Annotated in this window: 52 protein-coding genes and 1 pseudogene (1 of these 53 running past the window's edge); 34 read left to right on the plus strand and 19 right to left on the minus strand. The window is 72.6% G+C overall.

Annotated elements, in window-relative coordinates; genetic code table 11:
• Positions 1–91 precede the first annotated feature (91 nt).
• Complete coding sequence (gene ileS, locus AB0D46_RS25035) at positions 92–3,238, minus strand: isoleucine--tRNA ligase (RefSeq protein ID WP_362880581.1); 3,147 nt, start codon at positions 3,236–3,238, stop codon at positions 92–94.
• 542 nt (positions 3,239–3,780) lie between these two features.
• Here ileS and AB0D46_RS25040 point away from each other — a divergent pair.
• The 5 genes from AB0D46_RS25040 (at position 3,781) to AB0D46_RS25060 (ending at position 8,779) form a co-directional block, all read left to right on the plus strand.
• Complete coding sequence (locus AB0D46_RS25040; protein ID WP_362880583.1) at positions 3,781–4,593, plus strand: TraR/DksA C4-type zinc finger protein; 813 nt, start codon at positions 3,781–3,783, stop codon at positions 4,591–4,593.
• 190 nt (positions 4,594–4,783) lie between these two features.
• Positions 4,784–5,350: a signal peptidase II gene (lspA, locus tag AB0D46_RS25045; RefSeq protein ID WP_362880584.1), complete on the plus strand. Its 567-nt coding sequence runs from the start codon at positions 4,784–4,786 to the stop codon at positions 5,348–5,350.
• A gap of 52 nt (positions 5,351–5,402) precedes the next feature.
• Entirely contained in the window at positions 5,403–6,344 is a 942-nt protein-coding gene (locus AB0D46_RS25050; RefSeq protein ID WP_281205993.1) for an RluA family pseudouridine synthase, read from the plus strand.
• The gene (locus tag AB0D46_RS25055; RefSeq protein WP_362880586.1) at positions 6,341–6,817 is read left to right on the plus strand and encodes a GNAT family N-acetyltransferase; all 477 of its coding nucleotides are present in this window, start codon (positions 6,341–6,343) and stop codon (positions 6,815–6,817) included. Before AB0D46_RS25050 ends, AB0D46_RS25055 begins: the two co-directional genes overlap by 4 nt.
• A gap of 369 nt (positions 6,818–7,186) precedes the next feature.
• Entirely contained in the window at positions 7,187–8,779 is a 1,593-nt protein-coding gene (locus tag AB0D46_RS25060; protein WP_362880587.1) for a Na+/H+ antiporter, read from the plus strand.
• Positions 8,780–8,796: 17 nt separating this feature from the next.
• Here AB0D46_RS25060 and AB0D46_RS25065 read toward each other — a convergent pair whose 3' ends face one another.
• A complete protein-coding gene (locus tag AB0D46_RS25065) occupies positions 8,797–9,834 on the minus strand; it encodes a mechanosensitive ion channel domain-containing protein (RefSeq protein WP_362880650.1) in 1,038 nt (345 codons plus the stop codon).
• Between the two features lie 48 nt (positions 9,835–9,882).
• On the opposite strand from AB0D46_RS25065, the gene AB0D46_RS25070 reads away from it, so the two are divergent.
• A complete protein-coding gene (locus AB0D46_RS25070; protein ID WP_281205990.1) occupies positions 9,883–10,461 on the plus strand; it encodes a dienelactone hydrolase family protein in 579 nt (192 codons plus the stop codon).
• Positions 10,462–10,554: 93 nt separating this feature from the next.
• Here the strand turns inward: AB0D46_RS25070 and AB0D46_RS25075 are convergent, their stop codons facing one another.
• The 5 genes from AB0D46_RS25075 to AB0D46_RS25095 all read right to left on the minus strand — a co-directional run bounded on the left by AB0D46_RS25075 (position 10,555) and on the right by AB0D46_RS25095 (position 16,441).
• Positions 10,555–11,508: a zinc metalloprotease gene (locus AB0D46_RS25075; RefSeq protein WP_362880651.1), complete on the minus strand. Its 954-nt coding sequence runs from the start codon at positions 11,506–11,508 to the stop codon at positions 10,555–10,557.
• A gap of 221 nt (positions 11,509–11,729) precedes the next feature.
• Complete coding sequence (locus tag AB0D46_RS25080) at positions 11,730–13,403, minus strand: alkaline phosphatase D family protein (protein ID WP_362880589.1); 1,674 nt, start codon at positions 13,401–13,403, stop codon at positions 11,730–11,732.
• Positions 13,404–13,511: 108 nt separating this feature from the next.
• The gene (locus AB0D46_RS25085; protein WP_362880591.1) at positions 13,512–14,306 is read right to left on the minus strand and encodes a DsbA family protein; all 795 of its coding nucleotides are present in this window, start codon (positions 14,304–14,306) and stop codon (positions 13,512–13,514) included.
• A 48-nt stretch (positions 14,307–14,354) separates the two neighbouring features.
• Entirely contained in the window at positions 14,355–15,044 is a 690-nt protein-coding gene (locus AB0D46_RS25090) for a hypothetical protein (protein ID WP_362880593.1), read from the minus strand.
• 62 nt (positions 15,045–15,106) lie between these two features.
• A complete protein-coding gene (locus AB0D46_RS25095; RefSeq protein WP_362880594.1) occupies positions 15,107–16,441 on the minus strand; it encodes a DUF2252 domain-containing protein in 1,335 nt (444 codons plus the stop codon).
• A gap of 167 nt (positions 16,442–16,608) precedes the next feature.
• On the opposite strand from AB0D46_RS25095, the gene dnaE reads away from it, so the two are divergent.
• On the plus strand, positions 16,609–20,151 hold the full coding sequence (gene dnaE, locus AB0D46_RS25100) for a DNA polymerase III subunit alpha (RefSeq protein WP_362880595.1): 3,543 nt from the start codon (positions 16,609–16,611) through the stop codon (positions 20,149–20,151).
• Between the two features lie 69 nt (positions 20,152–20,220).
• Here dnaE and AB0D46_RS25105 read toward each other — a convergent pair whose 3' ends face one another.
• Positions 20,221–20,385, minus strand: coding sequence for a hypothetical protein (locus AB0D46_RS25105; protein ID WP_362880596.1), 165 nt, complete (start codon positions 20,383–20,385; stop codon positions 20,221–20,223).
• A gap of 211 nt (positions 20,386–20,596) precedes the next feature.
• On the opposite strand from AB0D46_RS25105, the gene AB0D46_RS25110 reads away from it, so the two are divergent.
• The 4 genes from AB0D46_RS25110 to AB0D46_RS25125 all read left to right on the plus strand — a co-directional run bounded on the left by AB0D46_RS25110 (position 20,597) and on the right by AB0D46_RS25125 (position 24,524).
• Positions 20,597–21,898 carry an NYN domain-containing protein gene (locus AB0D46_RS25110; protein WP_362880597.1) on the plus strand — a complete coding sequence of 434 codons (1,302 nt, stop codon included), beginning with the start codon at positions 20,597–20,599 and terminating at the stop codon, positions 21,896–21,898.
• 85 nt (positions 21,899–21,983) lie between these two features.
• A complete protein-coding gene (locus tag AB0D46_RS25115) occupies positions 21,984–22,958 on the plus strand; it encodes an ABC transporter ATP-binding protein (protein WP_362880652.1) in 975 nt (324 codons plus the stop codon).
• Positions 22,955–23,728 carry an ABC transporter permease gene (locus tag AB0D46_RS25120; RefSeq protein ID WP_362880598.1) on the plus strand — a complete coding sequence of 258 codons (774 nt, stop codon included), beginning with the start codon at positions 22,955–22,957 and terminating at the stop codon, positions 23,726–23,728. Before AB0D46_RS25115 ends, AB0D46_RS25120 begins: the two co-directional genes overlap by 4 nt.
• A gap of 34 nt (positions 23,729–23,762) precedes the next feature.
• The gene (locus AB0D46_RS25125; RefSeq protein WP_362880599.1) at positions 23,763–24,524 is read left to right on the plus strand and encodes a hypothetical protein; all 762 of its coding nucleotides are present in this window, start codon (positions 23,763–23,765) and stop codon (positions 24,522–24,524) included.
• A gap of 32 nt (positions 24,525–24,556) precedes the next feature.
• On the opposite strand, the gene ybaK is transcribed toward AB0D46_RS25125, so the two are convergent.
• The 3 genes from ybaK to AB0D46_RS25140 all read right to left on the minus strand — a co-directional run bounded on the left by ybaK (position 24,557) and on the right by AB0D46_RS25140 (position 27,470).
• Positions 24,557–25,054 (minus strand): Cys-tRNA(Pro) deacylase, encoded by a 498-nt coding sequence (ybaK, locus tag AB0D46_RS25130; RefSeq protein WP_362880600.1) that lies wholly within the window; start codon positions 25,052–25,054, stop codon positions 24,557–24,559.
• Between the two features lie 63 nt (positions 25,055–25,117).
• Positions 25,118–25,858 (minus strand): LON peptidase substrate-binding domain-containing protein, encoded by a 741-nt coding sequence (locus tag AB0D46_RS25135; protein WP_362880601.1) that lies wholly within the window; start codon positions 25,856–25,858, stop codon positions 25,118–25,120.
• Positions 25,859–25,892: 34 nt separating this feature from the next.
• A complete protein-coding gene (locus AB0D46_RS25140; RefSeq protein ID WP_362880653.1) occupies positions 25,893–27,470 on the minus strand; it encodes an oxidoreductase in 1,578 nt (525 codons plus the stop codon).
• Positions 27,471–27,604: 134 nt separating this feature from the next.
• On the opposite strand from AB0D46_RS25140, the gene hisD reads away from it, so the two are divergent.
• The 10 genes and pseudogenes from hisD to AB0D46_RS25190 all read left to right on the plus strand — a co-directional run bounded on the left by hisD (position 27,605) and on the right by AB0D46_RS25190 (position 33,655).
• The gene (gene hisD, locus AB0D46_RS25145) at positions 27,605–28,927 is read left to right on the plus strand and encodes a histidinol dehydrogenase (protein ID WP_362880602.1); all 1,323 of its coding nucleotides are present in this window, start codon (positions 27,605–27,607) and stop codon (positions 28,925–28,927) included.
• Complete coding sequence (locus AB0D46_RS25150) at positions 28,924–30,033, plus strand: histidinol-phosphate transaminase (protein WP_362880603.1); 1,110 nt, start codon at positions 28,924–28,926, stop codon at positions 30,031–30,033. The genes hisD and AB0D46_RS25150 overlap by 4 nt, the downstream gene beginning before the upstream one ends.
• A complete protein-coding gene (gene hisB / locus AB0D46_RS25155; RefSeq protein WP_215035049.1) occupies positions 30,030–30,623 on the plus strand; it encodes an imidazoleglycerol-phosphate dehydratase HisB in 594 nt (197 codons plus the stop codon). Before AB0D46_RS25150 ends, hisB begins: the two co-directional genes overlap by 4 nt.
• Before the next feature lie 2 nt (positions 30,624–30,625).
• Positions 30,626–30,793, plus strand: coding sequence for a hypothetical protein (locus AB0D46_RS25160; RefSeq protein ID WP_281205974.1), 168 nt, complete (start codon positions 30,626–30,628; stop codon positions 30,791–30,793).
• A gap of 5 nt (positions 30,794–30,798) precedes the next feature.
• A complete protein-coding gene (hisH, locus tag AB0D46_RS25165) occupies positions 30,799–31,440 on the plus strand; it encodes an imidazole glycerol phosphate synthase subunit HisH (RefSeq protein WP_362880604.1) in 642 nt (213 codons plus the stop codon).
• Positions 31,440–32,180, plus strand: coding sequence for a bifunctional 1-(5-phosphoribosyl)-5-((5-phosphoribosylamino)methylideneamino)imidazole-4-carboxamide isomerase/phosphoribosylanthranilate isomerase PriA (gene priA / locus AB0D46_RS25170; protein ID WP_362880605.1), 741 nt, complete (start codon positions 31,440–31,442; stop codon positions 32,178–32,180). The genes hisH and priA overlap by 1 nt, the downstream gene beginning before the upstream one ends.
• Positions 32,177–32,557, plus strand: coding sequence for a RidA family protein (locus AB0D46_RS25175; RefSeq protein WP_362880606.1), 381 nt, complete (start codon positions 32,177–32,179; stop codon positions 32,555–32,557). The genes priA and AB0D46_RS25175 overlap by 4 nt, the downstream gene beginning before the upstream one ends.
• The gene (gene hisF, locus AB0D46_RS25180) at positions 32,554–33,309 is read left to right on the plus strand and encodes an imidazole glycerol phosphate synthase subunit HisF (RefSeq protein WP_362880607.1); all 756 of its coding nucleotides are present in this window, start codon (positions 32,554–32,556) and stop codon (positions 33,307–33,309) included. Before AB0D46_RS25175 ends, hisF begins: the two co-directional genes overlap by 4 nt.
• Positions 33,310–33,363: 54 nt before the next feature.
• A pseudogene (locus tag AB0D46_RS25185) lies at positions 33,364–33,492 on the plus strand (MFS transporter); the annotation flags it as partial.
• Between the two features lie 19 nt (positions 33,493–33,511).
• Positions 33,512–33,655 (plus strand): hypothetical protein, encoded by a 144-nt coding sequence (locus AB0D46_RS25190; RefSeq protein WP_362880608.1) that lies wholly within the window; start codon positions 33,512–33,514, stop codon positions 33,653–33,655.
• Between the two features lie 32 nt (positions 33,656–33,687).
• On the opposite strand, the gene AB0D46_RS25195 is transcribed toward AB0D46_RS25190, so the two are convergent.
• On the minus strand, positions 33,688–34,320 hold the full coding sequence (locus tag AB0D46_RS25195; RefSeq protein ID WP_362880609.1) for a TIGR03085 family metal-binding protein: 633 nt from the start codon (positions 34,318–34,320) through the stop codon (positions 33,688–33,690).
• An 84-nt stretch (positions 34,321–34,404) separates the two neighbouring features.
• Here AB0D46_RS25195 and hisI point away from each other — a divergent pair, with 84 nt between their 5' ends.
• From hisI to lgt, 11 genes are all read left to right on the plus strand, one after another.
• Positions 34,405–34,785 (plus strand): phosphoribosyl-AMP cyclohydrolase, encoded by a 381-nt coding sequence (hisI, locus tag AB0D46_RS25200; protein WP_362880610.1) that lies wholly within the window; start codon positions 34,405–34,407, stop codon positions 34,783–34,785.
• An 11-nt stretch (positions 34,786–34,796) separates the two neighbouring features.
• Positions 34,797–36,287, plus strand: coding sequence for an anthranilate synthase component I (locus tag AB0D46_RS25205; protein ID WP_362880611.1), 1,491 nt, complete (start codon positions 34,797–34,799; stop codon positions 36,285–36,287).
• A gap of 14 nt (positions 36,288–36,301) precedes the next feature.
• Positions 36,302–36,940, plus strand: a complete 639-nt coding sequence (locus AB0D46_RS25210; protein WP_362880612.1) for a TIGR02234 family membrane protein — start codon at positions 36,302–36,304, stop codon at positions 36,938–36,940.
• Between the two features lie 79 nt (positions 36,941–37,019).
• Positions 37,020–37,271 carry an HGxxPAAW family protein gene (locus tag AB0D46_RS25215; RefSeq protein ID WP_362880613.1) on the plus strand — a complete coding sequence of 84 codons (252 nt, stop codon included), beginning with the start codon at positions 37,020–37,022 and terminating at the stop codon, positions 37,269–37,271.
• An 89-nt stretch (positions 37,272–37,360) separates the two neighbouring features.
• On the plus strand, positions 37,361–37,840 hold the full coding sequence (locus AB0D46_RS25220) for a DUF2752 domain-containing protein (RefSeq protein ID WP_362880614.1): 480 nt from the start codon (positions 37,361–37,363) through the stop codon (positions 37,838–37,840).
• Positions 37,841–38,010: 170 nt separating this feature from the next.
• Positions 38,011–38,820 (plus strand): indole-3-glycerol phosphate synthase TrpC, encoded by an 810-nt coding sequence (gene trpC, locus AB0D46_RS25225; RefSeq protein WP_362880615.1) that lies wholly within the window; start codon positions 38,011–38,013, stop codon positions 38,818–38,820.
• 8 nt (positions 38,821–38,828) lie between these two features.
• Positions 38,829–39,038, plus strand: a complete 210-nt coding sequence (locus AB0D46_RS25230) for a tryptophan synthase subunit(beta) (protein WP_281205961.1) — start codon at positions 38,829–38,831, stop codon at positions 39,036–39,038.
• 210 nt (positions 39,039–39,248) lie between these two features.
• Entirely contained in the window at positions 39,249–40,502 is a 1,254-nt protein-coding gene (trpB, locus tag AB0D46_RS25235) for a tryptophan synthase subunit beta (protein WP_362880616.1), read from the plus strand.
• Positions 40,499–41,314 carry a tryptophan synthase subunit alpha gene (gene trpA, locus AB0D46_RS25240; protein ID WP_362880617.1) on the plus strand — a complete coding sequence of 272 codons (816 nt, stop codon included), beginning with the start codon at positions 40,499–40,501 and terminating at the stop codon, positions 41,312–41,314. The genes trpB and trpA overlap by 4 nt, the downstream gene beginning before the upstream one ends.
• 95 nt (positions 41,315–41,409) lie before the next feature.
• Positions 41,410–42,342, plus strand: coding sequence for a thioredoxin domain-containing protein (locus tag AB0D46_RS25245; protein ID WP_362880618.1), 933 nt, complete (start codon positions 41,410–41,412; stop codon positions 42,340–42,342).
• A gap of 140 nt (positions 42,343–42,482) precedes the next feature.
• Positions 42,483–43,559 (plus strand): prolipoprotein diacylglyceryl transferase, encoded by a 1,077-nt coding sequence (gene lgt, locus AB0D46_RS25250; RefSeq protein WP_362880619.1) that lies wholly within the window; start codon positions 42,483–42,485, stop codon positions 43,557–43,559.
• 85 nt (positions 43,560–43,644) lie between these two features.
• Here the strand turns inward: lgt and AB0D46_RS25255 are convergent, their stop codons facing one another.
• The 7 genes from AB0D46_RS25255 to AB0D46_RS25285 are packed head-to-tail and all read right to left on the minus strand — an operon-like array spanning position 43,645 to position 51,911.
• Positions 43,645–44,454: a CoA ester lyase gene (locus AB0D46_RS25255; protein WP_362880620.1), complete on the minus strand. Its 810-nt coding sequence runs from the start codon at positions 44,452–44,454 to the stop codon at positions 43,645–43,647.
• The gene (locus AB0D46_RS25260) at positions 44,451–45,692 is read right to left on the minus strand and encodes a CoA transferase (protein WP_362880621.1); all 1,242 of its coding nucleotides are present in this window, start codon (positions 45,690–45,692) and stop codon (positions 44,451–44,453) included. Before AB0D46_RS25260 ends, AB0D46_RS25255 begins: the two co-directional genes overlap by 4 nt.
• Positions 45,689–46,597, minus strand: a complete 909-nt coding sequence (gene rbsK, locus AB0D46_RS25265) for a ribokinase (protein WP_362880622.1) — start codon at positions 46,595–46,597, stop codon at positions 45,689–45,691. Before rbsK ends, AB0D46_RS25260 begins: the two co-directional genes overlap by 4 nt.
• On the minus strand, positions 46,594–48,222 hold the full coding sequence (locus AB0D46_RS25270; RefSeq protein ID WP_362880623.1) for an ADP-ribosylglycohydrolase family protein: 1,629 nt from the start codon (positions 48,220–48,222) through the stop codon (positions 46,594–46,596). The genes rbsK and AB0D46_RS25270 overlap by 4 nt, the downstream gene beginning before the upstream one ends.
• On the minus strand, positions 48,219–49,373 hold the full coding sequence (locus AB0D46_RS25275) for an ADP-ribosylglycohydrolase family protein (RefSeq protein ID WP_362880624.1): 1,155 nt from the start codon (positions 49,371–49,373) through the stop codon (positions 48,219–48,221). Before AB0D46_RS25275 ends, AB0D46_RS25270 begins: the two co-directional genes overlap by 4 nt.
• Before the next feature lie 7 nt (positions 49,374–49,380).
• Entirely contained in the window at positions 49,381–50,928 is a 1,548-nt protein-coding gene (locus AB0D46_RS25280; RefSeq protein ID WP_362880625.1) for an ADP-ribosylglycohydrolase family protein, read from the minus strand.
• Positions 50,925–51,911: an ADP-ribosylglycohydrolase family protein gene (locus AB0D46_RS25285; RefSeq protein WP_362880626.1), complete on the minus strand. Its 987-nt coding sequence runs from the start codon at positions 51,909–51,911 to the stop codon at positions 50,925–50,927. Before AB0D46_RS25285 ends, AB0D46_RS25280 begins: the two co-directional genes overlap by 4 nt.
• 268 nt (positions 51,912–52,179) lie before the next feature.
• Here AB0D46_RS25285 and AB0D46_RS25290 point away from each other — a divergent pair, with 268 nt between their 5' ends.
• Together AB0D46_RS25290 and gltB are read left to right on the plus strand one after the other, a co-directional pair.
• Positions 52,180–52,911, plus strand: coding sequence for a VIT1/CCC1 transporter family protein (locus AB0D46_RS25290; protein ID WP_362880627.1), 732 nt, complete (start codon positions 52,180–52,182; stop codon positions 52,909–52,911).
• Positions 52,912–53,252: 341 nt separating this feature from the next.
• On the plus strand, positions 53,253–57,086 hold the 5' portion of the coding sequence (gltB, locus tag AB0D46_RS25295) for a glutamate synthase large subunit (protein ID WP_362880628.1). The gene runs 777 nt beyond the window's last position; the window shows 3,834 of its 4,611 coding nt (coding positions 1–3,834); its start codon is at positions 53,253–53,255; the stop codon falls past the right edge of the window.

The following is a 57,086-nucleotide window of genomic DNA, read 5'->3' on the forward strand; positions in this document are numbered from 1 at the left end:
GGGCGTGGGGGTCCCTCGGCTGTGGCCGGCGGGGGCGGCGCCCTGGCGCGCCGGGCGGGGCGCCCCCCCCGGGGCCGGGTGGGGTGGGGGGTCAGGACTTGTGGAGGTGGAAGGTCAGGGAGAGGGAGTCGTCCGTGAAGGCGGGGCCGTGTTGGGGGGTGGCCTCGCCGCGGGCGAAGTCGGTGGCCAGGACCTCGTCGGCGATGAGGGCCGCGTGGTCGGTCAGGGCCGTGACGACCTCCTCGTCGGGGGAGGACCAGCGCAGGGCGATCCGGTCCGCGACGTCCAGGCCGGAGTTCTTGCGGGCCTCCTGGATCAGCCGGATCGCGTCACGGGCCAGGCCCGCGAGCCGCAGTTCCGGGGTGATCTCCAGGTCCAGGGCCACCGTGGCGCCCGAGTCGGAGGCCACCGACCAACCCTCGCGCGGGGTCTCGGTGATGATGACCTCCTCCGGGGTGAGGGCCACCGTGCCGCCGTTCACCTCGATCTCCGCGGAGCCGGCGCGCAGCGCCAGCGACAGCGCCGCCGCGTCGGCCGCGGCGACGGCCTTCGCCACGTCCTGCACGCCCTTGCCGAAGCGCTTGCCCAGCGCCCGGAAGTTGGCCTTGGCGGTGGTGTCCACCAGGGACCCGCCGACCTCCGAGAGGGAGGCCAGGGAGGAGACGTTCAGCTCCTCCGTGATCTGCGCCCGCAGCTCCGGGGACAGGGCGTCGAAGCCCACCGCCCCGACCAGCGCGCGCGAGAGCGGCTGACGGGTCTTGACGCCCGACTCCGCGCGGGTCGCCCGGCCCAGCTCCACGAGGCGGCGTACCAGCAGCATCTGCTGGGACAGGCCGCGGTCGATGGCCGCGGTGTCCGCGACCGGCCAGCTCGACAGGTGCACCGACTCCGGCGCCTCCGGGGTGACCGGGACGATCATGTCCTGCCAGACCCGCTCCGTGATGAACGGGGTCAGCGGGGCCATCAGCCGGGTGATCGTCTCGACCACGTCGTGCAGGGTGCGCAGCGCGGCCGCGTCGCCCTGCCAGAAGCGACGGCGCGAGCGGCGGACGTACCAGTTCGACAGGTCGTCGACGAAGGACGACAGCAGCTTCCCGGCGCGCTGGGTGTCGTACGCCTCCAACGCGTCCGTGACCTCGCAGGTCAGGGTGTGCAGCTCCGACAGCAGCCAGCGGTCCAGGACCGTGCGGTCGGCCGGCGCCGGATCCGCGGCGGAGGGCGCCCACTGGGAGGTGCGGGCGTACAGGGCCTGGAAGGCGACCGTGTTCCAGTACGTGAGGAGCGTCTTGCGGACGACCTCCTGGATCGTGCCGTGGCCCACGCGCCGCGCCGCCCACGGCGAACCGCCGGCGGCCATGAACCAGCGGACGGCGTCGGCGCCGTGCTGGTCCATCAGCGGGATCGGCTGGAGGATGTTGCCCAGGTGCTTGGACATCTTGCGGCCGTCCTCGGCGAGGATGTGGCCGAGGCAGACCACGTTCTCGTAGGAGGACTTGTCGAAGACGAGGGTGCCGACCGCCATCATCGTGTAGAACCAGCCGCGCGTCTGGTCGATGGCCTCCGAGATGAACTGCGCCGGGTAGCGCTTCTCGAAGATCTCCTTGTTCTTGTACGGGTAGCCCCACTGCGCGAACGGCATCGACCCCGAGTCGTACCAGGCGTCGATGACCTCCGGCACGCGGACGGCGGTCAGGTCGCAACCCTCGTGCGTGCAGGGGAAGGTGACGGCGTCGATGTACGGGCGGTGCGGGTCCAGCTGCGACTGGTCCGTGCCGGACAGCTCGCTCAGCTCGGCGCGGGAGCCGACGCAGGTGAGGTGGTCCTCCTCGCAGCGCCAGATCGGCAGCGGGGTGCCCCAGTAGCGGTTGCGGGACAGCGCCCAGTCGATGTTGTTGTTCAGCCAGTCGCCGAAGCGGCCCTGCTTGACGGAGTCCGGGAACCAGTTGGTCTTCTCGTTCTCCCGCAGCATCGCGTCCTTGACGGCGGTGGTGCGGACGTACCAGGACGGCTGCGCGTAGTACAGCAACGCCGTGTGGCAGCGCCAGCAGTGCGGGTAGCTGTGCTCGTAGGCGATGTGCTTGAAGAGCAGGCCGCGCGCGTCGAGGTCGGCGGTCAGCTTCTCGTCGGCCTTCTTGAAGAAGACGCCGCCGACGAGCGGGACCTCCTCCTCGAAGGTGCCGTCGGGACGGACCGGGTTCACGACCGGCAGGCCGTACGCGCGGCAGACCGCGAGGTCGTCGGCGCCGAAGGCGGGGGACTGGTGGACCAGACCGGTGCCGTCCTCGGTCGTGACGTACTCGGCGTTCACGACGTAGTGGGCGGGCTCGGGGAACTCGATGAGGGCGAACGGACGCTCGTACGTCCAGCGCTCCATCTCCTTGCCCGTGAAGGACTGCCCGGTGGCCTCCCAGCCCTCGCCGAGGGACTTCTCCAGCAGCGGCTCGGCGACGACGAGCTTTTGCTCGCCGTCCGTCGCGACGACGTACCGGACCTCGGGGTGCGCCGCGACCGCCGTGTTGGACACCAGGGTCCAGGGGGTCGTCGTCCACACCAGGAGCGCGGCCTCACCGGCGAGGGGGCCGGAGGTCAGCGGGAAGCGGACGTAGACCGAGGGGTCGACGACCGTCTCGTAGCCCTGGGCCAGCTCATGGTCGGACAGGCCGGTGCCGCAGCGCGGGCACCAGGGGGCGACGCGGTGGTCCTGGGTGAGCAGGCCCTTGTTGAAGATCTCCTTCAGCGACCACCACACGGACTCGACGTACTCGGGGTCCATGGTCCGGTAGGCGTCGTCCAGGTCGACCCAGTAGCCCATCCGGGTCGTGAGCTCGGCGAACGCGTCGGTGTGGCGGGTCACCGACTCGCGGCACTTGTCGTTGAACTCGGCGATGCCGTACGCCTCGATGTCCTGCTTGCCGTTGAAGCCGAGTTCCTTCTCGACGGCGAGCTCGACGGGCAGGCCGTGACAGTCCCAGCCGGCCTTGCGGGCGACGTGGTAGCCGCGCATGGTGCGGAACCGGGGGAAGACGTCCTTGAAGACGCGGGCCTCGATGTGGTGCGCGCCGGGCATGCCGTTCGCGGTGGGCGGGCCCTCGTAGAAGACCCATTCGGGGCGGCCCTCGGACTGCTCCAGGGTCTTGGCGAAGGTCTTGCTCTCGCGCCAGAAGTCGAGGACCGCGTGCTCAAGGGCAGGCAGGTCGACCTGGGCGGGTACCGGGCGGTATTGCGGCGGTGTGGTCATGAGGCTGAACTCTTCCTCCGGCGGGGTGTCACTTCCGTCCGGAGGGACGAGAGCGCTGCGGCTCCCGCGGTACCACCCTCCTTGGCCCCCGGACGTGCCGGTGGCCCCCTCATTGGGGTGCGAAGCCGGTTCTACGGGCCCCGGGGGGCTTTCTTCCGGCGGCTCCGGGGTGATCCTTCACGTCGCGCTCGCCCCCGGGCTCTCACCGTCCCCGGGTCGCTCCTGGCTGCGTCCGACGCTACTCGTCCCCATCCATGCCTCTCGCTGCGCCCAGTGTACGGGCCGGTGCGGCGCCCGGCCGACCGGTTCGGGCCGGTCGGCGGCGGGGCGCGGGGGCGACGGCGGTATGCCCCGAATGGGCCGAGGGGCCGGTGCGGGATCCGCCGGGCCGGGCGGGGCGGATTACCGGGCGTCACGCTGGGCACAACGGATGCAGGTTGACCTCGATGGACGCGTGCCCCGTTGCCGTGGGGTCGGAGCCGATTTATCGTTCCGGCACGATTCACAAACAAGAGCACAGTATGTGAAAAGGGGCCGCGGCCATGGTGGCGAAGAAGACGGCGACGCAGGAGGTGGCTGCTGTGCCAGGCTCCACGCCTGCCACCGAGCGGGCGGCTCCTGCCAAGAAGGCGCCCGCGAAGGCGACCGTGAAGAAGGCCCCGGCCAAGAAATCGGCGGCGGCGGAACCGGCCAAGGCGGCCAGGACCGCCAAGGCCGCCCATACCGCCAAGTCCGCCGGGACGGCGAAGGCGGCCAAGTCCGCCGGGTCCCCGGCGGCGAAGCGCACCACGAGCAAGGCCACGGCCAAGGCGGCCGCGGCCGAGGGGGCGGCCCCGGCCGCGCAGAAGACGGGAGCTCGGAAAGTGGTTGCCAAGAAGACTGCGGGTACGGCCAGGAAGACGGCCGCGGCCGCCACCAGCGGACTCCCCAAGGCGCGGGCCACCGCGCCCACGGCCCCCGAGGAGCTGGCGGTACGTCCCGGCGAGGACCCGTGGACGACCGGTGAGGTGGAGGAGGCCCGTACGGAGCTGCTGTCGGAGGTGCTGCGGCTGCGGGCCGAGCTGGAGGCCTCCGAAGTGGCGATCACGGGCCTGATGCGGGACTCGGGCGACGGCGCCGGCGACGACCAGGCCGACACCGGCACCAAGAACATCACCCGGGAGTCCGAACTCGCCCTCGCGGCGAACGCCAGCTCGATGCTGGAGCAGACCGAGCGGGCCCTGGAACGCCTGGAGGCGGGCACGTACGGGCTCTGCGAGAACTGCGGGCAGCCGATCGGCAAGGCGCGCATGCAGGCCTTCCCGCGCGCCACCCTGTGCGTGGACTGCAAGCAGAAGCAGGAACGGCGGCACTAGGCGGCCCGGGCCGTCCCTTTCGGGCCCGTCGTGTCGCCGAAGTTCCGGCCGGCCTGCCCTCGGACGCGCGAGGAGCGGCCCGGGCCGGGGCGGTCGCGCGCACCCTGACGTACTCTCGTGTACCAGTCAGGGTCCAGGCATCCGGCGCCGCGCGCCGGCCACCTGGTTCGCGCTAGTTCGAGGGACTCACGTGGCAGAGGCGGAGCGCATCATCGGTACGCCGGAGGTCGGGGACGACGCCGAGCCGCACGCGGAGCCGGACGCGCCCAAGGGGCACCGGCGGATCGTCGCGCTGCTCATCGTGGCGGTGCTGGCGTACCTGCTCGACCTCGGCAGCAAGATGCTGGTCGTGGCGAAGCTGGAGCACCAGCCGCCGATCGACATCGTCGGCGACCTGCTGCGGTTCGAGGCGATCCGCAACCCCGGAGCGGCCTTCGGCTTCGGCGAGGCCTTCACGATCATCTTCACCTGCATCGCGGCGGGCGTGATCGTCGTCATCGTGCGACTGGCGCGCAAGCTCTACAGCCTGCCGTGGGCGATCGCGCTGGGCCTGCTGCTCGGTGGTGCGCTGGGCAACCTCACCGACCGGATCTTCCGTTCGCCGGGCGTGTTCCGGGGGGCGGTCGTCGACTTCATCGCTCCCGCGCACTTCGCGGTCTTCAACCTCGCGGACTCGGCGATCGTGTGCGGCGGCATCCTGATCGTCCTGCTCTCGTTCCGGGGCCTGGACCCGGACGGCACCGTCCACAAGGACTGATCGCGGGGCGCTCGCGGGAATCGCCGTCTGCCGAGTCCTGCATACTCGACAGGTGAGTACGATTCCCGAGATCCGCACCCTGCCCGTTCCCGATGGCCTCGAAGGCGAGCGCGTGGACGCCGCCATCGCCCGTATGTTCGGATTTTCCCGGACGAAGGCGGCCGAACTGGCGTCCGAGGGGAAGGTGTCGGTCGACGGCAGCGTCGTCGGGAAGTCCGAACGCGTGCACGGTGGCGCCTGGCTCGAAGTCGAGATGCCCGCACCCCCGCGTCCGGTCGAGCTCGTCGCCGAGCCGGTCCCCGGCATGGAGATCGTCCACGACGACGACGACATCGTGGTCATCATGAAGCCGGTGGGCGTCGCCGCCCACCCGAGCCCCGGCTGGACCGGTACCACCGTCATCGGTGGCCTCGCCGCCGCCGGCTACCGGATCTCCACCTCCGGCGCAGCCGAGCGCCAGGGCATCGTGCACCGCCTCGACGTCGGCACCTCCGGCCTGATGGCCGTCGCCAAGTCCGAGCGCGCGTACACCTCCCTCAAGAACCAGTTCCGCGAGCGCGTCGTGGACAAGCGCTACCACGCGCTGGTGCAGGGACACCCGGACCCGATGAGCGGCACCATCGACGCCCCCATCGGCCGGCACCCGAACGCCGACTACAAGTGGGCCGTGACCCAGGAGGGCAAGCCCTCCGTCACCCACTACGACCTGATCGAGGCCTTCCGCGCGGCCTCGCTGCTGGACATCAAGCTGGAGACCGGCCGCACGCACCAGATCCGCGTGCACATGTCCGCGCACCGGCACCCCTGCGTCGGCGACCTGACCTACGGGGCCGACCCGACCGTCGCCAAGCGGCTGGGGCTGACCCGCCAGTGGCTGCACGCCGTCCGCCTCGGCTTCGAGCACCCCTCCGACGGCCAGTGGGTGGAGTTCGAGAGCGGCTACCCGGCGGACCTGCGGCACGCCCTGGATGTGATCCGGGCCGAGAGCCAGTGACGGCCCCCGCCGTCACCGTGCGGGTCGCGTCCTCGGACGCCGACCTGGCCGCGTGCTACGCCGTGCGGACCGAGGTGTTCGTCGTCGAGCAGTCGGTGCCGGAGTCCATCGAGTACGACGCCTACGACGCGATCGCGCTGCACGTGCTGGCCACCGGGCCGGACGGGGAGCCGCTCGGTACCGGCCGACTGCTGTACGGGCCCGAAGCCCTGTCCAAGACGGGCTCCCCGGAGGTCGGCTCCCTCGGGCGGCTGGCCGTCAACAAGTCCGCGCGGGGGCTGGGCGTCGGGGTGGCGCTGGTCCGCGCGATCGAGGCGGAGGCGGGGCGGCTCGGGCTGGCCGCCGTCGAGCTGGGTGCGCAGACGCACGCGCTCGGCTTCTACGAGCGGCTCGGGTACGTGGCCTACGGGCCGGAGTTCCTTGACGCGGATATTCCACATCGCGCCATGCGGAGGGCCCTGGCCGGGCGGTGAGTCCGGGAGGGGGTCGCTGATCCCGGGGGTGGGCCTCGGCCCGGGCCGGTCGGGATGTGCGGCGCCGTTGCCGGGGGCGCTGCCCCCGGGCCCCCGCGCCTCAAACGCCGGCGGAGCTGGGTTGTGGGCGGTCGGGCTGTGCGGCGGTGCCGTTGTCGGGGGCGCTGCCCCGGGGCCCCCGCGCCTCAAACGCCGGCGGGGCTGGGTGTGGCCGGTGGGGCTGGGTACGGCCGGTGGGGCTGGGTTGCGGGTGGTGTTGCCGGGTTGCCGGCCGGTGGGGCTGGACCTGCCGGGGGAGGCGGAACGGACCTCGTGGCGACACGGGGTGCGGCTGCTTCGTCCGGTGGGGTGGGCCGGCAGGGTGGGGGAGTGGATCAGCTCGCCCTGTTGTTCGTCTTGTTGCTCGGAGCCGTCGTCACCGTACCGCTCGGGGACCGGCTCGGGCTGCCCGCGCCGATTCTGATGACCCTCGGCGGGGTCGTGCTGGCGCTGGTGCCGGCCGTGCCGAACGTCGACATTCCGCCCGACTACATCCTGCCGCTGGTGCTGCCACCGCTGCTGTACGCCTCGGTGCAGCGGACCTCCTGGCGGCAGTTCGCCGCGAACGTCCGGCCGATCCTGCTGCTGGCCGTCGCGCTGGTGTTCGTGACCACCGCCGCCGTCGCCGCCGTGGCGCACGCCGTCATCCCCGCCCTGCCGATCGCCGCCGCCGTCGCGCTCGGCGCGCTGGTCGCCCCGCCCGACCCGGTCGCGGCCACCGCCGTCGCCGGGGCGCTCGGGCTGCCGCGCCGGATGGTGTCCATCCTGGAGGGCGAGGGGCTGTTCAACGACGTCACCGCCATCGTGCTCTACCACGTGGCCGTCGCGGCCGTCGTGAGCGGCAGCTTCTCCTGGCCCGGGGCCCTCGGCGAGTTCGTGCTGTCCGCCGTGGTCGCCCTGGCGGTGGGGCTCGCGCTCGGCTGGGCCACCCAGCGGCTCATGGGGCGGCTCGACGACGCCACGCTCCAGATCGGCCTGACCCTGCTGGTGCCGTTCGTGTCGTACGTCGTCGCGGAGGAGATGCAGGGTTCCGGCGTGCTGGCCGTCCTGACGACGGCGCTGTTCCTCGCCGAGTACGCCTCGGACGCCGACGACGTCCTGGGGCGCCTCGCCGGGCACACGTTCTGGGAAGTCGTCGACATGCTGGTCACCGGGGTGGCGTTCGGGCTGATCGGCCTGGAACTGCACAACGTGTTCAGCGTCGCCAAGGGCCGGGTCTGGGAGATGGCGGGCTGGGCGGCCGTGGTGATCGCGGTCGTGGTCGGCGTACGGCTGATCTGGCTGCTGCCGGCCGGTTGGCTGGCGCGCAAGCTCCACCGGCGGCGCGACTGGGACGAGGAGATCCCCGTCAGCTGGCGCGAGAGCGTGGTCATGTGGTGGGCCGGCATGCGGGGCGTGGCCTCGGTGGCCCTGGCCCTCGCCATCCCGCTGAGCACCGAGTCCGGCGAGCCCTTCCCCGGACGGGACGAGATCGTCTTCATCGCCTTCGCGGTGATCATGGTGACCCTGGTCTGCCAGGGCCTGACCCTGCCCTGGCTGGTGCGACGGCTGGGGGTGGAGGCCGACGTGGACGCCGAGCGGGAGACCGAACGGCAGCTCGCGGTCCGCGCCGCGAAGGCCGCCAAGCGGCGCCTGAAGGAGATCGAGGAGGTCGAGGACCTGCCCGACGACCTGATCGAGACGCTGTACCGGCGGGCCTACGACGTCGGGGCCAGGATCAGCCCCGACATGGTCGACGACGAACGCCGCGAGGCCTACGCCCAGCGGGTCGAACGCATCCGGCACATCCAGCGGATCCAGCGGGAGATGATGTCCGCCGCCCGCCACGAGGTGCTGGCCGCCCGCAGCGAACCGGGCTCCGACCCCGAGATCGTGGACCGGGTCCTGCGTCACCTCGACGTACGCAGCCTGCGCAGCCCGTAGCACCGTCAGGGCGCCCGCTACGGTCGGGGAGCGGCCTCCGTCGTCGTGACGCGGGGGAGGGCGTACGGGTGGTGTGCGGTCAGCCAGGTGATCAGTTGCTCGCGCACCGCGCAGCGCACCGTCCAGATGTCGTCGGCGTCCTTCGCGGTGACCACCGCGCGGACCAGGATGGTGTGCGGGGTGGTGTCCGTGACGGCCAGGCCGTAGGAGCGGCCGTCCCACTCGGGCACGTCCTTGAGGATCTCCGCGAGCCGCTCCCGCATCAGGGCGATCGGCGCCGAGTGGTCCAGGTGCCAGAAGACGGTGCCGGTCATCTCCGCGCCGCCGCGCGACCAGTTCTCGTACGGCTTGCTGGTGAAGTACGACACCGGCATCGTGATCCGGCGCTCGTCCCAGGTGCGGACCACCAGGAAGGTGAGGGTGATCTCCTCGACCGTGCCCCACTCCTTGTCCACGACCACGGTGTCCCCGATGCGGACGGTGTCGCCGAAGGCGATCTGCAGTCCGGCGAAGAGGTTGCCGAGCGCCGCCTGGGCGGCGATGCCCGCGACGATGCCGAGCACGCCCGCCGAGGCCAGCATGGAGGCGCCGAGGGTGCGCATCGGGGGGAAGGTCAGCAGCATGGCGGCGACCGCGACCACCACGACCACGGCGGTGACCACCCGCTGGATCAGCGTGACCTGGGTGCGGACCCGGCGGACCCGGGCGTCGTTCGGGGAGGCCGAGGCGTAGCGCGCGTACGAGGCGTCGACGATCGCCGTCGCGATGCCCACGAGCAGCCAGGCGGTCGAGGCGATCATGACCACGGTCAGGGCCCGGCCGACGCCCACGGTGTGGTCGGGCAGGACGCCCGCCTCCCGGTAACCGCCGCGCAGCAGGGCCGTGCCCAGGACCAGCCGGAACGGCAGGCCGCAGCGGCGCAGCAACCCCCAGAGCGGGGTTTCCGGATGCCGGGCGTCCGCCTTGCGGAGCAGCAGGTCGAGCAGCCATCCGGCGAGCAGGGCGAGCGCCAGGGCGCCGCCGATGACGAGGAGGGGACGCAGGACGTTCTCCATATCCATACCGGAGAACGTAACCGGGGAACCCACCGGGAAACTGGCACGATGGGAGACATGAACATCATGCTCTTCCATTCGACGTACGGGCTGAGGCCCGCGGTGCACGCGGCGGCCGACCGGCTGCGGGCGGCCGGACACCGGGTCGAGGTGCCCGACCTCTTCGAGGGCCGTACGTTCGCGACGGTCGAGGAAGGCATCGCCCACCAGGAGGAGATCGGCCGGGACGAGCTGCTCAAGCGGGCGGTGCTGGCCGCGGCCCCGCACTCCGACCAGGGCCTGGTCTACGCGGGCTTCTCCTTCGGCGGTTCCGTCGCCCAGCACCTGGCGCTGGCCGACGACAAGGCGCGCGGGCTGCTGCTCCTGCACGGGACGGCGGACCTGGCGGAGGACGCCTCGGCGGACGAGCTGCCGGTGCAGTTGCACATCGCCGACCCGGACCCGTTCGAGCCGCACGACTGGCTGACCGCGTGGTACCTGCGGATGCGGCGGGCCGGCGCGGACGTGGAGGTCCACACCTACCCCGGCGCCGGGCACCTGTTCACGGACCCGGACCTCGACGACTACGACGCCGAGGCGGCGGAGGAGGCCTGGAAGGTCTCGCTCGGATTCCTCGACACCCTGTAGACGGGCCCGCACCCGGGCGGCGCGACGACGCGGGGCACGGTCCGGCGCTCTCCGGTCCGTGCCCCGCGCCCGTCGATGCCGGGAGGCGTTGGGTCAGCCCGCCCGGTAGGCGGTCCAGTTGCTCGTCATGCGAGCCACCTGTCCGCCGGTGAACTGGTACATGCAGGAGTCGTACGTGTAGTCCATGAAGTTGCGGATCGGGTCAGCGCCCGGCTTGCTCGCGCAGCTGTCACGGCCGGTCGGGCACTCGTACGCGGCGCTCTTCTCGGCTGGGGTGTCGGTGACGTAGTCGCCGTTGCCGTTACAGCCGCCCTGGAAGGTGTGGTACAGACCCAGCCAGTGGCCGACCTCGTGGGTGGCGGTGTCGCCCTCGTTGTAGTTGGCGGAGGAGCCCCCGGGCAGCGAGCTGTCGAGTACGACGACGCCGTCCATCATGGGGCTGGAGGCGTAGGAGGTCGGGAAGGTCGCCCAGCCGAGCAGGCCGCCGGACAGGTTGGCGGTGTAGAAGTTGAGCGCGCCCGGGCCGCCCTTGCGCAGGGTGTTCTTCATGTTCTTCTCGGCCGTGGAGCCGGAAGCCAGGTTGTACCAGCTGCTGTTGTCCGTGTAGTCGGTCGACGCCAGGGTGAACTGGAAGTTGGAGTTCACGTTGCCGGTGCCCTGGCCGCCGTAGGCCGCGTTCAGGACCGCCAGCTGCTTGCCGATGTCCGTGGCCGTCAGCCTTCCGGAGGTGCCGGAGTGGATGACGTGGAAGTACACGGGGATGTTCGTGACGGCCTCGGCGGCGCGCAGGCTGCGCTGCGGCTGGTTCTTGAGAGCCTTGTCGAGCTTCGACTTGAGGTCGGCGTCCATGGCCTGCGCCTGGCCGTCGGTGACCTCGTTGGGCTCGGCCGCGTGCTCGTCGTGGGGGCGGGCGACGCGGGCGTTGGCGGGGGCCCCGGTCGTACCTTCCTCGGCGCACACCTCGGCGGGGGTCTTGGCGGCGGCGAGCGTGGTGGGCGTGGCGAGCGGGGTGAAGGCCAGGGTTCCGGCCAGGACCGCCGTGGTCATCAGACGGCGGCGGAGAAGGGGGGATATGCGGGCAGAAGCGCGCACGTGTGCTCCTCGCGGTGGGGGGTGTTGGCCGGAGGATCTCTCCGACTGGCGCGAAGCTTATGTGTGCATGACATATTCAGGTCAAGATCCCCGGCGTAAAAAATTTGTTGCCTCTGACGCCGAGGGGCGCTTGGAATGAACCAAGCGCCCCTGTTGGCAATAAAATTGACGGGTCGTCAGTGGCTGGGCCGGTACACCCGCTCCACCTTCTGCGTCCCGTTCGGTGTCCGGTACGAGCGGGCCCAGGCGGAGGTCGCGTCCGGCCGCCGCTTGTCCGAGACCACGTAGTAGTCCATCTGCGCGTGCTCGGCGGTGACGTCCAGGACCCCGTAGCCGTGGGAGTCCATGTCCAGCCACTTCACGTGCCAGTTCGCGGCCTTGATGGCCGATTCGGCGACCAGTGAGGCGGTGTCCGCCGGCACGTGCAGGATGTCGTCCACGTTGTCGGAGGTCACCGAGGTCACCACGAACTCGGTCGCCGCGCTGCCCGAGCCCGGGTACGTCGCCTTGTGCGTCGGGACCTCGTTCGCCCACGCCATGTGGATGTCGCCGGTCAGGAACACCGTGTTCTTGATGTTCCGGTCCTTCAAGTGGCCCAGGAGTTCCTTGCGATCGTCCGTGTAGCCGTCCCACTGGTCGACGTTGGCCGCGATGCCGCCCTCGGGCAGGCCGAGCAGCTTGGTGAGCGGTTGCAGCAGGTGCGCGGGCAGCGCGCCGAAGGCCACGGGCGAGATCATCACCGAGGTGCCGACCAGCTTCCAGGTCGCGTTCGAGGCAGCCAACCCCTGCTTCAGCCAGTCCAACTGCGCCCGCCCGGTCATGGTGCGCTCCGGGTCGTCCACCGACCCGGAGCCCACCTTGACCTGCTGGGAGCGGAAGGAGCGCAGGTCGAGCAGGTGCAGATCGGCGAGGGTGCCGAAGCGCAGGCGCCGGTAGACGGTGCCGGCGATGGAGGCGCGTACGGGCATCCACTCGAAGTACGCCTGCTTGGCGGCGGCCGCGCGGGCCGCCCAGTCACCCTCGGCGCCCGGGGTGTGGTTCTCGGCGCCGCCCGCCCAGGCGTCGTTGGCGAACTCGTGGTCGTCCCAGATCGCGACGATCGCGTGCGCCGCGTGCAGCGCCTGGAGGTCGGTGTCCGTCTTGTACGTGCCGTGCCGGGTGCGGTAGTCGGCCAGAGTGAGGATCTCGTGCTTCGGCTCGTGCGGGCGGACGGTGTACTTCGCCTCCGGGTAACCGCCGCTCGGGTACTCGTAGATGTAGTCCCCCAGGTGCAGGACCGCGTCCAGGTCGGCGCGGGCCGCGAGGTGCCGGTACGCCGAGAAGTACCCGGCCTCCCAGTTGGCGCAGGAGACCACGCCGAAGCGGACCCCCGGGGTGGTGGTGTCGGCGGCCGGGGTGGTCAGGGTCCGGCCGACGGGGGAGACGCCGGCGCCGGCGGTGAACCGGTACCAGTAGGGGGTGCGGGGGCGCAGTCCGCGCACGTCGGCCTTGACCGTGTGGTCGGAGGCGGCGCTCGCGGTGACGGTGCCGGAGGCCACGACCCGGGTGAAGGCCTTGTCCTCGGCCACCTCCCAGCCCACGGTCACGGCCGGGCCGAGTCCGGAGCCGGGCACGGCCTCCGGCGTCGGGGTGACCCGGGTCCACAGCAGGACCCCGTCGGGCAGGGGGTCGCCGGAGGCGACGCCGTGGAGGAAGGCGGGCGCGAGGCCCGCCGCGTGGGCGGCCGGGGTGCCCAGGGCGGCGAGCGGCGCGAGTGCGGCCGTGGCCGCGGCGGCCAGGACGACCGTACGGCGGCGCGGGTGGGCCGGGCGCTCGGCGGAGCCGGCGGAAGGGGAGAGATGACTGGTCACGGACAAGCATATTACTGATCGGTACACGCCCGGGAACAGATGTGGGAAGGCAACGGGCGGGCGAACTCCAGGAGTTCGCCCGCCCGTGTGCGGTGGTGTGACGGTGGATCAGCCGGCGAGGGCCTTGTCGAGGGCCGCCGTGAACGCCTCGGCGGTCTGCGGGGTCTCGATCTTCTTGCCGTCCATCTTCAGCGTCGGGGTGCCCTTGACGTCGGAGTTGTTGAAGTCCTTCGACATCTCCAGCGCCCAGCGGTCGTACGTACCGTCCTCGACGGCCTTCTTGAACTCGGCGTTGCCCTTGAGCGCCGGCACCGTGTCCGCGACCTTGAGGAGGTAGTCGTCCTTGGCGAAGCTGTCGACGGTCTCCTCCGGGTGCAGCTCCTTCGAGTAGAGCGCGCCCTTGTAGTCGAGGAAGGCTTGCGGGCTGACGTTCAGCGCGGCGCCCAACGCGCTCAGCGCGTTCTTCGAGCCCTCGCCCTTGACCGCGTTGTCGATGAAGGTGGCGCCGAAGTACTGGAGCTTGTACTTGCCGGCGTCGACGTCCTTCTTGACCTGCTCGCCGACCGCCTGCTCGAAGGAGGCGCACGCCGGGCAGCGCGAGTCCTCGTACAGCTCCAGGGTCTTCTTCGCCTCGGCCTTGCCGACGACGACGGTGGTGCCGTTCTCGCCGGTGGTGTTCTTCGGCTTCACCAGGGCGGCGTCGGCCGCCTTGTCCCAGTAGCCGGGCTGGTTGGCCTGCACGACCGCGTAGCCGACGCCGCCGGCCAGCGCGAGCACGCCGACGACCGCTCCGGCCACGATCACCTGCCGGCGGGCCCGGTCCTTCTTGGCCTGCTTCTCGCGCTCGATCCGCAGCTTCTCGCGGGCCGCCGCCTTGTTCGCCTGGGTGTTGCGTGAACTCATGATGATCTCCGTGGGATGTGCGTGGGGAGGGGGAACCGCGTACGTACGTCAGACGCTCGTGAGCGCCGCGCGTACGGGTGGTCCCCGTCGTCCCACGGAGTGCGCGGGGAACCGGGTACGGCCCCCCGTGGGCGCGACCGGGGGGCGCGGCGCCCGCCCGGCCGTTCCGGCGACCGGCGCCACCGCGGCCACCGCCAGCAGCAGCGGCCGGAACGCGAAGGCCGCCAGGGCCCGTAGCGACCGGGCCAGCGACCGCTCGCCGCCCCGCAGCCAGGCCGCGGCGAGCAGCCCGACGCCGACGTGGGCGCCCAGCAGCAGCCAGGGCGTCCACGGCCCGGGCGCGGCCAGCAGCGCCGCCGGGTCGGAGACCGGCCCGGCCACCTCGGTCAGCGGCCCGCCCACCGGCGTCCCGCCGCACAGCTCGTCCAGACCCAGCGCGCGCAGCGGGCCGGAGACCGGACCGCCGGCGGGGCCGTAACAGAGGTGCTGCCCGGCGGTGAAGACGGTGTCGGCCGCCAGCTCCAGCGGCACCAGCAGGGCCGCGATCGGGCCGAAGCCGCGCTCCCGGCCCGCCAGCGCGAAGGCGATCACGAACACGCCGACGAAGGCCCCGGCCACCAGGGCGGGCGGCAGCGGCACCCGGGACATCAGTACGTGGGAGCCCGCCGAGAGCAGCACGACGAGCGCGCTGAACAGCGCGGCCCGCAGCCCTCGGAGTCCCGTCCCTGATAGGTCCATCGTCGCGAGTGTGCCACGACTCCCTGTGAACCCGGGCCCTGGGGCCCGGGCTCCGTGGGGAGCTACGACGTGATCCGGCCGTTGCGGAACAGGTCCACGAAGATCTGGTGGTCGGCGCGCGCCCGGGCCCCGTAGGCGTGGGCGAAGTCGACCAGCAGCCGGGTGAAGCCCTCCTCGTCGGCGGCGATGGCCGCGTCGATGGCGCGCTCGGTGGAGAACGGCACCAGGGACTGGCCGCTCTCCGCCTCGTCGGCCGCCGCGTGCATGGTGGCCGTGGCCCGGCCGAGGTCGGCGACCACCGCCGCGATCTCCTCCGGGTCGTCCAGGTCGGACCAGTCCAGGTCCACCGCGTACGGGGAGACCTCCGCCACCAGCTGCCCGGCGCCGTCCAGCTCGGTCCAGCCCAGCCACGGGTCGGCGTGCGCCTGCAGGGCCCGCTGGGAGATCACCGTGCGGTGCCCCTCGTGCAGGAAGTACTCCCGCACCGCCCGGTCGGTGATGTGCCGGGACACGGCCGGGGTCTGCGCCTGCTTGAGGTAGATCACGACGTCGTTCTCCAGGGCGTCGCTGTGCCCCTCCAGCAGGATGTTGTACGAGGGCAGGCCCGCCGAGCCGATGCCCACGCCCCGGCGGCCCACCACGTCCTTGACCCGGTAGGAGTCCGGCCGGACCAGGGACTCCTCCGGCAGCGTCTCCAGGTACCCGTCGAAGGCGGCCAGCACCTTGTAGCGGGTCGCCGCGTCCAGCTCGATCGCCCCGCCGCCCGAGGTGAAGCGGCGCTCGTGGTCGCGGATCTCCGTCATCGAGTCCAGCAGCGAGAACCGGGTGCGCGAGCGGGCGACGCGCAGCGCCGACAGCAGCGGGCCCTCGGCGCTGTCCAGGGTGAAGGAGGGGACCTCCTCCTCGTAAGGGGCCTCGCCGCGGACGGCCAGCCGGTGGATCCGCTCCCGGTAGGAGAGGGCGTAGGTCCTGACCAGCTCGCTGATCTGTTCGTCGCTGAGGGCCTTCGTGTAGCCGATCAGGGCGACGGAGGCGGCGAAGCGCTTGAGGTCCCAGGTGAAGGGGCCGACGTACGCCTCGTCGAAGTCGTTCACGTTGAAGATCAGGCGACCTTCGGAGTTCATGTACGTGCCGAAGTTCTCGGCGTGCAGGTCGCCGTGGATCCACACCCGGCCCGTCCGCTCGTCCAGGAAGGGACCGCCGTGCCGGTCGCGCTCCAGGTCGGCGTAGAACAGGCAGGCCGTGCCGCGGTAGAAGGCGAAGGCGGAGGCGGCCATCTTCCGGAACTTGACCTGGAAAGCGGCGGGGTCGGCGGCGAGCAACAGGCCGAACGCGGTGTCGAAGACATCGAGTATCTGTTCGGCGCGCTGTTCGTCGGTCGTCTCGGGAACCGCCATGGCGGATGCCTCCTGGTGGTGCTGGTGGATCACGGTGCCGGTCGGATTCCGGACACCGTCCTTGGCTCTGCAACGGATGACCGTACCCGTCGGTGCCCGTGATCTGTCACCCGCCCGACGTAGACTTCGGGGCTGCCCCCCTCACTCCCGGCCGGAGGACTCCCACTGTGACCAAGCCGCCGTTCACGCACCTGCACGTCCACACCCAGTACTCGCTGCTGGACGGTGCCGCGCGGCTGAAGGACATGTTCAACGCGTGCAACGAGATGGGCATGACGCACATTGCGATGTCCGACCACGGCAACCTGCACGGGGCCTACGACTTCTTCCACACCGCCCAGAAGGCCGGGATCACGCCGATCATCGGCATCGAGGCGTACGTCGCCCCCGAGTCCCGCCGCAACAAGCGCCGCGTCCAGTGGGGCCAGCCGCACCAGAAGCGGGACGACGTCTCCGGTTCCGGTGGTTACACCCACAAGACGATCTGGGCGTCGAACGCCACCGGCCTGCACAACCTCTTCCGGCTGTCCTCCGACGCGTACGCCGAGGGCTGGCTCACGAAGTGGCCGCGCATGGACAAGGAGACGATCTCCAAGTGGTCGGAAGGCCTGATCGCCTCCACCGGCTGCCCGTCCGGCGAGGTGCAGACGAGGCTGCGGCTCGGCCAGTTCGACGAGGCCGTGCAGGCCGCCTCCGACTACAAGGACATCTTCGGCGAGGGACGCTACTTCCTGGAGCTGATGGACCACGGCATCGAGATCGAGCGCCGGGTCCGCGACGGGCTCCTGGAGATCGGCAAGAAGCTCGGCATCCCGCCGCTGGTGACGAACGACTCCCACTACACGTACGCGAGCGAGTCCGTCGCCCACGACGCCCTGCTCTGCATCCAGACCGGCAAGAACCTCTCGGACCCGGACCGCTTCCGCTTCGACGGCACCGGCTACTACCTGAAGTCGACCGACGAGATGTACGCCATCGACTCCTCGGACGCCTGGCAGGAGGGCTGCGCCAACACGCGGCTGATCGCGGACCAGGTCGACACCGAGGGCATGTTCAAGTTCCGGAACCTGATGCCGAAGTTCGACATCCCGGACGGCTACACCGAGGTCAGCTGGTTCCGCGAGGAGACCATGCGCGGCATGCACCGCCGCTACCCGGGAGGCATCCCGGAGGACCGGATGCGGCAGGCCGAGTACGAGATGGACACCATCATCTCGATGGGCTTCCCCGGCTACTTCCTCGTCGTCGCCGACTTCATCATGTGGGCGAAGAACCAGGGCATCGCGGTCGGCCCCGGCCGAGGCTCCGCGGCCGGCTCGATCGTCGCGTACGCCATGGGCATCACCGACCTCGACCCGATCACCCACGGCCTGATCTTCGAGCGCTTCCTGAACCCCGAGCGCGTCTCCATGCCCGATGTCGACATCGACTTCGACGAGCGCAGGCGCGTCGAGGTGATCCGGTACGTGACCGACAAGTACGGCGCCGACAAGGTCGCCATGATCGGCACGTACGGCACCATCAAGGCCAAGAACGCGATCAAGGACTCCGCCCGCGTCCTGGGCTACCCGTACGCCATGGGCGACCGGCTCACCAAGGCCATGCCCGCAGACGTCCTCGGCAAGGGCATCCCGCTCTCCGGCATCCTGGACCCGACGCACCCCCGCTACGGCGAGGCCGGCGAGATCCGCGGGATGTACGAGAACGAGCCCGACGTGAAGAAGGTCATCGACACCGCCCGCGGTGTGGAGGGCCTGGTCCGCCAGATGGGCGTGCACGCCGCCGGCGTGATCATGTCCAGCGAGACGATCACCGACCACGTGCCCGTCTGGGTGCGGCACTCCGACGGCGTCACCATCACCCAGTGGGACTACCCGAGCTGCGAGTCGCTCGGCCTGCTGAAGATGGACTTCCTCGGCCTGCGCAACCTCACGATCATGGACGACGCCGTCAAGATGGTGAAGGCCAACAAGGGGATCGACATCGATCTCCTCGGCCTGCCGCTCGACGACCCCAAGACCTTCGAACTGCTCGGTCGCGGTGACACCCTCGGCGTCTTCCAGTTCGACGGCGGCCCCATGCGCTCCCTGCTGCGCCTGATGAAGCCCGACAACTTCGAGGACATCTCCGCCGTCTCGGCCCTGTACCGGCCGGGCCCGATGGGCATGAACTCGCACACGAACTACGCCCTGCGCAAGAACAAGCAGCAGGAGATCACCCCGATCCACCCGGAGCTGGAGGAGCCCCTCGAAGAGGTGCTCGCGGTCACCTACGGCCTGATCGTCTACCAGGAGCAGGTGCAGAAGGCCGCCCAGATCATCGCCGGGTACTCGCTCGGCGAGGCCGACATCCTGCGCCGCGTGATGGGCAAGAAGAAGCCCGAGGAACTGGCGAAGAACTTCGTCATCTTCGAGGAGGGCGCCAGGAAGAAGGGCTTCAGCGACCAGGCCATCAAGGCCCTGTGGGACGTCCTGGTCCCCTTCGCCGGCTACGCCTTCAACAAGGCCCACTCGGCCGCGTACGGCCTGGTCTCCTACTGGACCGCCTACCTCAAGGCGAACTTCCCGGCCGAGTACATGGCCGGACTGCTCACCTCGGTCAAGGACGACAAGGACAAGTCCGCGATCTACCTGAACGAGTGCCGCCGCATGGGCATCAAGGTGCTCCCGCCGAACGTGAACGAGTCCGAGCCGAACTTCGCCGCCCAGGGCGACGACGTGATCCTCTTCGGGCTCACCGCCGTGCGCAACGTCGGCCAGAACGTCGTCGAGTCGATCATCAAGACCAGGAAGGCCAAGGGGAAGTTCTCCTCCTTCCCCGACTTCCTGGACAAGGTCGAGGCCGTCGTCTGCAACAAGCGGACGGTCGAATCGCTGATCAAGGCCGGCGCGTACGACGAGATGGGCCACACCCGCAAGGGGCTCGTCGCCCACCACGAACCCATGATCGACAACGTGGTGGCGGTCAAGCGCAAGGAGGCCGAGGGACAGTTCGACCTCTTCGGCGCAATGGGTGACGAGGGCGGCGCCGACGAGCCCGGCTTCGGCCTGGACGTGGAGTTCTCCGACGTCGAGTGGGAGAAGTCCTACCTGCTCGCCCAGGAGCGCGAGATGCTCGGCCTCTACGTCTCCGACCACCCGCTCTTCGGCCTGGAGCACGTCCTCTCCGACAAGACCGACGCCGGCATCTCCCAGCTGACCGGCGGCGAGCACTCCGACGGCGCGGTCGTCACCATCGGCGGCATCATCTCCGGCCTCCAGCGCAAGATGACCAAGCAGGGCAACGCCTGGGCCATCGCCACCGTCGAGGACCTGGCCGGCTCCATCGAATGCATGTTCTTCCCCGCGACCTACCAGCTCGTCTCCACCCAGCTGGTCGAGGACACCGTCGTCTTCGTCAAGGGCCGCCTGGACAAGCGCGAGGACGTCCCCCGCCTGGTCGCCATGGAGATGATGGTCCCCGACCTCACCTCCGCCGGCACCAACGCCCCCGTCGTCCTGACCATCCCCACCGTCAAGGTCACCCCGCCGATGGTCACCCGGCTCGGCGAGATCCTGCGCCACCACCGGGGCAACACCGAGGTGCGGATCAAGCTCCAGGGCCCGCGCAGCACCACCGTGCTACGGCTCGACAAGCACCGCGTCCAGCCCGACCCGGCGCTCTTCGGCGACCTGAAGGTGCTGCTCGGACCGTCCTGCCTGGCCGGCTAGCGGTCGTCGTACGTACGGAGGGGCGCACCCGGAAGCCGGGTGCGCCCCTCCGTGTACGCGCGGGATGCGTCAGTTGTGGCCGAACTTCTTTTCCTTGCGCTTGTGCGCCATGTCCATCGGACTCGGCGACGGGGAGAGCGACTCGCCCTGCTGGCTCGCGCTCTTGCCCGGGTCCTGCGCCGAGGTGCGCTCCTGGGACTTCGCGGGCTGCTTCTGGTTCTTGTTCTTGGCCATGGAATGCCTCCGTGGGGGTGTAGGGGCCAGGGCCGCCTTCACACTCACACAGCACCACAACCCGCGCATTTTGGATCATTACCGCGCGTGGTGAGCGCCCCGTCCCGGCGGCCCCGAGAGATCCGCCACGCCGATGATCGAGTTCCGGCCTTCAACGCCCGCGCGGTCGGGCAGACTCGGGGAATCCCGATCGAGGACCCCCAGGGAAGAGGTGGAACGCGTGGACCGCTGCGTCGTCCTGGTGGACGCCGGCTACCTGCTCGGCGCCGCCGCGAGCCTCCTCGCGGGGGAACCCTCCCGCTCCCGCATCACCGTCGACCACGCCGCCCTCATCCAGGGCCTGCGCGAGCGCGCCGAGGCCGACACCGAACGGCCGCTGCTGCGGATCTACTGGTTCGACGGGGCACCCGATCGGGTGCCCCAACCCGAACACCGCCGACTGCGCGTCATGCCCCGCGTCACCGTTCGCCTCGGCGCCCTGACCCGCAGCGACGGCCGCTGGGCCCAGAAGGGCGTCGACGCGGCCATGCACGCCGAACTCACCGAACTGGCCCGCAACCGGGCCTGCTCCGACGTGGTGCTGGTGACCGGCGACGGCGACCTGCTGCCCGGCCTGATGTCCGCCAAGGAACACGGGGTCGCCGTCCACCTCTGGGCCGTCCAGGCCGCCGACGGGGACTACAACCAGTCCGAGGACCTCGTCGCCGAGGCCGACGAACGCCGCGTCCTGGACCGCGCCTGGATCACCCGCGCCGTCCGCGCCCGCGACCTCACCGGACTGTGCGCCCCGGCGCCCAGCCCGCGCCCCGAGATCGCCGCGATCCTCTCCGCGCCCCTGCCCGAGGCCGCCCTCGCCGAAGCCGCCCGCAACGGGGCCCCGCCCGCCCCGGCCGCCCCGAACGCCCCCGTGCCGGCCCCCGCCGGCGAGGCCCCCAAAACCGTCCCCACCCCCAAGGACCTCGCCTCGCTGCGCGCCCCCGGCCAGGCCCAGGGGCCCGCCGGGCCGACCCCGCAGGGCACCCCGCCGCCCGCCGGGAGCGCCCTGCGCTGGTCCTCCGACAAGGGCTGGATCGACCGGGCCGGGCCCCTCGGCGAGCCCGCCGAGACCGCCTCCCTGCCCACCCTCGCCCAACTCACCAGCGCCGAACAGCGCTGGGCGGACCGGGAGGAGGACATCACCACCGTCGGCGGCGACCCCTTCGAGGTGGGCCAGGTCTTCGCCCGCCGCTGGATGGAACGCCTCCCCGAAACCGTCCACCTGCAAAAGCTCGCCACCATGTACCCGCGCGTCCCGCACCGCATCGACGGCGAGCTGCTGCGCTACGCCGCCCGCTTCGGGCTGCTCGCGCACAAGGACGACCAGATCGACGAACACGACCGGTACGCCATCCGGGCCGGCTTCTGGCGGGAGATCGACGTCCGGGCCGCCGCCGAGCACGTGAGCGGTGCCCCGGGCCCCGCGAGCGCCCCGCAGCCCGCGAGCCCGAGCACCCCGGCGGCCGACCAGGGGTGAAAGCCGCGTAGGCTGCTCCCTCGTGAGTACGGGCACAGCACAGGCAGGGCACACCGCGGCGGCAGCCGCGGAAGCGGCCTCCGACGTGGTCTGCGCGGTGCGTGACCTGGTCAAGACCTACCCCGCGGTCCGCGGCCGGCGCGGGGCCCCCGCACTCCCCGAGACCCGGGCCACCGACGGGATCTCCCTGACCGTCCGGCGCGGCGAGGTCTTCGGCCTGCTCGGCCCCAACGGCGCCGGCAAGTCCACCCTGGTCCGCCAGCTCACCGGCCTGCTGCGGCCCGACAGCGGCTCCGTGACCCTGCTCGGCCACGACCTCGTACGCCACCCCGAACGCGCGGCCCGCCTGCTCGCCTACCTGGGGCAGGAGTCCACCGCGCTCGACGAACTCACCGTCTCCCTCGCCGCCGAGACCACGGCCCGGCTGCGCGGGCTCGCGCTGCGCGACGCGCGGGCCGCGCGGGACGAGGTGCTGGAGGAACTCGGACTGACCGGGATCGCCGGTCGGCCCCTGAAGAAGCTCTCCGGCGGCCAGCGGCGCCTCGCCTGCTTCGCCACCGCGCTGGTGGGGGAGCGGCCGCTGCTGGTCCTCGACGAACCCACCACCGGCATGGACCCCGTGGCCCGACGGGCGGTGTGGGCGGCCGTCGACCGCCGGCGAGCCGCGCACGGGGCCACGGTCCTGCTCGTCACCCACAACGTCATCGAGGCCGAGACCGTCCTCGACCGGGTCGCCGTCGTCGACCACGGCAAGGTCATCGCCTGCGACACCCCGGGCGGACTCAAGGCCATGGTGTCCGACGAGGTCCGCCTCGAACTCGTGTGGCGCACCGCCCCGCCCCTGGACGTGCCCGCCGTCGCCGCGCTCGCGCCCGCCGCCGCCGAATCGGGCCGCCGCTGGGTCCTGCGGCTGCCGCAGGACGAGGCGCGCGCGGCGGTCGCCGCGGTGACGGGCGGCCCCGCCTTCGCGGCCCTCGACGATTTCACGTTGGCCACGCCGAGCCTGGAGGACGTCTACCTCGCGCTGGGTGGACGGATGAAGGGTCTGGTCAAGTCGTGACCACCGCTGTCGTTCCCGGGGTGCTCGCACCCCGCGCCCGGTTCTTCCCGGCGCTCGCCGCCGTCTACCGGGCCCAGCTGTCCCGGGCCCGGGTGGCCCGGATCCCGCTGCTGTTCGTGGCGACCTTCCAGTCCGTCGGCATCATGATCCTGATGCGCGGAGTGGTGGACGGGGGCTCCGAGGCGCGGGCCGTCGTCGCCGGGTCCTCGGTGCTCGTCGTCGCCTTCGTCGCGCTGAACCTGCTCGCCCAGTACTTCGGGCAGTTGCGGGCCGGCGGCGGGCTCGACCACTACGCCACCCTGCCCGTGCCGCCCGCCTCGGTGGTGCTCGGCGCCGCCGCCGCGTACGCCTCCTTCACCCTGCCCGGGACCCTGGTCACCGCCGTCTTCGGGAGCCTGCTGTTCGGGCTGCCGATGGGCGGCCTGTGGATCCTGGCGGCGGTGGTGCCGCTGGCCGGCGCCGCGCTCGCCGGGCTCGGGGCGGCGCTCGGACTGCTCGCGCCGCGCCAGGAGCTGGCCACGCTGGCCGGGCAACTCGGCATGTCGGCGGCGCTGCTGCTGGGGGTGCTGCCGCCCGAGCGGATGCCGGACGTGATCGTGTGGGCCCGGGACCTGCTGCCGTCGACGTACGGGGTCGAGGCCTTCGCGGAGACCTTCGCCCCGCACCCCGACTGGGCGGCCGTCCTCATCGACCTCGGGGTGTGCGCCGCCGTCGGCGTACTGTCGCTGGCCGTCGCGACGTGGGCGTACCGCCGGGCGGCGGTCCGCTGACGCCGGTGCCGGGCGTACCTGGCACGATGTGGGGGTGACCGAAGCCGTGACCCCGCCGCCGTCCCCGCACGACCCGCCGCAGCCCCCGCCCGCGGCGGAGCCGGCGGGCCGGCCCGGGCAGCCGCACGCCGGGCAGCAGCACCTGGACGAGCCGCACCCCGGACAGCCGCAGCCGCAGGACGCGACGCACGCCGACCCCCGGTCGGACGAGCCGGGTGGGGTCGCCGGGGGCATCACCGCCGCGGACGTCCGTGACGGGGCCGCCGTCGCCCTGGTGGTCGGCGTGGCCGGCGTGCTCCTGGGGCTGCTGTGGGCGTGGCTCGCACCCCGCGCGCAGTACGTCTCCAACGGGGAGGCCGTCTTCCTGCGCGACACCGAGAGCGAGGCGCGGATCGGCGCCGACGGCACCTTCTTCCTGCTGGCCCTCGGCTTCGGCGTGCTCAGCGCGGTCGCCGTCTTCCTGTGGCGTCGGCGCGGGGGAGTCCCCGTCGTGATCGGCCTGACCCTCGGCGCCTGCTTCGCCTCGCTCGCCGCGTGGCGGCTGGGGCTGCTGCTGGGCCCGAGCGGGAACCTGCCGGCGGCCGCCGCCGAGGCGGGCAAGGGCGTCCCGTTCGACGCCCCGCTCCAACTGCTGGCCCACGGGGTGCTCCTGGTGTGGCCGATGGCGGCCGTCGCCCTGCACCTGGGCCTGACCGCGCTGTGGTCCCCCCGGGAGCCCCTCCCGGCGGAGGACTGGGGCACCTACCCGCCGCCGCACGTCCACGTCGACCTGAAGAAGGACGCCCCGCGCGACTGACGCCGGCGCTTCCGGGTGCCACGACCCGCGGTCTAGACCCGGGCGATCGGGGCCAGCACCGCGGCCGTGAGCGCCGTCAGGTCCGCCGGGGACAGTTCGACCTCCAGGCCCCGCCGGCCCGCCGAGACGCAGACCGTCGGGTGGTCGGCCGCCGAGGCGTCCACGACCGTACGCAGCCGCTTGCGCTGCCCGAGCGGGGAGATCCCGCCGCGGACGTAGCCCGTGGTGCGCTCCGCGAGGGTCGGGTCCGCCATCGCGGCGCGCTTGCCGCCCGACGCGGCGGCCAGGGCCTTCAGGTCCAGGGAGCCCGAGACGGGGACCACGGCGACGGTGAGGACCCCGTCCACGTCCGCGACGAGGGTCTTGAAGATCCGGTCCGCGGGGACGCCGAGGGCCTCGGCGGCCTCCTCGCCGTACGAGGGGTGGGCCGGGTCGTGCTCATAGGCGTGGGTGGTGAACTCCACGCCCGCCGCGGTGAGGGCGACGATCGCCGGCGTGCCCGCCGGACCGGCCGGCTTCTTCTTCGCCATCAGTTCGGACTCGTCATCAGTTCGGACTCGCCATCGGTTCGGTCCCGGTCGGTTCGGTCCCGGTCAGTTCGGGCTCGTCGGGGTGCGGGTGAGTTCCACCGCCGGGAGGGACGGCAGGTGCCGGATCACGGCGGTCTCCGAGCGGAGCAGCTTCAGCTCCTCCGCCAGCCGGGTCGCGGTGTCCGGGGCCTGGAGCAGGCGCTGCTTCGCCGGGATGTCCAGTACGGCCGCGGCCGCCACCAGGTACGACACCACCGACGGCTCGTCCGGCAGGTCGGGCGGCGAGGCGAGCGAGCGCTCCCGGGCCCCGGCCAGCCGCTTCTGGTAGCTCCGGAAGGCCCGCAGCACGCCCTCCGACAGGGCGCCCGCGCCGTCACCGGCGTCCTCCGGCAGCTCCTCCAGCTCGGCGACGAGGAAGGGCCCCGACGCGTCGACGGAGAGCAGTCGGACCCGGGTCGTGCCGGTGGCCAGGACCTCGAAGCTGCCGTCCTCGCGCTCCCGGATCGTGGCCGCTTCGGCGACGCAGCCGACCCGGTGGAAGGCCTGGATCGGGTCCGCGCCGAAACCCGCCGCCGGGCCCCGCTCGGGCAGGGCCGTCTGGTCGGGCAGGCCGGGCGCGGTGGGGGCCGCCTCCCGGCCGTCGCGGATCGCGACGACCGCGAAGCGGCGCGGCTCGTCCTCGCCCGACTTCAGCAGTTCGCGCATCATGGCGCGATAGCGCTCCTCGAAGATGTTCAGCGGCAGCACGAGGCCCGGGAACAGAACCGAGTTCAGCGGGAAGAGGGGCAGGCGAACGGTGGTCACGAGGCACAGGGTAGTGGCCGGACGGCCGGAGCCGTCACCCCCGCCTCAACAGCCGTGACGCGCCCGCGGCCACCGTCGTGGCCAGGATCCAGCCCAGCAGGACCAGGGCCGCCGAAGCCCACTGCCAGCCGCCCGCCATCTTCCAGTGGCCCTCCTGGCCGAGATTGATCACCGGCAGCAGGAGGTCCAGCGCGTACAGCGCGGCGTTCCAGTGCGGGTGCTCGTCCGCCTTGACCGGCCGCGGACGGTGTCCGAGGAACATCAGGGTCCCCGCCGCCCACAGCAGCGCCATCCACAGCGCGGCCCGGCCCGGCCGGTAGCCGTAGACCACCGTCCAGTCCTGGAGCAGGCCCCAGGCCCGGGCCGCCGGTGGCAGGGTGGATCGGCGGCGGCGCTGTTTGGTCAGCAGCACCTCGCGGGCCTCTGCGTCCTCCCCGCCGTCCCGGAGCACGGTGGCGAGCCGCTCGTACGGCTCGGGGGAGTACTCGGGGGTCGCCGCGGCCACCCAGGCCAGGCGCCGGGCGAGGGTGAAGTCGCCGCGGGGCGCGACCTTCGCGTAGACGAACCCCTCCATGGACAGCCGGCCCGGGCCCGGCCAGCTCGTGTGCCGGTCGACCAGCTTGTCGACCGTGGAGCCGGAGACCACGACCCGGCCGCGCCGCGGGGCCTCCCCGACGAAACGGAACTCCGGGGTCTGGATCCGTCGCAGCGAGACCTCCTGGTCGGGGGCGAGGTCGAAGCGGGCCCCGTAGAAGTCGACGGAGTCGCCGAAGCGCCCGTCGTCCAGCCGCAGGGAGCCCCGGCACTCGAAGGCCCGGCCGGGGCCGCCGTTCGTGGGGGTGCGGCTCCAGTCGTTGCCGTAGGCCCGGTCGCCGTTCGGGGTGGTGAGGGCGATGGAGGTCAGGTACAGCGTCCGCTCGACGGTCAGGGTGGGCGCGTTCAGGGCCCGCTGCCCGTCCCGGGCGCTCAGCCGCGCACCGCGCAGGCTCATCGAGCCGCCGACCTTCGCCCCGCGCAGGCTGACCTCGCCGTGCGTCCGGAGCATGTCGGCGTGGAAGTCCTGCGCGATGGAGATCCCGTCGGCCGAGATCGCCAGGCCCCAGTCGTCGGCCCGCGCGACGACCCGGCTCATCAGCAGGTCCGTGCCGATCTGCGCGCCCTTCAACCGGATCCCGCGCGCCACCCGGGAATCCACCAGGTGCAGGTCGCCCTCGGCGTGCAGCCGGGCCGCCTCCAGCCGGGGCAGCGCGCAGTTGTGCAGCCGCAGCGTGCCGCAGCGCGCTTCGGACAGCCGGACGTCCGCCTCGAAGCGGCACGAGCGGATCTCGACGTACGGGGCGACCGTGCCACCCGAAAGGTCCAGCCGCCCCGTGATCCGCGCCCCGCGCAGCTTCAGGCAGCCCACCCGGCCCGGCACCGGTTCGGGACCGGCCAACAGCAGCAGCGCCACCACCTCGGCCCGTACCGACCGCTCCGGACCCCACGGCGCCCCGTCGTGCGGCGCCGTCGGCCCCTCCCCGGGGGCCCGGAAGTCACAGATCGTGCCCGCGCGGAAGGTCTCCCACATCCGCCGCTCGGCGTCGGTCAGGTCCCCCGGCGGTGCCTGTGTCATCACTTCGGTCATGGCGGCCCCCCGCTGTCACGTGCGTGTACGCCCACGCTAAGCGGTGCCTGTGACATCCGGGACGCGTATCACTCAGTGATACGGGCGAACGGTCGCGGGAGACGGTCTGAGAGAATTGGGGCGTGATCTCTCGTATCGACCTGCGCGGTGACACCCTCCCCGAGGGTGGCGCCCTGCGCGATCTGCTGCCCCGTGCCGAGTTCGACGTAGCGGCCGCCCTGGAAAAGGTGCGGCCCATCTGCGAGGACGTCCATCATCGTGGCACGGCGGCGCTGATCGACTACGCGCGGAAGTTCGACGGGGTCGAGCTCTCGCAGGTCCGGGTGCCCGCGGAGGCCGTCAAGGCCGCCCTGGAGCAGCTGGATCCGGCCGTCCGCGCCGCCCTGGAGGAGTCGATCCGGCGGGCCCGGATCGTGCACCGCAACCAGCGCCGCACCGAGCACACCACCCAGGTGGTCCCCGGCGGCACCGTGACCGAGAAGTGGGTTCCGGTCGAGCGCGTGGGGCTCTATGCCCCCGGCGGCCGCTCCGTGTACCCGTCCTCCGTCGTGATGAACGTCGTCCCGGCGCAGGAGGCGGGCGTCGAGTCGATCGCGCTGGCCTCCCCGCCGCAGAAGGAGTTCGACGGGCTGCCGCACCCCACCATCCTCGCCGCGTGCGCGCTGCTCGGCGTGGACGAGGTGTACGCGGCCGGCGGGGCGCAGGCCGTCGCGATGTTCGCGTACGGGACCGACGAGTGCGCTCCCGCGAACATGGTGACCGGCCCCGGCAACATCTGGGTCGCCGCCGCCAAGCGGTACTTCACCGGGAAGATCGGCATCGACACCGAGGCCGGCCCCACCGAGATCGCCGTCCTCGCGGACTCCACGGCCGACCCGGTGCACGTCGCCGCCGACCTGATCAGCCAGGCCGAGCACGACCCGCTGGCCGCCGCCGTCCTGGTCACGGACTCCGTCGAGCTCGCGGACGCCGTCGAGAAGGAACTGCGGCCGCAGGTCGCGGCCACCAAGCACATCGAGGACCGGATCAAGCCGGCTCTCGCGGGCCGACAGTCCGCGATCGTCCTCGTCGACAGCCTGGAGGACGGCCTCAAGGTCGTCGACGCGTACGGCGCCGAGCACCTGGAGATCCAGACCGCCGACGCCGCCGCTCGGGCCGCCCGCGTGCGCAACGCCGGCGCGATCTTCGTCGGCCCGTGGTCCCCGGTCTCGCTGGGCGACTACTGCGCAGGCTCCAACCACGTGCTGCCCACCGGCGGCTGCGCCTGCCACTCCTCCGGCCTGTCCGTGCAGTCGTTCCTGCGCGGCATCCACATCGTCGACTACACGCGGGACGCCCTCGCCGAGGTCACCCACCACGTGGTGACGCTCGCCGAGGCCGAGGACCTGCCCGCCCACGGCGCCGCCCTGAAGGCGCGCTTCGGATGGAAGGTGCCCACCCCGTGAGCTTCGGCATCGACGACCTGCCCATCCGGGACGAGCTGCGCGGCAAGACCCCGTACGGCGCCCCGCAGCTCGACGTCCCCGTCCAGCTGAACACCAACGAGAATCCGTACGAGCTGCCCGCCGCACTCGTCGCCCGCATCGCCGAACGCGTCGCCGAGGCCGCCCGCACCCTCAACCGCTACCCCGACCGGGACGCGGTCGAGCTGCGCACCGAGCTCGCCGCCTACCTCACCCGTACCGGCAAGCACCCCGTCGCGCGGGAGAACGTCTGGGCGGCCAACGGCTCCAACGAGGTCCTCCAGCAGCTGCTGCAGACCTTCGGCGGGCCCGGCCGCACCGCGATCGGCTTCGAGCCCTCGTACTCGATGCACGCGCTGATCGCCCGCGGCACCGGAACGGACTGGATCTCCGGCCCGCGCCGCGCGGACTTCACCATCGACCTCGAAGCGGCGGAGCGGGCGATCGCCGAGCACGCCCCCGACGTCGTCTTCATCACCTCGCCCAACAACCCCACGGGCACCGCCGTCGCGGCCGAGACCGTCCTCGCCCTCTACGAGGCCGCGCAGGCGGCCAAGCCGTCCCTGGTCGTCGTCGACGAGGCGTACGTGGAGTTCAGCCACCGGGACTCGCTGCTGCCCCTCATCGAGGGCCGCCCCAACCTGGTGGTCTCCCGGACCATGTCCAAGGCCTTCGGCGCCGCGGGCTTGCGCCTGGGCTACCTGGCCGCGCACCCCGCCGTCGTGGACGCCGTCCAACTGGTGCGCCTGCCGTACCACCTGTCGGCCGTCACGCAGGCGACCGCGCTGGCCGCCCTGGAGCACACGGACACCCTCCTCGGCTACGTCGAGCAGCTCAAGGCCGAACGGGACCGGCTCGTCACCGAGCTGCGGGCCCTCGGGTACGAGGTCACCGACTCCGACGCGAACTTCGTCCAGTTCGGCCGGTTCGAGGATTCCCACACCGCCTGGCAGCAGATCCTCGACCGGGGCGTCCTGGTCCGGGACAACGGCGTACCGGGACGGCTGCGGGTCACCGCCGGCACCCCGGCAGAGAACGACGCGTTCCTGGAAGCGGTTCGCGCACTGAAGAAGGAGCAGCAGGCATGAGCCGCATCGGACGGGTCGAACGGACCACTAAGGAGACCTCGGTCCTCGTCGAGATAAACCTCGACGGCACGGGCAAGGTCGACGTGTCGACCGGCGTGGGCTTCTACGACCACATGCTCGACCAGCTCGGCCGCCACGGCCTCTTCGACCTCACCGTCAAGACCGAGGGCGACCTGCACATCGACAGCCACCACACCATCGAGGACAGCGCCCTCGCGCTGGGCGCCGCCTTCAAGCAGGCCCTCGGCGACAAGGTCGGCATCTACCGCTTCGGCAACTGCACCGTGCCGCTCGACGAGTCCCTCGCCCAGGTGACCGTCGACCTGTCCGGCCGCCCGTACCTCGTGCACACCGAGCCCGAGAACATGGCGCCGATGATCGGCTCGTACGACACCACGATGACCCGGCACATCTTCGAGTCCTTCGTCGCGCAGGCCCAGATCGCCCTGCACATCCACGTCCCGTACGGCCGCAACGCCCACCACATCGTGGAGTGCCAGTTCAAGGCGCTGGCCCGGGCGCTGCGCTACGCCGCCGAGTTCGACCCGCGCGCGGCCGGCATCCTGCCCTCCACGAAGGGCGCGCTCTAGCCGTGAACGGCCTCAACACCATCCTGATCGTCGTCGGCCTCTTCCTGGCCGGCGGCGTCTACTCCTTCCAGAAGCAGAAGATGCCGCTGTCGCTCATCATCCTGCTCACCATCGGTTCCGTGATGTGCCTGGCCGCCGGAGTCCTGCGGATCCAGGGGATTTGGGAGTGAGCCCGGTGACCCCCACCAAGAAGGTCGTCGTCTTCGACTACGGCTTCGGCAACGTCCGTTCCGCCGAACGCGCCCTCGCGCGCGTCGGCGCGGACGTCGAGATCACCCGCGACTACGACAAGGCGATGGACGCCGACGGCCTCCTCGTCCCCGGCGTCGGAGCGTTCTCCGCCTGCATGAAGGGGCTGCGCGACGTACGCGGCGACTGGATCATCGGCCGCCGGCTGTCCGGCGGGCGCCCCGTCATGGGCATCTGCGTCGGCATGCAAATCCTCTTCGAACGCGGCATCGAGCACGGCGTGGAGACCGAGGGGCTCGACGAGTGGCCCGGCACCGTCGGCCCGCTGAAGGCCCCCGTCGTCCCGCACATGGGCTGGAACACCGTCGACGCCCCCGCCGACAGCCAGGCCTTCGCGGGCCTGAACGCCGACGCCCGCTTCTACTTCGTGCACTCCTACGCGGCGCACGACTGGAGCCTGGAAGTCACCAACCCGCTGATCCGCGCCCCCAAGGTCACCTGGGCCACCCACGGCGAGCGCTTCGTCGCGGCCGTGGAGAACGGGGCCCTGTGGGCCACCCAGTTCCACCCGGAGAAGTCCGGCGACACCGGTGCCCAGCTCCTCACCAACTGGATCGAGACCCTGTGATGACCGCACCCACCCTCGAACTCCTCCCCGCGGTCGACGTCCGCGACGGCCAGGCCGTGCGCCTCGTCCACGGTGTCTCCGGCAGCGAGACCTCGTACGGCTCCCCGCTGGAGGCGGCCCTCGCCTGGCAGCGCTCCGGCGCCGAATGGCTCCACCTCGTCGACCTGGACGCCGCCTTCGGCACCGGCGACAACCGCGCCCTGGTCGCCGGGATCACCGGCGCCATGGACATCAAGGTCGAGCTGTCCGGCGGCATCCGCGACGACGCCTCGCTCGCCGCCGCCCTCGCCACCGGCTGCACCCGCGTCAACCTCGGCACCGCCGCCCTGGAGACCCCCGAGTGGGCCGCCAAGGCCATCGCCGAGCACGGCGACCGGATCGCCGTCGGCCTCGACGTCCGCGGCACCACCCTCAAGGGCCGCGGTTGGACCAGCGAGGGCGGCGACCTCTACGAGACCCTCGCCCGCCTGGACGCCGAGGGCTGCGCCCGCTACGTCGTCACCGACATCGGCAAGGACGGCACCCTCACCGGCCCCAACCTGGAGCTGCTGAAGAACGTCTGCGCCGCCACCGACCGGCCCGTCGTGGCCTCCGGCGGCATCTCCTCCCTGGACGACCTGCGCGCGCTGTCCGCGCTCGTGCCGCTCGGCGTCGAGGGCGCGATCGTCGGCAAGGCCCTGTACGCCAAGGCCTTCACCCTGGAAGAAGCCCTGAACGTGACGAAGGCAGGCTCCGCATGAGTTCCGTACGTCGTATCTCCTCCGGCGGCCCGTACGAGGACGTCATCGCGTACTCCCGCGCCGTCCAGCTCCCCAACGGGCTGGTGCTCGTCTCCGGTTGCACCGCCGGTGACGCGGGCGGCCCGTACGACCAGGCCATCGCCGCCTTCGGCGTCGCGTTCGAGGCCCTCGCCCAGGCCGGACTCGGCCCCGAGGACGTGGTGCGCACCCGCATCTACCTCACCCACGCCCGTGACGTGGACGAGGTGGGCCGCGCCCACAAGACGCTGTTCGACGCCGTCCGCCCCGCCGCGACGATGCTCATCGTCTCCGGCTTCGTCGACCCGTCGATGGTCGTCGAGGTGGAGGTAGAGGCGTACCGGGAGCCGTCCGCATGAGCCTCGCCGTACGCGTGATCCCCTGCCTCGACGTGGACAACGGCCGCGTCGTCAAGGGCGTCAACTTCCAGAACCTGCGCGACGCGGGCGACCCCGTCGAGATGGCCAAGCTGTACGACGCCGAGGGCGCCGACGAGCTGACGTTCCTCGACATCACCGCCTCCTCCGGCAACCGCGAGACGACGTACGACGTGGTGCGCCGCACCGCCGAGCAGGTCTTCATCCCGCTGACCGTGGGCGGCGGCGTCCGTACCGCCGACGACGTGGACAAGCTGCTGCGGGCCGGGGCGGACAAGGTCGGCGTCAACACCGCCGCCATCGCCCGCCCCGAGCTCATCCAGGAGATCGCCGAGCGCTTCGGCCGCCAGGTGCTGGTCCTGTCCGTCGACGCGCGCCGCACCGCCGCCGGCTCCTTCGAGGTCACCACGCACGGCGGCCGCAAGGGCACCGGCATGGACGCCGTCGAGTGGGCGCACCGCGCCGCCGAACTCGGCGCCGGGGAGATCCTGCTCAACTCGATGGACGCCGACGGCACCAAGGACGGCTACGACACCGAGATGATCGCGGCCGTCCGCAAGCACGTCACCGTCCCGGTGATCGCCTCCGGCGGCGCCGGTACCCTCGCGCACTTCCCGCCGGCGATCGCCGCCGGGGCCGACGCGGTGCTCGCCGCCTCGGTGTTCCACTTCGGCGACCTGCGGATCTCCGAGGTCAAGTCGTCGCTGCGCGAAGCGGGCCACCCCGTCCGCTGAACCACCCGCCGCCCGGCGAAAAACACCTGCCGCGTCCCGCCCGTCACGCCTCATCTGGTCCAGACCAGTTCAGGAGGGGGTGCGGTGGGCGCGGCAGCCGTGTTGCGTGACGGGAACGTCCTGCGGTGGCTCGGGGCGTACGCCGCCTCCCTCATCGGGGACGGGACCTACTTCCTCGCCCTGCCCGAGCCTCGCGTGGGCGGTGGCGCTCGCGCTGGTGACCGGGCTCGTCTGCGGGATCCGCGGCGGCCTGGCCGTCGCCCTGATCCAGACGGCGACCGACCCGGCCCACCTGGGCCGGGTCAGCTCCGTCATGGCCTTCACGGCCGTGGGCGCCTTCGCCTGACCCCGCCTCCCGGCACCGACGTGCCGACCGGCTCAGAGCCCCAGGCGGGCCTGCGTCAGGCGGGACACGGCTTCCTTCGGGCCGTCCAGTTCCACCGCGGCGGCGGCCTGGCGACCGAAGCAGAACAGGGTCAGTTCCCCCGGCTCACCCGTGACCGTCACCACCGGGGTGCCCTTGTGGGCCACCGAGGTCTGACCGTTCGGGCGGCGCAGCACGAGGCCGACGGGGGACTTGCGGCCCGCGAGCCGGGCCATCCGGTCCAGCCGCGACCACAGGGCGTCCGAGAACACCGGGTCCAGCTCCCGCGGCGACCAGTCCGGCTGCGCGCGCCGGACGTCCTCGGCGTGCACGTAGAACTCGACCGCGTTCGCGGCCTCGTCGATCTGCTTCAGCGCGTACACCGACATCTTCGGCGGCCCGGTCCGGATCAGCTGGAGGAGCTCCTCGTACGGCTTCGCGGTGTACTCCTCCATCGTCTTGTCCAGCCGCGCCTTGAGCACGTTCAGCAGCAGGCCGGCCGCCGCGTCCGGGCGCCGCTCCCGGATCACCACGTGCGCGGCCAGCTCCCGCGTCCGCCAGCCGGCGCACAGGGTCGGGGCCTCCGGGCCCGCGGCTTCCAACAGGTCGGCCAGCAGCAGTCGTTCACGCTTCGCATGGGTAGACATGGCGGCAAGCCTACGGCCGGAACCGATCGCCCGCCCGCTCATCAGCTGGACAGCGATCCGTGATCGTCGCCCCGACCCGGCACAATGGCCCCCATGAGTACGCCCTCCCTCGACCCCGCCATCGCCGCCCGCCTCAAGCGTTCCGCGGACGGTCTGGTTCCGGCCATCGCCCAGCAGTACGACACCGGTGAGGTGCTCATGCTCGGCTGGATGGACGACGAGGCCCTGCACCGCACGCTGACCACGGGACGCTGTACGTACTGGTCCCGCAGTCGCGGCGAGTACTGGGTCAAGGGGGATACTTCCGGCCACTTCCAGCACGTGAAGTCCGTCGCCCTGGATTGCGACGCGGACACCCTGCTCGTGAAGGTCGACCAGGTCGGAGCCGCCTGCCACACCGGCACCCGCACGTGCTTCGACGCCGACGTCCTGCTCTCCGACGCCTCTCCGACGCCGAATAGGTAGGGTCCCACGCCATGGATCTTGAGACGTTCCGCAAGCTCGCGGTGGACCGCCGCGTCATCCCCGTCAGCCGCAAGCTGCTCGCGGACGGGGACACCCCCGTCGGCCTCTACCGGAAGTTGGCCGCCGAACGTCCCGGCACCTTCCTGCTGGAGTCCGCGGAGAACGGCCGGTCCTGGTCCCGGTACTCCTTCATCGGCGTGCGCAGCGACTCCACCCTCACCGTCCGCGACGGTCAGGCGCACTGGATCGGCACCCCGCCCGTCGGCGTCCCCACCGACGGCGACCCCCTGGACGCGCTGCGCGCCACCGTCGAGGCCCTGCACACCCCCCGCGACCTCGCGGCCGGCATGCCCCCCTTCACGGGAGGCATGGTCGGCTACCTGGGCTACGACATCGTGCGGCGCCTGGAGCGCATCGAGGAGCACGGCGGCGACGACCTGGAGCTGCCCGAGCTGACCATGCTGCTCACCTCCGACCTTGCGGTCCTGGACCACTGGGACGGCACCGTCCAGCTCATCGCCAACGCGATCAACCACAACGACCTCGACACCGGCGTGGACGAGGCGTACGCGGACGCGGTGGCCCGCCTGGACGCCATGCAGACCGACCTGGCCCGGCCCGCGCCCTACCTGCCCACCCCGCTGCCCGTCTCCGAGCTGCCCGAGTTCTCCGCGCTGTGGGGCGGCGAGCAGTACCGGGCCGCCGTCGAGGACATCAAGGAGCGGATCCGGGCCGGCGAGGCCTTCCAGGTGGTGCCCTCACAGCGCTTCGAGACCCCCTGCGAGGCCTCCGCGCTGGACGTGTACCGGGTGCTGCGGGCCACGAACCCGTCGCCGTACATGTACCTCTTCCGGTTCGAGAACGGCTTCGACGTGGTCGGCTCCAGCCCCGAGGCGCTGGTCAAGGTCGAGGACGGGCGGGCGATGGTCCACCCGATCGCCGGCACCCGGCACCGCGGCGCGACCCCGCAGGAGGACAACGACCTCGCGGACGAGCTGCTCGCCGACCCCAAGGAGCGCGCCGAGCACCTGATGCTCGTCGACCTGGGCCGCAACGACCTGGGCCGGGTCTGCGAGCCGGGCTCCGTCGAGGTCGTCGACTTCATGAGCATCGAGCGCTACTCGCACGTCATGCACATCGTCTCGACCGTCACCGGACGCGTCGCCGAGGGCCGCAGCGCCTTCGACGTGCTCACCGCCTGCTTCCCGGCCGGCACCCTGTCGGGGGCGCCCAAGCCGCGCGCCATGCAGATCATCGAGGAGCTGGAGCCCACCCGCCGCGGCCTGTACGGCGGTTGCGTCGGCTACCTGGACTTCGCCGGCGACTCCGACACGGCCATCGCCATCCGCACGGCGCTGCTGCGCGACGGGACGGCGTACGTGCAGGCCGGCGCGGGGGTCGTCGCGGACTCGGTGCCCGAGCTGGAGGACAACGAGTGCCGCAACAAGGCGGCCGCCGTGCTCCGCGCGGTCGGAGCGGCGAACCGCCTCCACCGGGGCTGACGCCGTAGGGGATAGTGGGGTACGTGAGTGCCGTACCCCACCCCCGCACCGAAGCCGAGGCCCCCGAGAGCAAGGCCGGCCGCCGCAGCGTCGCCGTCGCCCTGCTGCTCGGCGCGCTCGGCGCCACCGTCGTCCTGCTCGCCTCCGGCCGTGTCTGGGCCCGGGGCAGCGCCGCCGTCGGCGGCGACCGGTTGCCGCTGACCGCGGAAGGGCAGGCCGTCACCGGCCTGCCGGCGGCGCTGGCCATCGTCGGCCTCGCGGCCCTGGTGGCCGTGTTCGCCGTACGCGGCCGCAGCCGGCTGCTGGTGTCCGGGTTGCTCGCGCTGAGCGGTCTGGGCTCCGCGCTGGCCGCCCTGGCCGCCGCCGACGACCGCCGCACCCTGGACGACCGGGCCGCCACCGCGACGGCGGACACCGCCGCCCGGGTGGCGGAACTGACCCATACGGTCTGGCCGTACGTCGCGGCCGGTGGCGCCGTCCTGATCCTGCTCGCCGGGCTGCTGGCCCTGCGCTACGGCCGGGGCTGGCCCGCGATGGGGGGCCGCTACGAGCGTGACGGCAGCCCCCGGCCGCGCAAACCCGCCGCGATGGACCCGGACCGGCCGGAGGACTTGTGGAAGGCTCTGGACCGCGGCGAGGACCCGACCCGCTGAAGAATCATCCCGCCCGGTGCGGGACAATGTCCCCGAGCGTGCGGCACAGCACGTGAGACAGAGCAACGAGGAGCAACTCATGGCGGGCACGAGCCACGGACACACCCCGGCCGCCTGGACCGGTGTCATCATCGCCTTCATCGGTTTCTGCGTCTCCGGCGCCTTCATGGTGCTGGCGAACCCGCTCGGATTCTGGGTGGGCCTCGTCCTCGTCGTGGTCGGCGGTGTCGTGGGCATGGCGATGCGGGCAGCGGGCATGGGCGCGCCGAAGGCCGCCCACCGCGACCTCGCCGAGGTCATCGCCGCCAACCGGGTTCCCGCCAAGGTTTGAGCGCGGCACCCGTGGACCGGCAGGGACACGGTTCGAAAGGCGCGGCCCGTCGGGCTGCGCCTTTTGTCGTGACCGGCGAGAATCGGCGGGTGGACGCCTCTCGCACCCCCGCCGCCGCGCCGCCTACCCGGTCGCCGCACGCCGCGCCCCCGGCCGCGCCCGTACGGGTCTCCAGGGCCCGGCGGCTGGTCGCGCCGGTGCTCACCCTGGCCGGGGTGGCGGCGGCCTTCGCCTACGTGGGCGCGGTCGATCCGAACGAGCCCCACCACTACCCGGTCTGCCCGCTGTTCCGGCTCACCGGGGTGTTGTGCCCCGGCTGCGGCGGGCTGCGCAGCGCGCACGCCTTCGCGCACGGCGACCTGGTGACCGCCCTCGGGGCCAACGCCCTGGCGGTGGCCGGCTACCTCGTCTTCGCCGCCTTCGCGGCGCTGTGGCTCGTACGGGCCTTCCGCGGCCGCCCGGCGCCCCGGCTCGCCCTCGGGCGGAGCGCCTGGTGGGCCCTCGCCGTCATCGCGGCAGGTTTCGCGACGGTCCGGAATTTCCCGATCGGTTCCGCACTGGCTCCCTGAGGCCGCACGAGGCCTGGAGGAAGGCCTTATTCCGTGTCCAGCCACTGGGAAACGTCGAAGTCCGTGCGGAGGCGGCGGCGACCTGCGGATACCATTTGAGTGCTGACCTTGCAGTGGTACGTGTCCGCAAGGCCGGCCGACCGTCATCAACCCGGAAGGGGGCCGCTCGCGTGAGTGTGCTCGACGAGATCATCGAAGGGGTCCGCGAAGACCTTGCCGAACGGCAGGCCCGCGTCAGCCTCGACGAGCTCAAGGAGCGTGCCGCCAAGGCGCCCCGGGCCAAGGACGGTGTCGCCGCCCTGCGCGGTGACAGCGTCAAGGTGATCTGCGAGGTCAAGCGGTCCAGCCCGTCCAAGGGCGCGCTGGCCGCGATCGCCGATCCGGCCGGGCTCGCCGCCGACTACGAGGCGGGCGGTGCGTCGGTCATCTCCGTCCTCACCGAGCAGCGTCGTTTCGGCGGCTCGCTGGCCGACCTGGAGGCAGTCCGCGCCCGCGTGGACATCCCGATCCTGCGCAAGGACTTCATCGTCACGGCCTACCAGCTGTGGGAGGCCCGCGCCTACGGCGCCGACCTCGCGCTGCTGATCGTGGCGGCCCTGGAGCAGGAGGCCCTCGTCTCCCTCATCGAGCGGGCCGAGTCCATCGGTCTCACCCCGCTCGTCGAGGTCCACGACGAGGAGGAGGTCGAACGCGCGGTGGCCGCCGGCGCCAAGATCATCGGCGTCAACGCGCGCAACCTCAAGGACCTCAAGGTCGACCGCTCCACCTTCGAGCGCGTCGCCCCGGAGATCCCCGCCCACATCGTGAAGATCGCCGAGTCCGGAGTCCGCGGACCGCACGACCTGATCGCCTACGCCAACGAGGGCGCGGACGCCGTGCTCGTCGGCGAGTCCCTGGTCACCGGCCGCGACCCGAAGTCGGCCGTGGCCGACCTCGTCGCCGCCGGCGCCCACCCCGCCCTGCGCCACGGCCGGAGCTGACCCTTCCCATGCCGCCCTTCCGCTCCCCCGTCCGCACCCGACCGGGCCACGGCCCGGCCGGTGTGCCGACGGCGCACGCGCCCCTGGCGCGCGGCTGCCGCCCCCGCGGCTGCCGCGCCCCGGCCCGGCGCGTGCACGGGCGGCGGGTGCGCTACGTGATCGGCTCCGAGCCCGGCCAGGTCAACGGCATGCGATGGCGCGGCGGAGCCGCGCGCTGACGACGGCCCCTCCCGGCCCCTGCCCCTTCGGGTACCGGCCGGCGGCCTCGTACGGCTTCCCGCCCCCGGCCCCCGGCCGCCGGGCGTGAACCGGTCCGTCCGTACGCCCGGAGCCCCCGAGGGGCCCGCCCGGGCGCGGACCGACGGCGCGATACGGAGCACACCTGTCATCCGTAGGTACCGCTTCCGCACCCCGTAGGAGTAGTGGCCATGCCCACCAGCTCGTTCTTCATCCCGGACCCCGAGGGTCACACCCCGAACGCCGAGGGCTACTTCGGCGACTTCGGCGGCAAGTTCATCCCGGAGGCGCTGGTCGCCGCGGTGGACGAGGTCGCCGTCGAGTACGAGAAGGCCAAGAGCGACCCGGCCTTCGCGGCCGAACTCGACGAGCTCATGGTCAACTACACCGGCCGGCCCAGCTCCCTCACCGAGGTGCCCCGCTTCGCCGAGCACGCGGGCAACGCGCGGATCTTCCTCAAGCGCGAGGACCTGAACCACACCGGCTCGCACAAGATCAACAACGTGCTGGGTCAGGCGCTGCTCACCAAGCGCATGGGCAAGACCCGCGTCATCGCCGAGACCGGCGCCGGCCAGCACGGCGTGGCCACCGCCACCGCCTGCGCCCTCTTCGGCCTCGACTGCACCATCTACATGGGCGAGATCGACACGCGGCGCCAGGCCCTGAACGTGGCCCGGATGCGCATGCTCGGCGCCGAGGTCATCGCCGTGAAGTCCGGTTCCCGGACCCTCAAGGACGCCATCAACGAGGCGTTCCGCGACTGGGTCGCCAACGTGGACGAGACCCACTACCTCTTCGGTACGGTCGCCGGCCCGCACCCCTTCCCGGCCATGGTCCGCGACTTCCACCGCGTCATCGGCGTCGAGGCCCGCCGGCAGATCCTCGAGCGCGCCGGCCGACTGCCCGACGCCGTCGCGGCCTGCGTCGGCGGCGGCTCCAACGCCATCGGCCTCTTCCACGCCTTCATCCCGGACGCCGACGTCCGCCTGGTCGGCTTCGAGCCCGCCGGACACGGCGTCGAGACCGGCGAGCACGCCGCCACGCTCACCGCGGGCGAGCCCGGCATCCTGCACGGCTCCCGCTCCTACGTCCTGCAGGACGAGGAGGGCCAGATCACCGAGCCCTACTCGATCTCCGCCGGTCTGGACTACCCGGGCATCGGCCCCGAGCACTCCTACCTCAAGGACAGCGGCCGCGGCGAGTACCGCGCCGTCACCGACGACGCCGCCATGCAGGCCCTGCGCCTGCTGTCCCGCACCGAGGGCATCATCCCGGCCATCGAGTCGGCGCACGCCCTCGCGGGCGCCCTCGACCTGGGCAAGGAACTGGGCAAGGACGGCCTGATCGTGGTCAACCTGTCCGGCCGCGGCGACAAGGACATGGACACGGCGGCCCGCTACTTCGGGCTGTACGACGGCGAAGACGCCGAGGGGGAGTCGAAGTGAGCAACGGCAACATCGAACTGCTGAGCAACACCCTCGCAAAGGCCAGGTCCGAGGACAGAGCGGCGCTCGTCGCCTACCTGCCTGCCGGCTTCCCGACCGTCGACGGCGCCATCGAGGCCGTCAAGGCCGTCATCGAGGGCGGCGCCGACGTCGTCGAGATCGGCCTGCCGCACAGCGACCCGGTCCTGGACGGCGCGATCATCCAGACCGCCGACGACATCGCCCTGCGCGGCGGCGTGAAGATCGCCGACGTGATGCGGACCGTGCGCGAGGCCTTCGAGGCCACCGGCGTCCCGATCCTCGTCATGACGTACTGGAACCCCATCGACCGCTACGGCGTCGAGCGGTTCACCGCCGAACTCGCGGCGGCCGGCGGCGCGGGCTGCATCCTGCCCGACCTGCCGGTCCAGGAGTCCGCGCTGTGGCGCGAGCACGCGACCAAGCACGGTCTCGCGACCGTCTTCGTCGTGGCCCCCAGCAGCCAGGACGCCCGACTGGCCACCATCACGGCCGCCGGTTCCGGCTTCGTCTACGCCGCCTCCCTCATGGGCGTCACCGGCACCCGGGAGTCCGTCGGCAACGAGGCCCAGGAACTGGTGCGCCGCACCCGCGCCACGACCGAGCTCCCCGTCTGCGTCGGCCTGGGCGTCTCCAACGCCGTGCAGGCCAAGCAGGTCGCGGGCTTCGCCGACGGGGTCATCGTCGGCTCGGCCTTCGTCAAGCTGCTGCTGGACGCCCCCGACCTGCCGTCCGGCCTCACGGCCGTGCGCGCGCTGGCGGGCGAACTTGCGGAAGGCGTACGCAGGTCCTGACGCCGGGCGGGCCCCGAGGGGGGTTCTGTAGCCCGATCGGGTGGAAGTGGGAGCGGGGAGGCATGCGAGTGCCTCCCCGCTTCGTTTGGCCGAACGTGAGCGAGAAGAACGACGGTGCGAACCGCGATGCGACGAAACGATCGGCCCGGGAGCGACTCCAAGCGGAGCGCGAGCGGCAGAAGACCCGGGACAAGCGCCGGCGGACCCTCATCGTGTCGGCGGCGGTGGTCGGCGTACTCGGCCTGGCGGCCGTCGTCGGCCTGATCGCGGCCAATGCCGGGTCCGGCGACAAGTCCGCGAAGGCCGGGCCGGTGGTCGCGCCGTCCGGGGCGACCGGGAAGGACGCGCTCGCCATCCAGACCGGGCAGAACGCCGCCCCCTCCCAGCTGACCGTCTGGGAGGACTTCCGCTGCCCCGCCTGCAAGTCCTTCGAGACCAACTACAAGGACACCATCCACGAGCTGGAAGCCAAGGGGCTGCTCAAGACCGAGTACCACATCGTCACCCTCATCGACGGGAACATGGGCGGCAGCGGCTCGCTGAAGTCCGCGAACGCCGCCGCCTGCGCGCAGGACGTCGGCAAGTTCGCCGCCTACCACGACGTGCTGTTCGAGAACCAGCCGGAGGAGGTCGACGACGCCTACGGCAAGAACGCCAAGCTGCTGGAACTGGCCGGCAAGGTCGACGGGCTCGACACTCCCGCCTTCCGCGCCTGCGTCGAGGACGGCACGCACAACAGCTGGGTCGCCAAGTCGCAGGACGCCTTCCGGGCCGGGAACTTCCGGGGCACCCCCACGGTGCTGCTCGACGGGAAGGACATCTTCGCGGACCAGGCCGACCCGCTGACCCCGCAGAAGCTGAAGGCGAAGGTCGAGGCGGCGGCGAAGTCCCCGAGCGGGGCGTCCGGAGCCCCGAAGTCCGGGTCCGGCAAGGGTTCGCCGTCGGCCACGGCGTCCCCGTCCGGAGCGGGAAAGTCCGCCCCGGCGACCGGATCCAAGGCGGTGCCGGAGGGGACCGCGCGGGACTGAGCACGGACCCGGGCGCGGTCCGGAGCGCTCCGAAGCGGTCCGAAGCGGTTAGGAGCGGTCCGGGCCGTGTGTGGGTTTGATGTCAGCTTGCCGGGTGGGTTGCGGTCGGTACCGCCCGGCAAGGTAGCGTCAGCTCTGCCATGACCCTTGCCTATATTCCCAGTCCGTCGACCGGCGTGATCCATCTCGGACCGATCCCGCTCCGCGGCTACGCGTTCTGCATCATCATCGGCGTCTTCGTCGCCATCTGGCTCGGCAACAGGCGTTGGATCGCCCGCGGCGGAAAGCCCGGCACGGTCGCGGACATCGCCGTGTGGGCGGTGCCGTTCGGCCTTGTCGGCGGTCGCCTCTACCACGTGATCACCGACTACCAGCTGTACTTCGGCGAAGGCCGCAACTGGGTCGACGCCTTCAAGATCTGGGAGGGCGGCCTCGGCATCTGGGGCGCCATCGCGCTCGGCGCGGTCGGTGCCTGGATCGGCTGCCGGCTGCGCGGCATCCCGCTGCCGGCCTGGGCCGACGCCCTGGCCCCCGGCATCGCCCTGGCCCAGGCCTGCGGTCGCTGGGGCAACTGGTTCAACCAGGAGCTGTACGGCCGGGCCACCGACCTGCCGTGGGCGGTGAAGATCACCGAGGGGCCGAACCGCGAGGCCGGCACCTACCACCCGACGTTCCTGTACGAATCGCTGTGGTGCGTCGGCGTCGCCGTGCTGGTGATCTGGGCCGACCGCCGCTTCAAGCTCGGACACGGGCGGGCCTTCGCCCTGTACGTCGCCTCCTACTGCGCGGGCCGCGGCTGGATCGAGTACATGCGCGTCGACGAGGCCCACCACATCCTGGGCCTGCGGCTGAACGTGTGGACCGCGATCGTGGTCTTCATCCTGGCCGTGACGTACTTCGTGCTGTCGGCGAAGCTGCGCCCGGGTCGCGAGCAGGTCGTGGAGCCGCAGGCTCCCGTGCCCGCGGTCGACACCCCGGCCGAGGGCGGGGCGAAGGACGCCGCGGCCGGCCCCGAGGCCGTCAACGCGGTCAACGCGGTCAAGGACGCACCGCGCAAGCCGGCCGGGCCGGGCGAGAAGCCGGGCGCCGGGGCGCCGAAGCCCGCGGGATCCGGCAAGGCGGATCTGACCAAGGGCGGCGGGGACAAGGCCGCCCAGGACCAGGCTCCGCAGGACCCCGCCGCCCAGGACAAGGCCGCGGAGGCCGGGAAGAACTGACAGCGGCCGAACAGCCGGAAGGGTCCGCTCCGGAAGGGGGCGTCGCGCGGGTCGCGGCGCCCCCTTCGGGCTGTCGCCCCGGCTGCTATCCCGACCGGCGCGACAGGGTCAGCGTCCGGTGGGCGGCCGCCACCACCGCCGGGTCCACGAACCGGCCGTCGGGCAGCGCCAGGGCGCCCGACATGGCCCGTGAGGCCGACACGATCTCCTCGGCGGCCGTGACCTCCTCCGGACCCGGCAGGTAGCACCGTTCGATGACCGGGAGCTGGCGCGGATGGATCGCCGCCCGGCCCAGGAAACCCAGCGAGCGGCCGCGCACGCAGGAGTCGGCCAGCGCCTCCAGGTCCCGGATGTCGGGGAACACCGACTGCGCCGGCGGCGCCAGACCCGCCGCCCGGGCGGCTACCACCACCCGGGAACGGGGCCAGTCCAACCCTGCCTCCGCGCTCACCCCCAGATCGGCCCGCAGGTCCGCCTCGCCGAGGGCCAGCCCCTGCAGGCACGGGTGCGCGCGGGCGATCTCGTACGCCCGCTCCACCCCCAGCGCCGACTCCAGCAGCGCGTACAGGGCCACCCCGCCGGTGCGGTCGGCGACCCGGGTGATCTGCTCCGGGGCGTCCACCTTCGGCAGCCGCAGTCCGGCGAGACCGTGCAGCCGGGCCAGCGCCGTCAGGTCGGCGCCCGCCCAGGGCGAGCCCGGGGCGTTGACCCGGACGTGGACGGGGACCGGCGGCCGCTCGGTGAGGAGTTCGGCGGTGGCGGCCCGGGCGTACTCCTTGCGGGAGACCGACACGGAGTCCTCCAGGTCCACGATGACGGCGTCGGCCCCGCAGTGCAGGGCCTTGGCCACCACCTCCGGACGGTCTCCGGGTGCGTAGAGCCAGGTCAGGATCACAGTGCCCCCTCGGTGCGCAGCGCGGCGATCTCGTCCCGGGTCAGGCCGAGCTCGGTCAGGACCTCCTCGGTGTCCGCGCCGTGCGGGCGGCCCGCCCAGCGGATCCCGCCGGGCGTCCCGGACAGCCGGAAGAGGACGTTCTGCATGCGGATCGGACCCAGTTCCGGGTCCGTGACCTCGGTGATCGTGTCGAGGGCCGCGAACTGCGGATCGGCCATGACGTCCCGTACGTCGTACACCCGGGCGACGGCCGCCTCGGCCGCCTCGAAGGCGGCCACGGCCTCGTCCGCCTTGCGCCGGGCGATCCAGTCGCCGACCGCCCCGTCCAGCACGTCGGCGTGTTCGGCCCGGCCGGCGCCCGTCGCGAACCAGGGCTCGGCGGCCAGCTCGGGCCGCCCGATCAGGCGCACGACGCGTTCGGCGACGGACCGGGCCGAGGCGGACACCGCCAACCAGTGGCCGTCCGCGCTGCGGTAGGTGTTGCGGGGGGCGTTGTTCACGGACCGGTTGCCGGTGCGCCGCTGCACGTAGCCGAGCTGGTCGTACCAGAGCGGGTGCGGGCCGAGCACGGTCAGGATCGGCTCGATGATGGCCAGGTCGACGACCTGCCCCCGCCCGGTGCGGTCGCGGCCGGCGAGCGCCGTCATCACCGCGTACGCGGTGGTCAGCGCGGCGATCGAGTCGGCGAGCCCGAAGGGCGGCAGCGTCGGCGGGCCGCCCGGTTCCCCGGTGATCGCGGCGAAGCCGCTCATGGCCTCGGCGAGGGTCCCGAAACCGGGGCGGTGGGCGTACGGACCCCGCTGGCCGAACGCGGTGACGCGGGCGAGCACCAGGCGCGGGTTGGCCGCCGACAGGTCGGGCCAGCCCAGGCCCCACTTCTCCAGGGTGCCGGGGCGGAAGTTCTCGATGACCACGTCGGCGTCGGCGGCGAGCCGCAGCAGGGTGTCCCGGCCGCCCGGGGTCGACAGGTCGAGGGTCATCGTCCGCTTGTTCCGGCCGAGCAGCTTCCACCACAGGCCGACGCCGTCCTTGGCGGGGCCGTGGTCACGGGACGGATCGGGCCGGTCGGGGTGCTCCACCTTGACCACCTCGGCGCCGAAGTCGCCGAGCAGGGTGGCGGCCAGCGGACCCGCGAACAGGGTGGCCAGGTCGAGGACGCGCAGCCCGGCGAGCGGGCCGGACGCGGGGTCGGCGGCCGTGGGCGCGGCGGGGCCGGCGTGCGTGCGCGGGCCGGTCATCGGGGGAGGCCCAGGCCGGCGGCGAACGCCACCAGTTCGGCGCGGTCCGGCATCGAGTCCTGGGCGCCGGGCCGTTGCACCGACAGCGCGGCGGCGCACCCGGCCCACGCGAGGGCCTGCGGCATCGGACGACCCTCGCCGAGCGCCACCGCGAGGGCGCCGACGAAGGTGTCACCGGCGGCGGTGGTGTCCACGGCCCGCACCCGGGGCGCCGCCACCACCACCGGCTCCCGGCCGCGCGCGGCGTGCAGCACCCCCGCCGCGCCCAGGGTGATCACCACCTCCGGGACGTCCTGGAGCAGTGCTTCGGCGGCGCGGTGTGGATCGGTGAGCCCGGTGAGGGCGGCCGCCTCGTGCTCGTTGGGGACGAGCAGGTCGGTGGCGGCCAGCAGCCCGGCCGGCAACGGCTGGGCGGGGGCCGGGGTGAGGATCGTACGGACCCCGTGGGCGCGGGCGGCCGACGCGCCCGCGAGCACGACCTCCAGGGGCAGTTCGAGCTGGAGGAGGAGGCAGTCGGCGGCCGCGATGCGGGCGTCGTCGCCCGGCTCCAGGGCGGTGACGCGGGCGTTGGCCGCCGGGATCACGATGATGCTGTTCGCGCCCTCGTCGTCCACCGTGATGTGGGCGGTGCCGCTGGCGCCCTCGACGGTGCGCAGGGCGGCCGTGTCGACCCCGCGCGCCTGGAGCGCGGCGCGCAGCCGCACCCCGAACTCGTCGGCCCCGACCGCGCCGATCATCACCACCTCCCCGCCGAGGCGGGCGGCGGCGACCGCCTGGTTGGCGCCCTTTCCGCCGGGGACGGTGCGGAACGCGCGGCCGGTGACCGTTTCCCCGAGACGGGGGGCCTTGGACACGTAGGCGACGAGGTCCATGTTCGTACTGCCGAGCACGGCGATGGCCGTCATGAGCGGGCTGCCTCCTGGGCGGTGAGGTGGGCGAGGGTGTCGAAGCCGATGCCGTCGAAGCCGGCCACGCCGGTGGAGAGCCGGTTCTTCAGCGGTGCCGTCCAGCGGTCCGGGATCCGGCCGGGCGATCCGGCCAGCAGCCCGGCGAGGGAACCGGCGGTGGCCCCGTTGGAGTCGGTGTCCCAGCCGCCGGACACCGCCCGGCAGACGGAGTGCGTGAAGTCGCCGTCCGCGTGGGTGAGGGCGGCCGCGAGCAGCGCGGTGTTCGGGAGGGCGTGTACCCAGTGGTAGTGGCCGTAACAGGCGTGCAACCGGTCCACGACCCTGTCGAAGTCCGCCTCGTCGCAGGCGGTGCGGATGCCGAAGCGGACGGCCTCCGCCAGCCGTGACCGGGGCGGTACGACGGCGAGCCCGGCCCGCAGCGCGCCGTGCACGTCGGCCCGGCCGCCGGCGGCCTCGGCGAGGGCGGCGGCGACGAAGAGGGCGGCGTAGATCCCGTTCGCGGTGTGGGTGAGCGCGGCGTCGCGGTGCGCCTGGGCCGCGGCGGCGGCCGGTTCGCCGGGGTTCGTCCAGCCGTGGACGTCGGCCCGGATCAGGGCGCCGATCCACTCGCGGAACGGGTTGTGATGGCGGGCCGTCAGCGGGGGTTCGAGGCCTTGGAGCAGGTTGCGGTAGGCGATCCGCTCGGCGGTGAAGGTCCGGCCGGCCGGCAGTTCGTCCAGCCAGAGCCGGCCGAGGTCGGCGGTGGTGAAGCCCTTGCCGTGCCGTTGCAGGAGCAGCAGGCCGAGGAGGGGGTGGTTCAGGTCGTCGTCCTCGGGGGCGCCGTCGATGTTCTCGGCGAGGGAGGTGCCGGCGGAGCGGCGGTTCCACGGGTGCGCGGCGAGCAGCTCCGCCGGGACGCCGTGGGCGGTGAACCAGTCGGACAGCGGCCAGTTGCCGGTGGCCCGGGCCAGGGCCCGGATCCCGTCGAGGGGGAGCTTCTCCACGGGCTTGCCGAGGACGCAGCCCGCCGCGCGCCCGACCCAGGCCGCCTCCAACCGCTCCCGCAACGCGGCGTCCGCCGCCCGGGGCGGGCTGTCCGGACCGTGGGCGCGGGCCGCCCGGGGGTTCCGGTCCGCGACCGGGGGGTTGGCGGCGCGGTCGGGGGAGGGGGCCGGGGGGACGGCTCCGGGCGGGGTCGGGTCGGGGTTCCGGTCCGGGTCCGGTCGGACGGTGCCGGGCGGGGTCGGCACACCGGCCCCGGGTGGGGGCGGTTGGGCGGCCCCGTGCGAGGAGGGTGGGGCGACTCCGGCCGGGCCCGGGCCGGGGCCCGGGTCCGGTGGTGGTGGCCAGGTGGCTCGGACGGCGGGCCAGGTGCTCGGTTCGTCGGCGTCCGAGGGGGGTGGGAGGGCGTCGAGTTCGGTCAGGAGGCGGAGCGCGAGGGCGCGCAGCTCCGGTGGGGCCGGTTCGGCGGCGGCGCCCGCGCGGGCGGGGGCCGGGCGGCCGCCCGCCGCCAACCACTCCCGCAGGACGGGCCCGGCGTCCCGGCCGTCCTCCCGCGCCTGCCGCAACTCGTGGCCGAGCAGGTCCTCCGGCTGCGCCCAGGTGAGGCGTACGAGGGCGCCGGGGGAGTCGGCGGCCGTCACCGCGGGGACGCCATCGCCGCGAAGGCGCTCTCGTGCGCCCGGCGCCGTTCCCGGTCCCGGTCGAAGACCTCCCGGGCCACGGCGGCCAGTTCGGCGGCCGGGGCGTGCAGGTCGAGGCGGCTGGCCTCGGCGACCCGCTTGGCCCAGCCGGCCGGTACGGCGGCCTCCCCGCCCAGCGCGCCCGCGACGGCGCCGGCCATCGTCGCGATGGAGTCGCAGTCCCGGCCGTAGTTGACGGCGCCGAGCACCGAGGCCTCGTAGGCCCCGTCGCCGACCAGCAGCATGCCGAGGGCGATCGGCAGTTCTTCGATCGAGTGCAGGCGCGAGGGACGGCGGGCCCCGAGGGAGGGGTTGCGGTAGTCCGGGCCGACCGAGTCGTACGGGGCCGCCGCCGCGCGCAGCGGGGCCAGCGCGGACTCGAAGTCCCGGTACCGGGAGGCGACTTCGCACACGGCCGCGATCGCCGACCGGGTGCCGTCCTTGGCCAGCGACAGGGCCGTCTCCACGACCGAGGCGGCCGTCGCGCCGGGCGCGCAGGCCGCCGCGATGGCCGCCGCGAAGACGCCCGCGGCCTCGCGCCCGTACGAGGACTGGTGGGCGCCGGTGACGTCCAGGGCCTCGGCGTACGCGGCGGCGGGGTTGCCCGCGTTGACCAGGCCGACCGGCGCCACGTACATCGCCGCACCGCAGTTGACGATGTTGCCGGCGCCGGCCTCGCGGGGGTCGGCGTGCGCGTAGTGCAGCCGGGTCACGATCCACTTCTCGGCGAGGAAGATCCGCTGGAGGGGCAGCGCCTCGGCTTCGAGTTCGGGGATCCAGCGCGGGGTGGACATCAGGTCGGGGACGAGGTGTTCGGCGACGGAGTAGGCGTCGAGGTGGTCGCGGACCGTCGCGTAGACCCGTACCAGCGCGTGGGTCATCAGGGTGTCGTCCGTGACGTGTCCGTCGCCCTTGTGGTACGGGGCGATGGGGCGGGCGGTGCGCCAGTCCTCGTACCAGGGGCCGACGATGCCGTGCACGCGACCGCCGTGCCGTTCCACGATCCGCTCCGGGGACCAGCCCTCCACGGGGCCGCCGAGCGCGTCTCCCACGGCGGCCCCGATCAGGCTGCCGGTCACCCGGTCGTCGAGGGTGAGGGGGGTGTGCGTCATGTCCGAATCATCCCTTGGGTGAGGTGAGTTCCGTACGGGTGAGCAGCGCGGCGAGTTCGACGAGGTCGGTCCCGGCGAGCCGGGGCAGCGCGCAGCCGGACAGCACGCGGCAGGCCTCCCGCCAGGAGGCGGGCAGGGAGTCGCCGCCGCCGAGGGCTCCGGTGAGGGCGCCGGCGAGGGCGGGCGCGGAGTCCGCGACGCGCGACAGGCAGGCGGCGGCGGGGACGGCCTCGGAGACCTCGCCGCGGGCGGCGGTGGCCAGGGCGAGGGCGACGGGGACGGTCTCGGCGGCGGCGATGCCGTAGCTGTAGACGTGGTCGACGATCTGGTGTTCCAGGAGCGGGACGAGGGCGAAGGCGCCGCCGCCCGGGTCGGCGCGGGCGAGGGCGACGGCGTGCCGGGCGTTGCGGCCGATCTCGGTGGCTCCGGGCAGCTGTTCCAGGGCGGCTTCGACGGCGGCGTCGGTGTCCGCGCCGGCGAGGGCGGTGGCGAGGGCGGCGGCCATGGCGCGGGCGCCGTGGACGCCGTCGCCGTCCTGGGTGTAGCGGGCGTCGAACTCGGCGAGGTCGGCGGCGGCGCGGGGGTCGCCCGGGTGGACGACCGCGAGGACGCAGGCCCGGACGCAGGCGGCGTCGTCGAAGTAGTGCGGGTTGTCGTGCCCGGTGGCGGGCGGGCGCAGGCCGGCGGCGAGGTTGCCGAGACCGGCGCGTACGGAGATCCGGGCGCGCAGCGGCAGGACGGCGGACTCGACCTCGGGCGCGCGGTCCGCCGCCGCGGCGACCTCGGAGGCCAGGGCGTTCCACGCCAGGTCGATGGCGGCGCGCATGCGGCGGGACCGGGACAGGTCGCTGAGCAGCACCCCGGCGGCGGTGAGCACGGACTCGGCGGCGAAGGCCGCCCACTCGGCGTCGTCGGACGGGCCCAGCCGCAGGGGCTCGGGGGGCTGGTTCAGGGCGATGGGGACGGGGAGGGTGGTGGTGGCGTTCTGCTCCGCGAAGGTGTCGAGCTCGCGGGTGAGGCGGCGGGTCCACTCGGGCATCCGGCTGGCCCGGTGCCGGGCGGCGGGCCAGCCGGCCGCGTCGCCGGCGGCGAGCCCGAGGAGCAGCCCCTCGATCCGCCGGGCCGCCTGCGGCGGGGCTCCGGGGGGTCGGGTGCCGGGCTCCGGCTCCCGGTCGGGGGCTTCGGCGGGCGCCGCCGCGGGGGCCGCCCGCTCGGCGACCACGAGCCGCGGGCCGCCCCGGCCGGGTTCGTTCCGCAGGTCCCCTCGGGCCGCCGGCCCGCCGGCCGCCCCCGTCCGTGCCCGCGCCGCGGCCGCGGCCCGGAAGCCGGCGTCGGCACGCCCCGCCGCCCCCGGCGCGACCGCGACGACGGTGAAGGCCGGGGTACGGGCGCCGGCCCCCGTACCGGTGCGGTCCGGGTCGTCCGGGTCACCGGCCGCACCGGAGGTGGCCGGCGTGCCCGCGGGGTTGGGTTCGGGCGGGTCGGCCGTCGGGGGCGGGCCGGGCGGTGTGGCCGGGGTGGTCGTCGTGTTCGGGGTGTAGGGGGGTGGGGTCATCGGGGGGTCTCGGATTCGGGGGTGAGGAGGTCCGCGATGTCCAGGACGTGGTAGCCCCGCATCGAGGGGAGGCAGCTGCCGCGTACCGGGCCGATGACCGCCGCCCAGTCGGCGGGGATCGCCGCGACGCCGGACATGGCCCCGGACAGGGCGCCCGCCACGGCGGCGGTGGTGTCGGCGTCCCGGCCCATGTTGACGGCGGTCAGGACGGATTCCGTGAAGTCGCCCCGGCACGCGGCGAACGCGCCGAACGCCAGGCCCACCGCCTCCGGCGCCAGGTCCGTCCACGGGTACCCGCCGATCACGACCGCCGAGCGGACCGCCCGTTCGCCGCGCGGGGCGGCCGTCACGGCGCGGCGCAGGGAGCGGGCGGTCCAGGAGTCGGACGGGATCACGGACAGGGCCGCCGAGACGACGGAGGCGGGGGAGCCGCCGGCCATCGCGGCGGCGACGCCCGCCGCGACGGCCTGGCCGCCGTAGATGCCCTCGCCGTCGTGGCTGACGGTGCCGTCGATGGCGACGAGGCGGGCCGCCTCGGCGGGCCGGCCCGCCGCGAACACCCCGAAGGGGGCGGCCCGCATGGCCAGCCCGTCCGACCAGGCGTGGCGGTGTTGCGCCGAGATGGGCGCGGCCAGCCCCCGGCGGAGGTTCTCCAGGGTGCCCCGTTCGGAGAAGCCCGCGCCGCGGAAGGGGCCTTCGTCGAGGTCGGCGATCCAGTGGTGCCAGGCCCGTTCGACGTGCGCGACGGTCAGGGCGGAGCCGTGCCGGGCCAGCAGCAGGCCCGAGAAGATGGCGTACTCGGTGTCGTCGGTGCCCGCCGGATCGGGGGAGACGAAGCCTTCGATCCGGCCCCACGTGGCCCGGATCTGCGACGGCTTCATGTTCTCGGCGGGGGCGCCCAGCGCGTCACCCACGGCGAGGCCCAGAAGAGCGCCCCTGGCCCGTTCGAGGAGGACCTGCTGATTGCATGCAATCAGCTCCATGGCGCGCCTCTCCACTTGATGGGACTCATGATGAGCCCTTGGGGGATTTGTGCCATGGCATGTGGTTTGTCGGTCGCCGCGAAACACCCCCCGAACGCCCCCGTCACCCGGTCGCCGAGGGACGAAACCCCAGGTAAGTACGGCCTTCCTTGCTGGCGGGCGGCAAAAATCGTGCGTAGTTTCGAGGTGTTCAGGGGGAGTGGCCCCGCGTGGGCCGGGCTCGCGTGGCTTTCGCGTACCCGCACGCACAAATGGGGAGGATCGACGCATGTCCATCATCGACATCGAAGCACCGCTGCACACCGCCCACCGTGACAACCACACCCACCGGGACGTCAACGGTGGATGGCTGCGGCCGGCCGTGTTCGGTGCCATGGACGGACTGGTCTCCAACCTCGCCCTGATGACCGGCGTCGCCGGCGGCGCGGTCGCCCCGCAGACCGTCGTGATCACCGGACTGGCCGGTCTCGCGGCCGGCGCCTTCTCGATGGCCGCCGGTGAGTACACCTCGGTGGCCTCGCAGCGCGAGCTGGTCCTGGCCGAGCTCGACGTCGAGCGCCAGCAGCTGCGCAAGCACCCCGTCGACGAGATGGAGGAGCTGGCCGAGCTGTACGTCTCGCGCGGGGTCGAGCCGACGCTGGCCCGCGAGGTCGCCATGCAGCTGTCCCGGGACCCGGAGCAGGCGCTGGAGATCCACGCCCGCGAGGAGCTCGGGATAGACCCCGACGACCTGCCCTCGCCGGCCGTCGCCGCGATCTCCTCGTTCGGCTCCTTCGCGCTCGGCGCGCTGCTCCCCGTACTGCCGTACCTGCTCGGGGCGACCAGTCTGTGGCCCGCGGTGCTGCTCGCGCTGATGGGACTGTTCGCCTGCGGCGCGGTCGTCTCCCGGGTCACGGCCCGGTCCTGGTGGTACAGCGGCCTGCGTCAGCTCGTCCTGGGTGGCGCCGCCGCGGGTGTGACGTACATCCTGGGCACGTGGATCGGCAGCGCCGTAGGCTAACCGTCGCGGGAGTGAGACACTATGCAGTGCGCAACATAAGTAGTTCGTTACTCGGTGGTTTCGAAATCATGTCCACCGGGCATTCCACCTTGGCGCGCGGGCAATGATGCCCGCCTCGCGCCGGGACCTCCGCCCCGGGTCGTGGCCGCAGAAGCACTGCGGAAACGGCTACGGCCTCCGCGAAGGTCCCTCTTCTTCCTGCTTCGTGCGATGTCCGCATGTTGGAACGCAATATCCGCTTCTCGGGATTGCCGTCATCATGTAACCTGCACGAAATTTCGCAGAGGGCCAACGTCGTCCCTCGGCTATGCACATATGCCACGACGACGACGGGAGAGCCGATGCGTTCCGCATCCACGCACTCCGCGACCGGCCCCAGCACCAACGCCTGGTCGCCCATGGACGGTCGCCCCGCCCAGCAGGGCATGTACGACCCGCGCAACGAGAAGGACGCCTGTGGCGTCGGATTCGTGGCGAACCTCACCGGCGAGGCGACCCACACCCTCGTCGAGCAGGCACTGACCGTACTGCGGAACCTTGAGCACCGTGGCGCGACCGGCTCCGAGCCGGACTCGGGCGACGGCGCCGGAATCCTCTCCCAGGTCCCCGACGCGTTCCTGCGCGACGTGGCCGGTTTCGACCTTCCCGAGGCCGGCGCCTACGCCGTCGGCATCGCCTTCCTCCCCGCCGACGGCACCGCACAGGCCGTCGCCGTGGAGCAGATCGAGGCCATCGCCGCCCAGGAGAACCTCACGGTCCTCGGCTGGCGCGAGGTCCCTGTCACCCCCGACCTGCTCGGCAACGGCGCCCGCGCCACCATGCCGGCCTTCCGTCAGCTCTTCGTGAGCAACGGGACGACCGGCATCGAGCTGGACCGCAAGGCGTTCGTGCTGCGCAAGCGCGCCGAGCGCGAGGCCGGCGTGTACTTCCCGTCGCTCTCCGCCCGGACCATCGTCTACAAGGGCATGCTGACCACCGGCCAGCTGGAGCCCTTCTTCCCGGACCTCTCCGACCGCCGCTTCGCCTCGGCGCTCGCCCTGGTCCACTCCCGGTTCTCGACGAACACCTTCCCGTCCTGGCCGCTCGCCCACCCGTACCGCTTCGTCGCGCACAACGGCGAGATCAACACGGTCAAGGGCAACCGGAACTGGATGAAGGCCCGCGAGTCCCAGCTGGCATCCGACGCCTTCGGTGACGGCGCCCTGGACCGCATCTTCCCGATCTGCACCCCGGACGCCTCCGACTCGGCCTCCTTCGACGAGGTCCTGGAGCTGCTCCACCTCGGCGGCCGGTCGCTGCCGCACAGCGTGCTGATGATGATCCCGGAGGCGTGGGAGAACCACACCTCCATGGCCCCGGCCCGCCGCGCCTTCTACCAGTACCACTCCACGATGATGGAGCCCTGGGACGGCCCGGCTTGCGTCACCTTCACCGACGGCACCCAGGTCGGCGCGGTCCTCGACCGCAACGGTCTGCGCCCCGGCCGCTACTGGGTCACCGACGAGGGCCTCGTCGTCCTCGGCTCCGAGGTCGGCGTCCTCGACATCGACCCGGCCAAGGTCGTCCGCAAGGGCCGGCTCCAGCCCGGCAAGATGTTCCTCGTCGACACCGCCCAGAAGCGGATCATCGAGGACGACGAGATCAAGGACGAGCTCGCCGCCGCCGCTCCGTACGCCGAATGGCTGGAGACCGGCGAGATCGAGCTGACGGACCTGCCCGAGCGCGAGCACATCGTCCACACCCACGCCTCGGTCACCCGCCGCCAGCAGACCTTCGGCTACACCGAGGAAGAGCTCCGCGTCATCCTCGCGCCGATGGCCCGCACCGCCGGCGAGCCGCTCGGCTCCATGGGTACGGACTCGCCGATCGCGGCCCTGTCCGAGCGCCCCCGGCTGCTCTTCGACTACTTCACGCAGCTCTTCGCGCAGGTCACCAACCCGCCGCTGGACGCCATCCGCGAGGAGCTCGTCACCTCGCTGCTGTCCTCGCTGGGCCCGGCCGGCAACCTGCTGGAGCCGAACGCCGCGTCCTGTCGCAGCGTCACCCTGCCGTTCCCGGTCATCGACAACGACGAGCTGGCCAAGCTCATCCACGTCAACGCCGACGGCGACATGCCCGGCATGAAGGCCGCCACGCTCTCCGGCCTCTACCGGGTCTCCGGCGGCGGCGAGGCCTTGGCCGCCCGGATCGACGAGATCCGCGGCGAGGCCGACGCGGCCATCGAGGCCGGTGCCCGTCTGATCGTCCTCTCCGACCGTCACTCGGACGCCGAGCACGCCCCGATCCCGTCGCTGCTGCTCACCTCCGCCGTGCACCACCACCTCATCGCCACCAAGCAGCGCACCCAGGTGGGCCTGCTGGTCGAGGCCGGTGACGTCCGCGAGGTCCACCACGTCGCCCTGCTCATCGGCTACGGCGCCGCCGCGGTCAACCCGTACCTCGCCATGGAGTCCGTCGAGGACCTGCTGCGCGCCGGTACCTTCCTGACCGGCCTGGAGCCGGAGCAGGCCATCAAGAACCTGATCTACGCGCTCGGCAAGGGCGTCCTGAAGGTCATGTCCAAGATGGGCATCTCCACCGTCGCCTCCTACCGCGGCGCCCAGGTCTTCGAGGCCGTCGGCCTGAACGAGGAGTTCGTCGGCGCCTACTTCAACGGCACCGCCACCAAGATCGGCGGCGCCGGCCTGGACGTCATCGCCAAGGAGGTGGCCGCCCGTCACGCCAAGGCGTACCCGGCCTCCGGCATCGCGGCCACGCACCGCGCGCTGGAGATCGGCGGCGAGTACCAGTGGCGCCGCGAGGGCGAGCCGCACCTGTTCGACCCGGAGACGGTCTTCCGCCTCCAGCACGCCACCCGCAACCGCCGGTACGACATCTTCCGGCAGTACACGGACCGCGTGAACGAGCAGTCCGAGCGCCTCATGACGCTCCGCGGCCTGTTCGGCTTCAAGGACGCCGAAGGCGGCGGCCGCCCGTCGATCTCCATCGACGAGGTCGAGCCGATCTCCGAGATCGTCAAGCGCTTCTCCACCGGAGCCATGTCGTACGGCTCCATCTCCAAGGAGGCGCACGAGACCCTCGCCATCGCCATGAACCAGTTGGGCGGCAAGTCCAACACCGGTGAGGGCGGCGAGGACCCGGACCGCCTCTACGACCCGGCGCGGCGCTCGTCCATCAAGCAGGTCGCCTCCGGCCGCTTCGGTGTGACCTCCGAGTACCTGGTCAACGCGGACGACATCCAGATCAAGATGGCGCAGGGCGCCAAGCCCGGCGAGGGCGGCCAGCTGCCCGGCCACAAGGTGTACCCGTGGGTCGCCAAGACCCGCCACTCCACCCCGGGCGTCGGCCTGATCTCCCCGCCGCCGCACCACGACATCTACTCCATCGAGGACCTCGCCCAGCTGATCCACGACCTCAAGAACGCCAACCCGGTCGCCCGCATCCACGTGAAGCTGGTTTCCGAGGTCGGCGTCGGCACGGTCGCCGCGGGCGTCTCCAAGGCGCACGCGGACGTGGTCCTGATCTCCGGCCACGACGGCGGTACGGGTGCCTCCCCGCTCACCTCGTTGAAGCACGCGGGCGGACCCTGGGAGCTCGGCCTCGCCGAAACCCAGCAGACGCTGCTGCTCAACGGGTTGCGCGACCGCATCGTGGTCCAGACGGACGGCCAGCTCAAGACCGGCCGGGACGTCGTCATCGCCGCGCTGCTCGGCGCCGAGGAGTTCGGTTTCGCGACCGCGCCGCTCGTCGTCTCCGGCTGCGTCATGATGCGCGTCTGCCACCTGGACACCTGCCCCGTCGGCATCGCCACCCAGAACCCGGTGCTGCGCGACCGGTTCTCCGGCAAGCCCGAGTTCGTCGTCAACTTCTTCGAGTTCATCGCGCAGGAAGTGCGCGAGATCCTCGCCGAGCTGGGCTTCCGCACCATCGAGGAGGCCGTCGGCCACGCCGAGCTCCTCGACACCAGCAAGGCCGTCACGCACTGGAAGGCGCAGGGCCTCGACCTGGAGCCCCTCTTCCACGTGCCCGCGCTGCCCGAGGGCGCGGTCCGCCACGCCCTCATCGAGCAGGACCACGGTCTGGAGAAGGCCCTCGACAACGAGCTGATCAAGCTCGCCGCCGACGCGCTGAACGCCGCGACGGCCGTGGACGCCCAACCGGTCCGCGCCCAGGTC

This window comes from Streptomyces sp. NPDC048383, from assembly GCF_040651775.1.
In the GTDB taxonomy this organism is placed as follows: domain Bacteria; phylum Actinomycetota; class Actinomycetes; order Streptomycetales; family Streptomycetaceae; genus Streptomyces.

What these genes read in the sequence shown, in the direction of transcription:
- AB0D46_RS25095 (WP_362880594.1), bottom strand. Translation starts at nt 16,441, where the DNA reads ATGGCGGTTCCCGAGACGACCGACGAACAGCGCGCCGAACAGATACTC.
- AB0D46_RS25290 (WP_362880627.1), top strand. Translation starts at nt 52,180, where the DNA reads ATGTCCATCATCGACATCGAAGCACCGCTGCACACCGCCCACCGTGAC.
- AB0D46_RS25275 (WP_362880624.1), bottom strand. Translation starts at nt 49,373, where the DNA reads ATGACGCACACCCCCCTCACCCTCGACGACCGGGTGACCGGCAGCCTG.
- AB0D46_RS25065 (WP_362880650.1), bottom strand. Translation starts at nt 9,834, where the DNA reads ATGGAGAACGTCCTGCGTCCCCTCCTCGTCATCGGCGGCGCCCTGGCG.
- AB0D46_RS25040 (WP_362880583.1), top strand. Translation starts at nt 3,781, where the DNA reads ATGGTGGCGAAGAAGACGGCGACGCAGGAGGTGGCTGCTGTGCCAGGC.
- trpB (WP_362880616.1), top strand. Translation starts at nt 39,249, where the DNA reads ATGCCCACCAGCTCGTTCTTCATCCCGGACCCCGAGGGTCACACCCCG.
- ileS (WP_362880581.1), bottom strand. Translation starts at nt 3,238, where the DNA reads ATGACCACACCGCCGCAATACCGCCCGGTACCCGCCCAGGTCGACCTG.
- AB0D46_RS25075 (WP_362880651.1), bottom strand. Translation starts at nt 11,508, where the DNA reads ATGACCACGGCGGTCCTGGCCGGAACCCTGGCCTTCACCCCGCTCGCC.
- AB0D46_RS25070 (WP_281205990.1), top strand. Translation starts at nt 9,883, where the DNA reads ATGGGAGACATGAACATCATGCTCTTCCATTCGACGTACGGGCTGAGG.
- rbsK (WP_362880622.1), bottom strand. Translation starts at nt 46,597, where the DNA reads ATGACGGCCATCGCCGTGCTCGGCAGTACGAACATGGACCTCGTCGCC.
- lgt (WP_362880619.1), top strand. Translation starts at nt 42,483, where the DNA reads ATGACCCTTGCCTATATTCCCAGTCCGTCGACCGGCGTGATCCATCTC.
- AB0D46_RS25140 (WP_362880653.1), bottom strand. Translation starts at nt 27,470, where the DNA reads ATGACACAGGCACCGCCGGGGGACCTGACCGACGCCGAGCGGCGGATG.
- hisF (WP_362880607.1), top strand. Translation starts at nt 32,554, where the DNA reads ATGAGCCTCGCCGTACGCGTGATCCCCTGCCTCGACGTGGACAACGGC.
- priA (WP_362880605.1), top strand. Translation starts at nt 31,440, where the DNA reads ATGACCGCACCCACCCTCGAACTCCTCCCCGCGGTCGACGTCCGCGAC.
- AB0D46_RS25175 (WP_362880606.1), top strand. Translation starts at nt 32,177, where the DNA reads ATGAGTTCCGTACGTCGTATCTCCTCCGGCGGCCCGTACGAGGACGTC.
- AB0D46_RS25105 (WP_362880596.1), bottom strand. Translation starts at nt 20,385, where the DNA reads ATGGCCAAGAACAAGAACCAGAAGCAGCCCGCGAAGTCCCAGGAGCGC.
- AB0D46_RS25280 (WP_362880625.1), bottom strand. Translation starts at nt 50,928, where the DNA reads ATGACCCCACCCCCCTACACCCCGAACACGACGACCACCCCGGCCACA.
- AB0D46_RS25085 (WP_362880591.1), bottom strand. Translation starts at nt 14,306, where the DNA reads ATGAGTTCACGCAACACCCAGGCGAACAAGGCGGCGGCCCGCGAGAAG.
- ybaK (WP_362880600.1), bottom strand. Translation starts at nt 25,054, where the DNA reads ATGGCGAAGAAGAAGCCGGCCGGTCCGGCGGGCACGCCGGCGATCGTC.
- AB0D46_RS25260 (WP_362880621.1), bottom strand. Translation starts at nt 45,692, where the DNA reads ATGACCGGCCCGCGCACGCACGCCGGCCCCGCCGCGCCCACGGCCGCC.
- AB0D46_RS25090 (WP_362880593.1), bottom strand. Translation starts at nt 15,044, where the DNA reads ATGGACCTATCAGGGACGGGACTCCGAGGGCTGCGGGCCGCGCTGTTC.
- AB0D46_RS25205 (WP_362880611.1), top strand. Translation starts at nt 34,797, where the DNA reads ATGGATCTTGAGACGTTCCGCAAGCTCGCGGTGGACCGCCGCGTCATC.
- AB0D46_RS25230 (WP_281205961.1), top strand. Translation starts at nt 38,829, where the DNA reads ATGCCGCCCTTCCGCTCCCCCGTCCGCACCCGACCGGGCCACGGCCCG.
- AB0D46_RS25195 (WP_362880609.1), bottom strand. Translation starts at nt 34,320, where the DNA reads ATGTCTACCCATGCGAAGCGTGAACGACTGCTGCTGGCCGACCTGTTG.
- AB0D46_RS25285 (WP_362880626.1), bottom strand. Translation starts at nt 51,911, where the DNA reads ATGGAGCTGATTGCATGCAATCAGCAGGTCCTCCTCGAACGGGCCAGG.
- hisI (WP_362880610.1), top strand. Translation starts at nt 34,405, where the DNA reads ATGGCCCCCATGAGTACGCCCTCCCTCGACCCCGCCATCGCCGCCCGC.
- AB0D46_RS25215 (WP_362880613.1), top strand. Translation starts at nt 37,020, where the DNA reads ATGGCGGGCACGAGCCACGGACACACCCCGGCCGCCTGGACCGGTGTC.
- hisB (WP_215035049.1), top strand. Translation starts at nt 30,030, where the DNA reads ATGAGCCGCATCGGACGGGTCGAACGGACCACTAAGGAGACCTCGGTC.